A 56426-nucleotide genomic window follows, 5' to 3' on the forward strand; every position below is an offset into this window, starting at 1 on the left:
CTTTGTCCGCGGCGCCTTTGTCCGCGGCGCCTTTGTCCGCGGCGCCTTTGTCCGCGGCGCCTTTGTCCGCGGCGCCTTTGTCCGCGGCGCCTTTGTCCGCGGCGCCTTTGTTGTTCGCGCCGCCGACCTTGGAAACGGTCGTCGTGGCGCGGGACCCGCGCGACCGGCCGCGGCTGCACGCGGCGCTGGCGCAGCTCGCCGAGCAGGACCCGCTGATCGACCTGCGGGTGCTGCCATCGGCGCTGTCGGTGTCCCTCTACGGCGAGGTGCAGAAGGAGGTCATCGAGGCGACGCTCGCGGAGGAGTACGGCATCCCGGTTTCGTTCCAGGAGTCGACGACCGTCTACGTCGAGCGCGTGACCGGCACCGGCGAGGCCGTCGAACTGCTCGGCGAGCCGGGCAACCCGTTCCTCGCCACCGTCGGCCTGCGGGTCGAGCCGGCCACCACGTTCTCGTTCGCACTGGACGTCCCGGTCGAGTCGATGCCCATGTACGTCTACAACAGGACCACCGACTTCTCGGCCGCGATGGAAGGGTACGTCCGCGACACGCTCAGCCAGGGTCTGCGCGGCTGGGCCGTCACCGGCGCGAAGGTCACGATGACGGCGTCCGGCTACCAGCCTCCCGGCAGTACCGCCGCCGACTTCCGCAAACTGACCCCGCTGGTCCTGATGCGCGCGCTGCGCGACGCCGGCACGCGCGTGTGCGAGCCCGTCCACCGCTTCCACCTGGAGATCCCCGCCGGCGCCACCAGCGCCGCCCTCGCCCTGCTCGCCAAACTCGGCGCCGTGCCGCTCTCCCAGCAGGCCGGCCGGTTCTTCGAGGTGACCGGCACGATCCCGGCGGTGCGCGTCCGCGACCTGGAACGCCGCCTGCCGGGCATCAGCCACGGTGAGGGCGTGCTCACGTACGCCTTCGACCACCACCGCCCGGTCCACGGCGCCCAGCCGTCGCGGCCCCGCACCGACCACAACCCCCTCGACCGCAAGGAGTACCTGCTGTGGGTCTCACGCCGCGTCGCCGTCTCAGGCCCCGCCCTCTAGCTCCCGCTTCAGCCTGGCAAGGGTGGTCCGCATACCGTCCCGGTTGGCCGCCGGCCGCGCGCCGGCCACCTTGCCGGTGAAGATCCTGCCGAGCACCATGGCACCCCGGGCACGCCGGTCGATCCAGTACTGCGTGACCTCGGTGCCACCCCCGGCGCCCTCCGCGAACCGGAACCCCCACCTGGCGACCGGCATCCCGAACGTCGTCACATCGAACGCGAACTCCGCCCCCGGCTCCGCGGCCACGACCCTGCAGGTGGTGAACCAGACGTACGCCCCGCGCCGGTTGAACCCGACGAACCGTCCAGGCAGCCCTTCGGACCGTGTCAACACCCACGCGGCGAAGCACTCGGGGCTCCACCTCGCCATCCGCCGCACATCGGCCACCGCCCGGAACACCACCTCAGGCCCAACGGCGACGGTGACCCGCTCGACGACCTCGTCAGCCATCCCGGCTCACCCATCCACGCTCCGACAACCGGCCCGGCAAGGACAGTACGCCGCCCACCCGCTACCGGCTCCCACCCGCCAACGACCACGGCCGACAACCGGTGAACGGGCGTGGCGCCACCCGCCGGTGCCGCACCGGACGTTGCGGTGCCGCAACCGCACGGACGTTGCGGTGCCGCGCGGCCGGGTGCCGTGCCATGGCGTGGTGTGGCGCCACCCGCCGGCGCCGCACGAGACGTCGCAGTGCCGTAGCCGCACGGACGTTGCGGTGCCGCGCGGCCGGGTGCCGTGCCATGGCGTGGTGTGGCGCCACCCGCCGGCGCCGCACGAGACGTCGCGGTGCCGTAGCCGCACGGACGTTGCGGTGCCGCGCAGCCGGGTGCCGTGCCATGGCGTGGTGTGGCGCCACACCGCTCTGCCGATGTCGCGTGGTCCTGCTGCGCGGCGCCCTTCGGCTCGGCGGCCTCCTGTGGCTGCTGGCCGGCCGTGTGCGACTGCAGGCTGCTCCAGTGCCGATCCTTCATGGCCCGGGTCTGTCAGGTCACCACCCTCAGGTCGTGGATCAGTTCGGAGAAGACGACCGGCGGCAGGGTGCCGAAGGTGCGGTCGCCGGCGCGGCCGAGCACAAGGTCGGCGACCGTCTGCGGCGGGGCGCTGTCGACGGTGTCCGACGCGTGCCAGCCGGGGTCGGTGTTGAGGACCGCGTGGACGCCGCCCCCGATCGGCTTGGCCATCTGCACGGAGGCGTCATACCAGCGGGTCCAGCCGTGGCGCTCGAGTCCGCGCAGCACCGCATACGTCACCTTCCGCCCCTCGAACCGGTCGATCGCGCGGGCGGACCGCTCCCCGTCGGTGATGTGGTGCGCGGGTCGGCCGAGCTGCTCGAACGGCTGGAGCAGCTCATAGTCCGCGAAGACCTCCGCCCACCCGGTGAGCGTGCCCTCGGGGAACTCGAGCGGATGCAGGACACCGACCGTCGCACCGGGCGGCAAGGTCACCGGCTCGTCCGCGACGTCGGCCAGGGTCCCGTCCTCAGCGACCCGCACCGTAGCGACCAACACCTGCTCGGCGGTGCGCGTGGCAGTGACCGGCGACGGACCGGCGACGGAGCCCTCCCCCGCGACGCGGGCGGCAGAAGCGTCGGCGGGACCGGCGAAGACGCCCCAGACCAGGCGGTGGGCGAGGTGGCTCATCCACGGGTGGGTGGCGAAGCGGTCGACGAAGATCGCGGCCGGGATACGACGGCCGGCGCACATGGCGCGCTCCAGCCTGGACACGTGCAGCGACGCCGAGGCGCGGGCCTCCCTGCGCAGCGCGGTGATGCGGTCCTTGGCCTTCTTGTGGCGCTGCTTGTCCTCGCCGCGGGCCGGCTTGGGCAGGTCGGCGTGGATGCGGCCGGCGGCGTCGCGGACGACGGGCAGGAGCTGGTGGTCGAAGACGATCCGGAACGTGCCGGCGTCGGTGTCGACCGTGCCGCTGTCGTCGTCGAGGCCGAGGGTCGGCACGAGCCGGTCGGCGAGCTCGTCGGAGGTGAGGCCGCGCAGGTCGGCGATCGCCTCGATGTGCTGGCCGGCGACGCTCTTGAACACGGGGAACCTGGACTTCTCGGCGAGCAGGTTGAGCTCGATGAGCGCGGCGTCGGTGCCGCGGTGCCGCAGGGCGTCGAGGGCGGCCTGCGCGCGGGCGCTCGCGCCCTGGCCGGGCCACTGCTTGGCGAGGGAGGCGAGCCGGCGGGCGCCGGCGTCGTCGCCGATGAGTCCGACGGCCTGCATGCACCAGCCGTCGGCGGCGGGCGCGCCGGCGGTGAGCCACCGCTCGAACAGCTCCAGCGCGAACGCGGCCCGTGACCGCGCCGTCCACGTGTCGCGGGCGGCGAGGACCGCGGGGTGCACCTCGTCGGCGTCGCAGACGGCGAGCCTGGCCAGCAGGTGCTCGACCGCGCCGGCGTCAGCCACCGCGCCGCCCGCTGAGCCGGCCACCGCACCACCCGCTCCCGGGGCATGCGCCGACCCGCCTTCGATGGCGGCGATCAGCGGGGGCAGGGGTGTGTCCGTCACATACCTCGGCAGCTTCGACGTCGTGACCGGGTCCTGCTCCAGGAGGGTGACGAGGTCGGCGGCCCGCTCCCCCGCCTGTGCGAGCAGCAGCGGGCGGTGGCCCTGCGCGTCGAGATAGCGCAGGACCCGGCCTACGGCGGCGTCCTTCGGCGTCGCCGACCACAGCGCGACGGCGCCCGCGGCGGCGTGCCGGGGGTGGCGCAGCAGCCAGGATCGGGCGGGACGGCGCAGCTTCTTGCCGGCGAACGCCCGCACGACCGGCGCGGTGAGCGCGACGTGACCGACCGGCTGGGCGGCCTGCAGCGCGGCCTCCACACTGGGCGGGTCGGCGAACGCGGCGAGCAGCGGGGCGACGTGACCGACGCCGTGCCGGACGAGCAGCAAGGGCATGGCGGACCGCACCCAGTAGTAGTGCTGCTCGAAGCCGAGTGCGAAGAGCCGCTCGTGCGTCCACAGTGGAGCGAGCGCGAGCATGGGCAGCGTGGTCGGCAGCGCCCAGTGCTCGCGGTGCTCCAGCCACGCGGTCACCTGCGCGGTGCCGCACCGGCCGATCGGCACGCCGTCCCACGTCACCGTGTCCTCGGAGACGCCGAGCCGCTCCGCCGCTTCCCGCTCGGCCTCGCGCCAGCGCAGCGCGGGCTCGACCGGCACCGGCGGATCCAGCGGAACGGGGTGGGCGGCGGCGGGCGGCGTGTAGTCGCAGGGCACCCCTTCGGGGACGGTCGCCCCGGTCGACGGGTCACGGGCCGGCTCGAACGAGCCGGGGTCGGTCAGCGGGCCGAGGGTCGCCCACGGGTGCCCGGCCTGCCGCTCGCGCTGCAGCACCTCGCGGGCCGCGTCGTCGTCGATGTGGGCGAGCAGGCTGCACCACACGCCGTTGTGGTGGGCGTGGTCCTCGAACGGATACGACGGCTTCATCGCCGCCAGCACGGGACCCGCGGCGGCACCGGCGATGTCCAGCACGCTCGCGAGGTGGATGCGGCCGCCGGACGTGCCGAAGAACTCCCACCGGACCCTGTCGTTGGCGCCGAGGAACTTCTCCAGCGTGCCGAGGTCACCGGCGGCGAGACCGGACGCATGGACATCGACGTTTCCGAATCTGCCGGTGTACCGCAGTGCCGCCCGATGCGCTGCGCGCTCCTCTTCACCGGATTCGGGGCCGACCGGCAGCAGGAACGTCGTGGCCCAGAACAGGTCCGCACGGAGGCCGCCCGTGTGCTCGGCCGCCTTGCGGTCGCGGACCTCCAGCAGCGCGTCCCGTGCCTGTGCATAGGTCGGCTCGTCGGCGAGGACCAGCAGCTCGCGGAGCCGGCCGGACACGCCGACGCCGACGTAAGGCAGCTCGACGTGCAACCCGCCGAGGATCCTGCGGCATCCCTCGACCAGGCCGTGCGTGGCGACGAGGAAGTCGGCGAGCCAGTCGTGCGCGGGGCCGGACAGATATTCGAACCGCGCCCGGCAGGCCTCGACCAGTGTGCGGTCTTCGGACGCGGCACCGACGCGATGGGCGGAATCCAGCAACCGCAGCCCCGTGGCACGCTCCGCCGCCAGGGCCGAAGTGACGAGCTCCCAGACCCTGGAAGGGGTGCCACGACCGCGGAGCGCCGCGTCCTCGGACCACACACCGCGGCGCAGACCCGCCCACGCCTCCTCCACGCTCGCGAGCGGCCTGACGCCGGTGGCGATCCCGCCGCGGCGCGGGTGCAGGACGGAACGCAGCCAGGTGCTGACCGCGACCCCGTCGCGCCACTCCAGCGGCTGCTGCGGCGGGGTCCAGTCGAGCGGGGCGGGAGACGCCTGGGGCGCGGTCCATGTCGTCACCGCGCCACCATAACTACGACCACCGACAAAACTCGGCGGCGTTGATCGGCACTGTCCGCACCCCCGGAAAAGCGTCGTACCCGCGTGGTAGGAACAAGGCATCGAGAAAAACGGGAGGGCACCATGCTCACGGATTCCAAGGCGTTCAGCGGGTTCTCGGCCGGCGACATCCCGGCCGTCAAGCAGTTCTACGGTGAGACGCTCGGCCTGAAGGTCGACGAGGAGCACGGCATGCTGCACCTGCGTCTCGCCGGGGACAAGGACGTGCTGATCTACCCCAAGCCCGGCCACGAGCCGGCGACGTTCACCGTGCTCAACTTCCCGGTCGAGGACATCGAGGCCACCGTCGACGAGCTGGCCTCGCGGGGTGTGCGGTTCGAGCGATATGAGACGACCGACGACAAAGGCATCCACCGCGCCGGCGGACCGCTGATCGCCTGGTTCCGCGACCCGGCGGGCAACATCCTGTCAGTCCTGCAACAGTGATCGCATGGCCGCGGCTGACGTGTTCGACGAGCATCGCGGGCGGCTGAACGCCGTCGCCTATCGGGTGCTCGGCCGGGTCGGCGACGTCGAGGACGTCGTGCAGGACGCGTGGCTGCGGTGGAGCACCGTCGATCCGGCGACGGTCGGCGACCCTGAGGCGTATCTGGTCAGGGTGACGACCCGGCTGGCGATCGACCGGCTGCGCAGCGCGCAGGCTCGCCGGGAGCACTACGTCGGGCCGTGGCTGCCTGAGCCACTGCTGACCAGCCCCGACGTCGCGGAGCGGGTAGCCCTCGCCGACTCCGTTTCCACGGCGATGCTGCTGGTGCTGGAGTCGCTGACGCCGCTGGAGCGAGCGGTGTTCGTGTTGCGCGAGGCGTTCGGGTATTCGCACGCGGAGATCGCCTCGTTCGTCGGACGCAGCGAGGTCTCGGTCCGCCAGACCGCGGCACGGGCCCGGGCGCACGTGGAGGAGCACCGCGTCCGGTATGACACGGACCTGGCGACCAGGGCCGAGGTCACCGAGCGGTTCCTGGCCGCGTGCGCCGGTGGCGACCTGCGCAAACTGGTCGAGGTCCTCGCACCCGGCGTCGAGCTCGTCAGCGACGGCGGCGGGCTGGCCCCCGCGCCACGCAAGGTCATCACGGGGCTGGAGCTCGTGGCGAAGGCGCTGCTCACGTTCGCCGGGCGGCTGCCGGAGGCGCCGAGCATCAGCCTCGCGCAGCTCAACGGCGGCCCGGCGATCGTGGTGTATTCCGCCGGCACACCGGCGGTGGCGGTGTTCCTGCACCTCGTCGACGGTCTGGTCCGGTCGATCCACCTGATCAGCAATCCGGAAAAGCTGTCCGGCGTCCCGCCGATGCCGCCGGCCAGCTAGGGACGACACCGAGGGCGGCCGACCCGCACGCCGCAGTCCGGAGCGACAGTCGCCGTGTGCCGGGGCTGAACCCCCGCACAGGGAGGCACCGCACGCCGCAGTCCGGGGGCGACGATCGCCGTACGCCGGGACTGGACCGGCCGCACGGGGAGACACCGCCGGCGGTCGGCCCGCACGCGGCAGTCCGAGGGGCGACGATCGCCATGCGCCGGGACTGAACCGGCCGCACAGGGAGGCACCGCACCCCGCAGTCCGGGGGCGACGATCGCCGTACGCCGGGACTGGACCGGCCACACAGGGAAGACACCGCACGCCGCCGGCCCGCACGCCGCAGTCCGAGGGTGACGGTCGCCGTGCGCCGGGGCTGGACCGCCGAACGTCCGTGCCCTGCCGGAGGGGTGAGCGGGGTCACTGCCGGGGCGGCTCACGGAATGCGGGGGTGGCTCGTCCTGGGGGTGACGCGGCCTGACAGAGGGCCCGCGCGGCGGGAAGGGAGCCGGCCATGCACCGGATTGTTGTTCTAGGGGCCGGGTACACCGGGATGATCGCGGCCGTTCGGGTTGCCCGGCGGAGCCGGCGGGGCGGGCTCGGGGCGGCGGTGACGTTGGTCAATCCTGGGGAGCGGTTTGTCGAGCGGTTGAGGATGCATCAGACGGCCACCGGGCAGGGGCTCGCCGTGGTGCGGATTCCGGAGTTGTTGCGGGGCACAGGGATCGAGTTCGTGCAGGGGTGGGCTGAGCGGATCGACCCGGTGCGGCGGGAGGTGGGCGTCGGGGGGCGCGTCATCGGGTACGACACGCTGATCTTCGCGATCGGGAGTGTCGCCGACACGGAGGCGGTGCCGGGGGCGGGAGTGCACGCGTACACGTTGAACTCCGTCGGGTCGGCGGGGAGGCTGGCGGAGGTCCTCGCGGCGAAGGGCGGCGCCACGGTCGCCGTTGTCGGCGGTGGGCTCACCGGGGTCGAGGCCGCCGCTGAGATCGCCGAGCGGCATCCGGCTGCGCGGGTCGTGCTGCTCAGCCGGGACGTGCCGGGGCCGTCGATGGTGCCGGGGGCGAGGGCGCATCTGGAGAAGGCGTTGTGGCGGCTCGGGGTTGAGGTACGGACCGGGGTCGAGGTCACGAAGGTGCTGCCGGACGGGGTCGAGCTGGCCGGGGGTGAGGTGGTGAGCGCCGACGCGACGCTCTGGACCACCGGCACCACCGGGTCGGCGATCGCCGCCGAGGCCGGGCTGGAGGTGGACGGGCGCGGGAGGATCGTCGTCGATCAGGCGCTGCGGTCGGTGTCGCATCCGGATGTGGTTGCGATCGGGGACGCGGCGGCGATCCGGCAGCCGTGGGGCATGGTTCACGGCACGTGTCAGAGCGGCATCCCGAGCGGCGCGTACGCGGCGGACAGCATCGCGCGGGTCCTCGCGGGCAAGGCGGCGAAACCGTTCCGGTTCGGCTACATCCACCAGCCGGTGTCGCTCGGGCGCAAGGACGCCGTCATCCAGTTCACGCGCGCCGACGACAGCCCGCGCCGGTGGTTCCTCAAGGGGCGGGCGGCGGTCGTCTACAAGGAGCTGGTGACGAGGAGCCCGCTGCCGGCGTACCGGCTGTCGAAGCGCCTCACCGTCCCCGCCGCGGCGCTCTCGTCCCGCGGATGACCAACAGAAAGAGGACCTGCGGACAAGGGACCGAGGAAAAGGCCCCGCGGGGAAAAGGCCCGCGGAAGGAGTCCGCAGGGCAGGCAACGCGGGAGGAGAGCGCCGTGGAGAGGGGGTGGGGCCTCGGACGAGGTGCGCCTCGGGGAGGGCTGCGAAGAAGATGCGAAAGGGCGAGACAAACCCTCGGGACAAGCCCCCGGACGAGCCCCCGGACGAGGGCTCCGAGTACGGCGGCTGGGGCGTCGACCTCGGCAGCGGAGACGCGGCAAGCCGGGCAAGCGCTCGGACACGCCGCAGGCAACAGGCTCGAAGCAGGGCTACTCCGTGTGCAGCACCTCGGCGATGGTGAGGCGGGCGGCGGCGCGGGCCGGGATGAGGGCGCCGAGGACGGCGATGAGGATGCCGGCGCAGGTGAGGAGGAGCAGGGTCGTCGGGTGCCAGACGTGCAGCATGGCCGTGGGGAGGTCGACCTTCGCGGCGGCGCTGGTCATCGGCAGGACGACGCGGTGGGCGACGACGCCCGCGGGGACGCCGATGAGGCCGCCGGCGAGGCCGAGGGCGGCCATCGACGTGACGGTCATGACGACGACCTGGCGGGGGGTCATGCCGATGGACTTGAGCATGCCGAGGTCGCGGCGGCGTTCGCGGACGTTGAGGACGACGGTGTTGAAGACGCTGAGGGCGGCGACGGTGCCGAGCATCAGCGACAGCGCGGTCGACAGGCTGATCATGGCGACCGTGAAGGGGTTGACGCCCGAGTTGTCCCAGGCGTTGAGGCCGGGGTCGGCGGCGCGGACCGAGGCGAGGTAGGACTGGATGGTCGTGCCGGGGGTGAGGGAGACCTCGTAGAGGACCTCGTGGTTGGCGATCGCGCGGTCCGGTGCGATCCGCTGGAGGGTCTCCCAGGAGGTGAGGAGCGCCGGGGTGCCCGGGCCGCCGTTGATGCTCTCGCCGACGACAGTGAGCTCGGCGCGGTGGCCGTCGAGCTCGAGGGTGAGCCGGTCGCCGACCTTGATGCCGCGCTCGTGCTGGAGCCTGGACGGCACGACCGCCTCGCCGGGTGCCCGCAGCCAGCGGCCCTCGACGAGGCCGGCCTGGAAGCCCATCTCGTCGCGGTCGCCGCGCAGGAAGTCGACGGGGATCGGCTGGGTCTGGCCGGCGACGGCGAAGTCGGCGCCGAGCTCGGCGGTCACGTGGCGGGTGCCGGGCAGTGACCGCAGCAGCCGCTCGATCTCCTCGTCGGTGCGGGTCGTCACGCCCTGCTGGAACGCCGGGTTGAGGGGGCGGACCGCGACGGGGGCGTCGTCGTTGCGGTCGGCGATGTCGGAGAACAGCGAGACGGACGTGGTGAGCCCGCTCGCGAACGTCACGGTCGTCACGCCGAGCACGACCGCGGCGACGGTGAGGGCGGTGCGGGCCGGGCGGGCGAACGGCAGGCCGAGCCCGAGGCTCACCGCGCGGGGCAGCCGGACCCCGCTGAGCCACCGCTGCGCCCGCAGCCCCCGGCCGCTGCGGGGGGCGCTGCCGGCGCTGATCGCCTCGGCGGCCGCCAGGCTGCGGGCGCGCAGCGCCGGGAGCAGCGCGGCGAGCAGGACGACGACCAGGATCCCGGTGAGGGCAGCGAGCCCGGTGCCGAGCCCGTCGCCGACGTCGCCGCTGAAGCCGAGGCCCATGAACGCGCTGGTCAGCAGCGGGCGGGAGGCGAACTCGCCCGCGGCCGCGCCGAGGACGCCGCCGACGAGGGCCGGGACCGACACCATCGTCAGGTAGACGCCGACGACCTGGGCGGGGGTGAAGCCGATGGCCTTGAGGACGCCGATGTGGCGATACCCGGAGACGACCGCCCCGGTGACGACGTTGGCCACGACGAGGACGGCGACGAGCAGCCCGAGCAGCCCGAAGACGACCAGGAACGGCACGTAGGCGCCGGGACCGGCCGCGACCGCCTCCTTGATCACCAGATAGTCGGTGGCCGCGAGCAGGCCGGCGCGCGGCAGGCCGGCGGTGAAGGTCGTGACGGCCTGCTCGCCGGGGTCGCCGGGCAGCCGGTACAGCATCTGCACGGCGGTCGGGTGCAGCGCCGCCATCTGGGCCGGGGCGACCCACAGGTCGGCGGTCTGGCCGACGCTGTAGGCGAAGCCGACGACCGTGAGCGGCGGCGCGTCGCGCAGGTGGATGACGGTGCCGAGCTCCGTGCGGCCGCGGAAGCCGGGTGGCGGTGGCTGGTCGGCGACGACGACCTCGCCGGGCGCGGTCGCCCAGCGGCCCTGCCAGAGGTCGACGCGGTCGACCGGACCGGCTGGGTCGGCGCGGCCGACGACGGTGACCGGGCCGGCGAGATAGACCGGGTCGACGTCCGGCGGCGCGGTCAGCCGCGCCTGCTCGAACGGTCCGGCGGAGACGGCGGCGCCGGCGGCACCGGCGGCACCGGCCGGAGCGGAGCCGGGCTCATAGACGGCCACGACGTGGGGGCCGGCCTGCTCGGCGAAGACCCGCTCGAACGGCGCCGACGACGCGTCCAGCAGCCGCAGCGCGACCACGATCGTCGCGGTGGAGAACAGGACGACCAGCCCGATGACGGACGTCTGCAGCCTGCGCCGGCGCACCGCGGCCCGCGACGCCCGCCAGACCGCGCTCACCACGCACGCCCGAGGCTGCCGTCGGCAAGCGACCGGGAGCCGGCGACCCGGCCGTCCGCGAGGGACACGACGCGATTCGCGCAGCGCTGCGCCATCCGCTCGTCGTGGGTCACGAGCAGCAGCGTCTGGCCGATCTGGTTGAGGTCGAGCAGCAGGTCCATGACCTGCTCACCGGCGTGGCTGTCCAGGGCGCCGGTCGGCTCGTCGGCGAGCAGCAGCGCGGGACGGTTCATCAACGCGCGGGCCACCGCGACCCGCTGCCGCTCCCCGCCGCTGAGCACCGAGGGGTAGGCGTTGCGCCGGTCGGCGATCCCGAGCTCGTCGAGCAGCTCCAGGGCACGCCGCCTGGCCTGCCCGGCGGAGACCCCGGTGAGCTGGGCGGCGAGCGCGACATTCTCCAGGGCGGGCAGGTCGTCGAGCAGGTTGAAGAACTGGAAGATCATGCCGATGCGCTTGCGGCGGAACAGGGCGCGCCCCTTCTCGTTGAGCCGCGCGAGGTCCTCGTCGTGCACGACGACGGTGCCGGCGGTCGGCCGGTCCAGCCCGGCGATCATGTTGAGCAGCGTCGACTTGCCGCAGCCGGACGGGCCCATGACGGCGACCGCCTCGCCCGCCCGGATCTCCAGCGACACCCCGTCGAGCGCGGTGGTGTCGCCGTATTCCTTGCGAACGCCGTCGAGCCGCACCACGACCCGTGCATCTGACCCACTCATGGAACGAAACCTAGGACCTCCCCGCGCACAGCGCGTCCCTCCACAGGTCCACCCCGCCGCATCGGGGTCATCCTGTGGGAGTACATCAGCGGCCGGATGCGACAGGAACAGCTCGTCTGCGAAGGTGGACCGGTGTGGACGACGTGGCTGAGCATCGCGCTGGCATGCGCGTGCGTGGTGGCCGTCGTCCTGGGCAGAGCGCTGACGACGACCGGAAAGCGGCTCGAAACCGTGCTCGGCGAGCGGGGCTGGCTGCTGGAGCGCGAGCGGGAGGCGGCCGCGAGGACGGCCGTGGACGAGGAGCGGGCCAGGATCGCCCGGGAGCTGCACGACATCGTCAGCCACACGGTCAGCGTCATGGTCGTGCAGGCCTCCGCGGCCAGGGAGGTCCTCGACACGATGCCCGACGAGGCGGCGACCGCGCTGCGGGCCGTGGAGGACGCCGGCCGGGGCGCCCTCACCGAGCTGCGGCACCTGCTGGGCCTGCTGGCTCCCGGGGAGGACGACACCCTGACGCCGCAGCCGAGCCTGCGCGCACTGTCGCCGCTGGTGGACCGGATCGCGTTCGCCGGGCTGCCGGTCGAGGTGCACGTCTCGGGCGAGCCGCGCCCGCTGCCGGCCGGTGTGGACCTGACCGCGTACCGGATCATCCAGGAGGCCCTGACGAACGCGTTGAAGCACGGCGACGGTGGCAGGGCCGAGGTGCTGGTCCGCTACGCCGACCGGTCGCTGCGGGTCGAGGTCCTCAGCAGCGGGCCGAGCGTGAGGTCGGTCAGCGAGGACGGGCGCGGCCTCACCGGGCTGCGGGCCAGGGTCGCGGTGTACGGCGGCGACCTCGACGCCCGAAGGCGCCTCGGCGGGGGTTACCGCGTCCGCGCCCGGATCCCCCTGGACCCGCCGTGAGCCCGCCGAGGGTCCTCGTCGTCGACGACCAGGAGCTCATCCGCACCGGGTTCCGGCTGATCCTGACCGCCCGCGGCATCGACGTCGCCGGGGAGGCCGGCGACGGCGCGGAGGCCGTCCGGGCCGCCGATGAGCTGCGCCCGGATGTGGTCCTGATGGACATCCGCATGCCCGTGATGGACGGCCTGGAGGCTACCCGGCAGATCCTGGCACACCGGCCGGAGTGCCGGGTCCTGATGCTGACCACGTTCGACCTGGACCGCTACGTGTACGCGGCGCTGCGGATCGGTGCGAGCGGCTTCCTGCTCAAGGACGTGACCGCCGACCATCTCGCCAACGCGGTCCGCCTCGTCGGCACCGGCGACGCGCTCCTGGCCCCATCGATCACCCGGCGGTTGGTCGAAAGGTTCGCGAGCCAGAGTGAAACGAGCCAGGGTGAAGAAAGGACCGAAACGACGATCGCCGGCCTGACCCCGCGGGAGCGGGAGGTCCTCACCCTCGTGGGGAGGGGCATGTCCAACGCCGAACTCGCCGCGGAACTGTTCCTCGCCGAGGCCACCGTGAAGACGCACGTCGCAAGGATCTTCACCAAGCTCACGCTGAGAGACCGGGCACAGGCCGTCGTCGTGGCATACGAAACCGGTCTGATCAAACCTGGGGACCCGGACCGGTAGTCCCGGTGGCGATCTGCATCGTCGACAGCAACGCGAGCGTCGACTCCGCGCCCTGGTTGAGGTTCGGACCGTCCGGGGTGAGGCCGTCGAACCCGCCACCGGTCAGCGGATCCCACATGACGACGCCGCCGTCGTTGTCGCCGAGGAACCAGCCGGCCGCCTGCCGCACGACGAGATCCCAGTGGCGCTGGCCGGTGGCGGCGATCGCGGTCGCGGCCGCGTCGGCGAGTGCGGCCACCTCGATCGGCTGCTGGTCGAAGCGCTCGCGTGGGCCGTCGCGCCGCCAGCCGGTGGCGGCGACGACCGACAGCCGGTCGCCGGACTCCTGGACGCCGTGCAGCCAGCGCAGCATCCGCAGGCCGCCGGCGAGCAGCGCGTCGTCGCGCAGGAGGTGCCCGGCGGCGACGACGACCTCGGCGAGGGACGCGTTGCCGTACGTGAGCCGCTCCCGCGGCCAGGGCCACAACGGGTCTGCGGCGGGGACGCCGACCGCCGTCGCCGCGTCGCGCAGCAGCGCCGACGCCACGGTGTTGCCCGGGTCGGCGCGCAGCACCTCGGCGGCGCCCAGCCCCGCGTAGGACATCGCGTGCACCGCGGGTGACCGGCGCATGGCGCCGAGCATGAACATGCCGAGCGCCTCCCGCCGGATCCACGGCGCGGCGCTGCGGGCGGCGGCGGTGCCGAGTCCCCATACTGCGCGGCCCCACCAGTCGCCGACGCCGGGCTCGTCGCTCCAGCGCCGGTCATGGCCGAGGCGGTTGCGGAAGGCGCCCGTGCCGTCCTGGGCGTGCGCGAGGAACGTCAGGTAGCACTCCGCGAGGCGCAGCACCTCCGGCGACGGGTCCGGCTCGCGGCTGGTGACCAGCAGGCCCCGGGCGACGTCGTCGGTGCAGTAGCCGTGCTCCCGCCGCACCGTGGCGTGCCGGGCGTGCTCGAACAGCCCGGTGTCGTCGGTGAGCCGGGCGAGGTGCGTGAAGTCGAGCGCCGGTGTGGTCGTCACGCCGCGTACGCGGTGGGTCGCGCGTGGACCAGGCCTCGGGCGAGCTCCGCGTAGCGCCGCGCGATGACCGGCCACCGTGCCGCCTCGGTCAGGGTGCGGCCGCGACCGGTGAGCTCGCCGGCCAGGCCGGGCTCGGTGAGGATCCGGCGGACCGCCGCGGCCATGGCGGCGGCGTCCTGGTGCGGCACGACCAGGCCGGGCCCGTCGGTGAGAAGCTCGACGGCGTGCGGGAAGGCGGTCGCCACGACCGGGATCCCGGCGGCGACCGCCTCGACGAGGACGCCGGAGGTCACCTGCTCGCGGGAGTCGTACGGCAGGACCACCACGTCGGCGGAGCGGACCAGAGCGGACAGCGCCGCCCGGTCCAGGTATTCACCACGGAACCGGACGAGCTGCGCCATGTCCAGCAGGTGCGTGAGGCGCCGCAGGCCGGACCGGTAGGTCTCGCCCTCGTGCTCGAGCACCTTCGGGTGGGTCTGCCCCGCGACCGTGTAGGTCGGCTGCGGGTCCAGGTCACGCAGCCGGGCCAGGGCCCGCACCGCCCACTCGATGCCCTTGCCGGGGCCGAGCAGGCCCCAGGTCAGCAGGTGCGGCCGGGCGCCGTCGCCGGCCGGGGCGGCGGCTGGGGCGTCGACGCCGTGCGGGATGACGTGGACCTTCGTGGCGTCGACCGCGTAGCCGGCGACTAGCCGGTCGCGGGCGGTGCCGGTCAGCGTCACGACGGCACCGGCGGCCGACATGATCTTCTCCAGCAGCGTCCGCTGCGCGTGGCTCGGCCGGGTCAGGACCGTGTGGAGCACGACGATGCTCGGCACCGTCAGGCGGCGCAGCAGCGGCAGCAGGTCCTCGCCGTCCCGGCCGGGATAGATGCCGTATTCGTGCTGCACGACGGCGACGTCGTAGCCACCCAGGACGTCGGCGGCGGCACGCCACCCGCCTCCCGGGCCGGACCGCCACGTGTGCGTGACGTCAGGCCTGGCGCGCTGGTCGTCGCCGAGGGCGGTCACCCGCACGATGCCGTGCGGCTCCCGCTCGACGGGAAGGTGCCCGGCGAGCGCCGAACTGAAGCTGGCGAGTCCGCACAGTGTCGGCGGATGCGTGCTGAGGAAGCCGTAACTGATGGCCATATGCCGAACCTCTCGCCCGGCACGCCGAGGCAGGCACCGGAAGGTCGGCACGGTGGCGCTGAAGACGACCGAGAACGCCGGGTTGCGGATCACCATGGAGGGCCGCTGGTTTCCGGGATACCCCGAACCGTACACCCGGTGACGCCCGGGAGCCCTTGGCGGAGGGCTCCCGGGACGCACGTCACCCTTGCGTGACCAGGCGGAACGACTGCGCCGCCCCGCCGGTGCAGCCCCACTGCTGCAGCAACGCTCCGTCAGCGGTTGAAACATCACGGACGTCGAGACATTTGCCACTGTTGCGGGCGGTGAAGCGGAAGTTCCCGCCGCCGAGCGACGCCGGCAGCCACTGCTGGTTGGTGCCGCCGCCGTACGCCCACAGGTGCACCTGCGCACCGTCGCCGGTCGCGCCGGCGCCGCCGTTCACGTCCCAGGCGAGGTTCGGCGCGAACCGGTTCACGACCTGGTAGTAGCCGTTGCTGGTGGGCCGGAACTGCCACTGCTGGTTGGTGCCGGTGCCGCACGTCCACTGCTGCAGGGCGGTGCCGTTGGCGGTGCCCCAGCCGGCGTCGTCGAGGCACTTGCCGCTGTTGGTGCTGATCACCTGGTACCACTTGGCGGGGTCGATCGTGGTCGCCGGCGGCTGCGAGGTGGGGGGCTGGCTGGTCGGGGTGACCGGCCCGCCGGGCCAGGTGAACGTGGCCATGGAGCCGCCCGGCAGGTTGTAGCCGAACGACGAGCCGCCGTAGGACACCTGGAAGTTCTGGGCGCCGCCGGAGTTCACCGCGACGAGCACGATCGAGCCGTCCGGGTTGCGGAAGGCGACGTTCTCGATGCCGCCCTGGCCGTAGTTCGTCGAGTCGATGCGGACCGCGCCGGGCTTGACGAACTTCGCCAGGTGCCCGAGGACGTAGTACTCCGCGTTGTACGTGACGCTGCCGCCGTCGACGGTGGCGACGCCCATGCAGTTGGTGCAGCTGCCGATGACCGGGCCGTGGTTGCTGTTGAGCGCCATGTTCCACAGCGTCACGGTCTTCGCCCAGTTGCGGGTCGCGCCGATCGCGAGGTTGCGGCCCTGCCACAGCAGCGAGTCGGCGAACGTGTTGCCCGACTCGACGCCGGAGCACTCGGTGAAGAAGACGTCCTTGTTCGGGTACGCGTTGCGCACCGTGCTCTGCCCGCTCGGCGTGCCGCCGTAGCAGTGCCACGCGGTGCCCGCCGTGTTGTTGCCGGTCGAGGCGAGGACCTGCTGGGGGAACGACGTGTTGTCCCAGTTGTGGTCCCACGCCAGGATCTTCGTGCTGAGCCCGGCCGCGGACAGCTTCGGCGCCAGGTTGTTGATGATCGCTGCCTGCTGCGAGGCGGACATCAGCATGCCGGGGTAGCCGGGCGGGGAGAACTGCGGTTCGTTCTGGATGCTGAGGTACTGCACGGGCACGCCCGCCGCCTGGTAGGCCTGCACCGACCTGACGAGGTAGTCGGCGAAGGTCGCCTCGTAGTTGGTGCTCAGCGAGCCGCCGACCAGGTTGCCGTTGGTCTTCATCCAGGCCGGCGCGCTCCACGGCACGACCATCGTGGACAGCTGCGGGTTCAACGACCGGGCCTGCGTCAGCAGCGGGATGATGTACGACTGGTCGTGCGCGATCGAGAACCGGGTGAGGCCGGGGTCGGCCGCGCCGTCGTCGTAGGTGTAGAAGTTCAGCGAGAAGTCCGAGGCGCCCAGCGGCTGGCGCAGGAAGCTCAGGCCGATCCCGCTGGAGGGGTTGAACAGCGCGTTCATGATGCTGTTGCGGGCGGACGAGTTGTAGACGAGCGAAGCGGACGAGTCGGTGAACGACGCGCCGAAGCCGACCATCGACTGGTAGCTGGTGTTCGGGTTGACGGTGATCGTCGACCCGCTGCCGGCGGTGCCGAACGCGACGTCGGCCTTCTTCGTGAGCTGGTTGGCGCGGTCCGGCGTGGTGAGCCAGACACCGGCGTTGGTGGCGGCGAGGGCGGGCGACGCCTGGGTGACCACGAGCGCGGTGCCGGTGGCGAGCAGCGCCCCGGCGGCGCAGGTGGCCAGGAGCCGTTTCCTTGCGGACATGGCGGGTCCCTTCTGGGGGTGGGGAGAGGCAGGCGGGGCGGGCGGGCCCCGCCTGCCCGGTTACGCGTACAGGCGGATGTCGGCGAGGCTCCACCAGCTGCCGCTGCTGCCCGTGTTCGTCACCCGCACGTAGCGGGCGCGGGCCTGTGCGTCGACGTTGGTGAGCTGGCCGGTGCCCGTACCGGATGCGATGACGCGCCAGGAGCTGCCGTCGTCGCTGACGGAGAGCTGCCAGGAGCGGGCGTAGTCACCGACGCTGCCGCCGCTGTCGATCGCGACCCGGCGGAAGCGCACCGGGGCGGCGAGGTCGACCTGCAGGTACTGGCCGGGCTCCTGCGCCTGGCCGGCGGACCAGCGGGTCGAGGCGTCCTCGTCCACGGCCAGCTTCGCGTCGGCGGACGCGGGCAGGGACGTGGCGGTGGCGCCCTTCAGCGACAGCAGCTTGAGGCCGTCGTCGAACACCCGGTTGCGGGGCCAGGTGAACGTGGCGAGGGAGCCGCCGGGCAGCGTGTAGTCGAACGTGCGGCCGCCGGCGGCGACGGTGAAGGTGCGCGGGTCGTCGTTCTCGTTGTGCACGACCAGCGCGGTGGAGCCGTCCGGGTTGCGGAACGCGACGTCCATGATCTGGCCGTTCCACCCGGTCGTGCCGAAGGAGGTGCTGGCGATGCGGACCGCGCCGGGCTTCACGAAGCGCGACAGGTGCCCGATCGTGTAGTACTCGGCGTTGGTGGTGAACGTGCCGTCCGGCTGCACCGTGATCAGGCCGGTGCAGGTGTCGCAGCCGCCGAGGTGCGGGCCGCCGGTCGCGTCGAGGGCGATGTTCCAGTTGACCGCGGACTTCGCCCAGTTGCGGGTGGTCCCGATCGCGATGGTACGAGCGTGCCACTTCAGCGTGTCGCGGAAGAACTGCGCCGGGGTGTCACTGGCGCCGTGCGAGCCGGAGCACTCGGTGAACCAGATGCCCTTGGCCGGGAACGCGTCGTGCAGGGCGGTCTGCGCGGCCGGGTCACCGTAGTAGCAGTGGTACGCGGTGCCGGCCAGCCACTTCCCGGCGGGGCTTCGCAGGAGCTGGTACGGGTAGTCCGTCTCCGGGTCCTGCCCCGGCGGGACGTTGACCACGTCGTTGGGGTGCGTGGCCCAGTTGTGGTCGTAGCCGATGATCTTCGTGCGGGGGCTGAAGATCCGCAGCAGCGGGCCGAGGATCTCGATGACCTTGGCCTCCTGCGCGACCCGCATGGCCGTGGTCGGGTAGCCGTTCTGGCCGCCGTTCTGCGGCTCGTTCTGCACGGTGATGTAGTCGACCGGCACCCCGGCGGCGGTGTACGCGAGGACGAAGCGGGTCAGGTACGCCGCGTACACGGCGTAGATCTTCGGGTCGTCGATGAGCGAGCCGCCGACGAGCGAGTCGTTGGTCTTCATCCACGCCGGCGGGCTCCACGGCGTCGCCATGATCTTCAGCTGCGGGTTGAGCTGCTTCGCCCGGCGCAGCAGCGGCAGGATCCGCTGCTGGTCGTGGGCGATGCTGAACTTCGACAGCGTCCAGTCCTTCTGCCCCGCCGGCACGTCGTCGAGCGAGTAGTGGCTGCTCTCGGCCGTGAAGTCCGACGAGCCGACCGGCTGGCGCAGGAAGCTCACACCGTCACCCTGCTCGGGGTCGAACAGGGCGCGCATGGCCTTGTCGCGTTCGCCCGCGCTCAGCCGGTGCAGCACGGCGGCCGAGGAATCGGTGATCGACGCCCCGAACCCGTCCATGGTCTGGTACTCGCGGCTCGGGTCCACGGTGACGACGGGGTTGGGGTTCCCGGCGACCGGCCTGCCGAACGGGACCTGGGCCCGCTCGTGCATGAGCTCGGTGCCGTCGACGGTCGTCACCCACACCCTGGCCGTCGCGGCGGGCTCCCCGGCCTGCGCCGCGGTCACCCCCGCCAGCCCTGCCATCCCCATGGCGACGGCGGCACCGGCCGCCACCAGCCGTAACACCTGTCGTGTCATCGCGCGTCTCCCAGAGTTCCGCATGTAACAAATGAAACACGAATGTAACTAAGCGGAGGACAGCACAGCATCGGCCCTCACCGATTGTCAAGAGCACTTCAGGTGCCTGACGCGATCAGTTCGGGCCGCGGTGCCGCAATGCGACGGCCGGATGAAACGGGGAGATGAAACAGAAAAGGCCGGCGAGCGCCGGCCTTGTCCCTTCGCTGAGGTCAGCCCCTGCGGAGCAGGCGACCGACGGCGGCCATCATCTCGGTGGCCATCTCCTCGCCCTTGCCCTCCTCGGCGCCGTGCTGCATGCAGTGCCGGGCGTGGTCGTCGAGCAGGCCGAGGGCGACCTTGTCCAGGGCCGCCTGGATCGCGCTGATCTGGGTCAGGACGTCGATGCAGTAGCGGTCCTCGTCGACCATCTTCTCCACACCGCGGACCTGGCCCTCGATGCGGCGCAGCCGGCTCTGGAGCTGGTCCTTCGTCGCGGTGTAACCGCGGGGCGTGGCGGTCGTCATGGCACCCATCCTAGCGCACACCCCCCGGGGGTATGCTACGTTCGTCGGGTACCCATGGGGGGTATCCGTATCGAGTGTGGAGGAGCCGGCAATGAACACCACGACCTACGCCGTCAAGGGCATGACCTGCGGGCACTGCGTGCAGGCGGTCACCACCGAGGTCGGGAAGGTCGCCGGGGTCACCGCCGTGCGGATCGACCTGGAAGCCGGCGCCGTGACGGTCACCAGCGACGGGCCCGCCGACGAGCAGGCCGTCCGCGCCGCCGTCGACGAGGCCGGCTACGAAGTCGTCGGGCTCCGAGCATGAAGCCGCTGAGCACCCCGGTCCGGCTGGGAGCGTTCGCCGCGGTCCTCGTGGTCGTGTTCGGGGTGGCCTTCGGGGCGGGCCGCCTCGTCGGGCCCGACGCGATCGCCGACGAGCGACCCGCCGACGCGGCGCACGACCCCGCCGGCCAGCACGGTGGCGACCACGCGGTCCCGGGCAGCGCCCCCGCCGCCGACGGATATGCGATGGCGATCGACCCGTACACCGGCGGCCTGAGCTTCAGGATCACCGGCGCCGGCGGGCGGGCCGTCACGCGCTTCGACACGGTGCACGAGAAGCCACTGCACCTCATCGTGGTGCGGCGGGACCTGTCAGGGTTTCAGCACGTCCACCCGATGATGGACGCGGACGGGACGTGGCGGGCGCCGCTGACGCTCCCCGACGGCGGCCCCTGGCGCGCCTATGCGGACTTCACCGCCACCGGTGGGGCGGCCACCGTCCTCGCCGCCGACCTCGACGTGCCGGGGCCGCGGACGACCGGGCCGCTGCCCGCGCCGGCCACGAGCACCGTCGTCGACGGGTACACCGTGCGACTCGACACGCACGACGGCGTGACGCTGCGCGTGGAGCGCGACGGGCGGCCCGTCACCGACCTGCAGCCCTACCTGGGCGCGGCCGGGCACCTCGTGGCGATCGCCCAGCAGGACCTCGCCTACCTGCACGTCCACCCGAAGGAGCCGGCGACCGGCGGGCCCGACGTCCGGTTCGCCGTCGAGGGCGCCGCCGAGGGGACGCACCGGCTGTACTTCCAGTTCCAGCACGGCGGCGCGGTGCACACCGCCGAGTTCACGGTGACCGGTGTCGGGGGCGGGCATGCCCACAACTGAGCTCGCGATCGGCGGCATGACCTGCGCGGCGTGCGCGGCCCGGATCGAGAAGAAGCTGAACCGGCTCGACGGTGTCGAGGCGAGCGTCAACTACGCCACCGAGAAGGCGCGCGTGGTGTTCCCGCCGACGCTGGTCGTCGCCGACCTCATCACCACCGTGGAGCAGACCGGCTACACGGCCTTCATCGAAACGCCCGCGCAAGCGGCCGGGACAGTCGATCCCGCCGCCGAGGCCCGGCGGCGGCTGCTGGTCAGCGCCGCGCTGGCCGTGCCGGTGGTGCTGCTGGCGATGGTGCCGGCGTGGCAGTTCGAGTCGTGGCAGTGGGCGTCGCTGACCCTCGCCGCGCCGGTCGTGGTGTGGGGCGCGTGGCCCTTCCACCGCGCGGCGCTGCGCAACCTGCGGCACGGCGCGGCGAGCATGGACACGCTCGTCTCGGTCGGCACCGCGGCCGCGTTCCTGTGGTCGCTCTACGCGCTGTTCGTCGGCGACGCGGGCATGCCCGGCATGCGGCACCCGTTCGAGCTCACGATCTCCCGCGGGGGCGGCGCCGACGCCATCTACCTGGAGGTCGCCGCCGGGGTGACGGTGTTCATCCTGGCCGGCCGGTATTTCGAGGCCCGCGCGAAACGGCGGGCCGGGGCCGCCCTGCGGGCGCTGCTGGAGCTGGGTGCCAAGGACGCCGCGGTGCTGGCCGCCGACGGCACCGAGCGCCGCGTCCCCGCCGAGCAGCTGAAGGTCGGCGACCGGGTCGTCGTGCGGCCCGGCGAGAAGGTCGCCGCCGACGGGACGGTGCTCGACGGCACCTCCGCGGTCGACGTCAGCATGCTGACCGGCGAGCCGCTGCCCGTCGACGTCGGCCCCGGCGACCCGGTCGTGGGCGGCTGCGTCAACGCGTCCGGGCGGCTCGTCGTGCGGGTGAGCCGCATCGGCGCCGACACGCAACTGGCGCAGATGGCGCGGCTCGTCGAGGAGGCGCAGAGCGGGAAGGCCGACGTGCAGCGCCTCGCCGACCGGATCGCCGCCGTCTTCGTGCCGATCGTCATCGCGCTCGCCGCCGGCACGCTCGGCTTCTGGCTCGGCACGGGCGGCTCGACGACGGCCGCGTTCACGGCGGCGGTGGCGGTGCTGATCATCGCGTGCCCGTGCGCGCTGGGCCTGGCGACGCCGACGGCGCTGCTCGTCGGCACCGGGCGCGGCGCCCAGCTGGGCATCCTGATCCGCGGCCCGGAGGTCCTCGAGTCGACCCGGCGCGTCGACACAGTGCTGCTGGACAAGACCGGCACCGTGACCACCGGCCGGATGTCCGTCCAGGAGGTGCACGGCCATCCGGACACGTTGCGCCTCGCCGCCGCCGTCGAGCACGCCTCCGAGCACCCGATCGCGGTCGCGGTCGCCGCCGCGGTGCCGGACCGGCCTGCCGTCGCGTCGTTCACCAGCCACGCCGGGCGCGGGGTCAGCGGCATCGTCGAGGACCGCACGGTCTGGGTCGGCCGCCCCGCGTTCCTCGCCTCGAAGGGGCTGACCGGGTCCGTCGACGCCCCGGACCTGGCCGGGACGGTCGTGGCGGTCGGCTGGGACGGCGCCGTGCGGGGGCTGATCGCCGTCGGCGACACCGTCAAGGCCTCATCCGCCGCCGCGGTACGGCGCATGCGCGACCTCGGGCTGCGCCCCGTCCTGCTCACCGGGGACGCCGAAGCGGTCGCGCGGGCCGTCGCCGCCGAGGTCGGCATCGACGAGGTCATCGCGGAGGTGCTGCCGGAGGGAAAGCTCGACGTGGTGCGGCGCCTGCAGGGCGAGGGCCGGGTCGTGGCGATGGTCGGCGACGGGGTCAACGACGCCGCCGCACTCGCCCAGGCGGACCTCGGCCTGTCGATGGGCACCGGCACCGACGCCGCGATCGAGGCGAGCGACCTCACGCTGGTCCGCGGCGACCTGACCGCCGTGCCCGACGCGATCCGGCTGTCCCGGCGCACCCTCGCCACGATCAAGGGCAACCTCTTCTGGGCGTTCGCCTACAACCTCGCCGCGCTTCCCATCGCCGCGGCCGGCCTGCTCAACCCGATGATCGCCGGCGGCGCGATGGCGCTGAGCTCGGTGTTCGTCGTCGCGAACAGCCTGCGCCTGCGGCGCTTCAACTGACCGCGTCCAGGAAGCGTTCCGCGGCGAGGGCGTTCTCGTAGCGCCAGGTCAGCAGGATCCGGCCGAAGCCCGTCTCCGCGTCACGCCGGCGTTCGATCGCCGCCCGGACCTTCGCCACCGTCTCACGCTGGGCGGCGACGAGAGGACCGGGCGGCAGGTCGCGGCGCAGCCGGAGGGCGAGCTTCACCAGCAGCTCCGAGCGCATGTCCCGGACATGCCCGACGGGCCGGTCCAGCCACTCCCCCACCTCCCGCACGCCGTCGGGGGTGGTGGTCAGGATCGAGCGCCGCGGGCCGCGTGCGCCGGCCTCGGTGCTCTCGACGCGGGCCAGGTCCAGAGCGCCGAGGCGGTCCAGCGACCGGTACACGATCGGGCGCGGCACGTGCCAGGCCCGGCCGACCGCGCCGTCCTCGGCGGTCAGCGCGGCGATCGCGAAGCCGTGCGTCGGGCCCTCGTCGACCAGGGTGAGGACGATCCATTCGGCCAGCGACAGCACGCCCTTGAGCGTAGTCGCCGCGCCCGGTAGTCTCACTGTGACTACTGGGCGGGGGGCGAATGCACATCCATGCGCCGATCGGCCAGATGCTCACCGACGGCGAGCGGGTCCGCTGCCACCTGTGCGGGCGATGGTTCCTCTCGGTCGCCAGCCACATCCGGGTCCACGGCTGGAGCAAGGCCGACTACGTCGCCACGTTCGGCCTGGAGCTGGGCAACCCGCTCAGCGGCCAGGCGACCCGCAGGCGGCGCTCCGCCGCCCTCCTGGCCCGCAAGATCGAGCCGGCGATCCGCAACGCGCAGCAGCGGGCCCTGTCCCGGTCCCGCAGCGGCGCCCTCGCCGAAGCGGCGGCGGAGGCGGCCCGCGGGCGGCGGCACCCGGTGGAGCGGCGGGTGAAGACCCTCGCCGCGCTCGCCGTCGTCGACCCCCGGGCGCGCGCGGAGGGCAACCGCCGGCGGGCCCGGCAGCACCGCGAGCGGCTCACCCGCGAGGTCGCCGCGCGCTTCGGGTATGCCACCTTCGACGACTACCTGTCCGACCGCTTCGCCTCGGGCATGAGCATGGCCGCCGTGAGCCGGGAGGCCGGGCTGCACAAGGACTGGGTCTCCCGGCACCTGTCCGCGTCCGCCGCGCCCGCCGCACATCCACCCGAGCGGCTCGGCCCCGCGGCGCGGCGGCTCGGGTTCGCGGACACGCGGGCGTATCTGCACAGCGCCCACGTCGAGCAGCACCGCAGCGTCGCGTCGATCGCCGCCGAGGCCGGCGTGACCAGGTCGGCGGTCCTGACGGCGCTGCGCCGGCACGGCATCGACGCCGTCCCGCACGCGGCGAAGCGGCACCACGCCGCCGCGAGGGGCGACACCGTGGCCCGCGCGCTGGGGTACGACACCCTGCGCGCCTACATCGCCGACCGCCGCGCCGCCGGGGCACCGTGGACGGCCATGGCCGTGGAGGCCGGTCTCCCTGCCACAACATTGCGTCGACACTTCGCCGCAACAGGATCAACACATTGATGTTAGTCGATTTTACCTCAGTATCTACGCACGTTACTCAACGGGGTTGACGCCCGCCGATCACATCCACCAACATCTCAGTCGATCACTTCCCCGATGCAGTGAAAGGACGAGGTCCTTGACTGAGACCCCGCTCTGGTTGCAAGGCCGCACCGCCGTCGTCGACGCGACCGACCCGGAACAGTGGCGCGAGGGCACGCCCGACTATCACCTGTCGCACACGGTGATGCCCGAGCAGCGGACCCACCAATTCGCCCCCGACTCCCTCGAAGCAATCGTCGAGCGGATCGTGCAGGTCTTCGAGATGGAGGTCTCGCACAAGAAGGACCCCGCGACCTGGGTCTCCATGGTGACCGAGCACTTCCGGACCAACGTCAACGGCGGCCCCTGGGCGACCGCGCAGGACATCACCGACATCGGCAGCTACAACATCCTGATCGGCGACAGCGCGTTCTACAAAACGGGCCAGGAATCGTTCGAGTCGTCCCACCACATTTTCCACCAGGCCTTTCCGACCGGTTTCTACTGGGAGGTGCTGGAGGTCCTGAGCCCCCCGCCGGTCGTCACGTTCAAGTGGCGCCACTGGGGCGCGTTCACCGGTGAATACCACGGTTACCAGCCCAACGGCGAGACCATCGAAATGTTCGGCATCAGCGTCGCGAAGGTCACCGACGACCTCAAGCTGCTGGAGGTCGAGCACTACTACGACCCGAACAACTTCCTCGGCAAACTGACCGGCGGCTGCCCGGTCGCGCACTGACGCGCCCCGGCGCACCGTGAGCCGGGCACACCGCGCGTGTGCCCGGCTACGATTGAGGATGGACCAACTCTTCCAGCGCTACATCCGCGCCGGCGCCGTCGGCCGCGACCCTGACGCCCTGGCCGCGCTCTTCACCCCCGACGGCATCCTCGAGGCGCCTCTCGTCCTGCCCGGCGGCACCTATCCGCGCCGCCTCGAAGGCCGCGACGCGATCCGCGCCGGCATGGCCGCCTGGTACGCGCTGCCGAGCGAGGACACCCGCACCGTCGACTTCGGACGGTCCCGCTACGTCCTGCACCCGACCGCCGACCCCGGCGTCTTCATCGTCGAGATCGACACCGCGTTCACGGACTCGACCGTCATGTCCCTGGTCCAGATCTTCCGCGTCCGCGACGGCCTGATCGCCCACCTGCGGGACTACTTCGCACACTGACCCGAGCCGCGCGGAGCGCGGCGCCCCTCAGCGGAGCAGCGCGGCGAACTCCTCACGGCCGAAGGCGGTGCCGGCGATCCCCCAGCCGCCCTCGGCCGCCTCGGTGAGCAGGACCCAGGTGCGGGCCGGCTGGGTCGGGTCGCCGCTGACGTCGGCGACGATGCGGGTCGCGTCGGCGACCAGCGACCGCTGCCCCTCCCGGGTCAGGGCGCCGGGCGGGGTGAGGACCTGGATCCGGACGGTGCGCGCCGCCTCGGTTCCGGCGGTGTGGACCGCCTCCCCGGGCATGCGGTGCAGGTACGCGCCGGTGTTGTCCAGATGCGCCGGGCCCGGCTCGGCCACTCCCTCGGCGCGCAACAGGGCGGCGGTCAGCCTGGCCGCGAGCGTGCGGTCGCTGCCCGCCGGGAAGAGGTCGGCTGGGGCGTAGACGTCGATCATGGGCATGACGAGGCTCCGTTCCTGGACTATGCTGGTCGTCATAGAACGTAGAATATGCCGACCGTCATAGTCAAGGGAGCGCATGGTGGCGGGTGACGTCCGTGGGCGGATGGTGGAGGGCGCGGCGGTGCTGCTGGCGAAACAGGGCCTGCAGGCGACGTCGTTCTCCGAGGTGCTGAAGGCGACCGGGGCGCCCCGCGGCTCGATCTACCATCACTTCCCCGAGGGCAAGGACCAGCTCGTCGCCTCGGCCCTGGACCTGGTGGCGGGGCGGATGCTCGCCGGGTTCGACGACCTGGAGGGGCACGGCGTCGTCGAGGTGACCGAGCACGTCCTGCGCCTGTGGCGGACCGTGCTGGAGCGGTCGCACTTCAGCGCCGGCTGTGCGGTGCTGGCCGTGACCGTGGCGGCGGAGCCGGGTGAGCTGCTCGGCCGGGCCGCGGAGATCTTCCGCGACTGGCGGGCGCGGCTCGGCGGACTGTTCGAGGCCGGCGGGCTGGACCCGCGGACGGCGGCGCGGTTCGCGGCGACGCTGATCGCGTCCACGGAGGGCGCGGTGGTGATGAGCCGGGCCGAGCAGAGCATGGAGCCGTTCGACCTGGTGGCGGGCGACCTGCTGGACCAGGCCCGCCGACTGTCCGGATAGGACACCGCAGGGGAGCCCCGACGGGACTCCCCTGCGGTGGAAGCGGCGCTACTCGGCGGTGAAGGTCACCCGGCGACGGCGGCGCAGGGTGGCGACCAGGGCGATGCCGCCGACGACGAGGGCGGCGCCCGTGCCGACCATGGGCAGCGTGGTGCTGGAGCCGGTCGTCGGCAGGCTCGGCGTGGTCGACGTGGAGGGCGTGGGGGGTGTCGTCGAGGAGGACGGCGTGGGCGACGAGGACGGCGTGACCGACTTCGACGGCGACGGCGTCGGGGAGGCCGACGGAGACTTCGACGGCGACGGCGACGGGCACGGGCCGGTCAGCGACACCCAGCCGCTCGCGGCCGTGGCGGGGTAGCCGTCGGCCCACTTCGCCGAGTACGTGATCCTCACCTTGGTGGCGGGGCGGGAGACGCGGGAGGTGAACGTGACCTCCGTGAACTTGGTGCCCTTCGGGGTGGCCTCGATCGTCGTGGGCACCGTCGTGGTCGACAGGACGGTCGTCGCCTGCTCGTCGAGCTCCAGCTTGACGTTGCTGAGCGTGACGGCCTTGGGGTAGTCGTTGGTCAGCTTCCAGGTGATCTGGTACGTGCCGTCGACCGAGACGCACTCCGCGGAGCCGGTCGCACCCGATGCGTGCGCACTGGCGGGCGAAGCGAACATGGTCGATAGCCCGACGGCCACGGTCGCGGCGGCCGTGCCGGTCGCAACCCTCCTGAACAGCGTGTTTCCCACGACGACTCCTGCCTCACGAAACTTGACGTCCGACAACATATGGCCAGGCAAGGCACGAGCGACAGCCGTTGCGGAGCAGGAATTTTGGAGCTGGTCCGGGTTTGGTCTGATTCATCCGGGAAAATACTCTGAATCGACGACGATCGCCGTGACAGAAGGCGATCGGGCCGGTGGATATGCGCTACCACGACCCCCTAGGCTGACCGGGCATGAGACGGGGATCGGCACTGCTCACGGTGATCATGCTGGCCGGCTGCTCCACCGGGGAGGCGCCGGCACCGCGGACGACGGCCGGGGCGCCCAGCGCCGGCGACACCACCCAGACCATTACCGTCGGTGACAAGGTGCGCACGTTTCAGCTGCACGTGCCCGCGTCGTACGACCCGGGCCGCCCGATGCCGGCGGTCGTCGCGCTGCACCACAAGCCCGGCAGCGGCGCCACGATGCGGGAGCTGACCGGCCTGGACGCGAAGGCCGACAAGGAGGGGTTCATCGTCGCGTACCCGGAGGGCGTCGGCGGCCAGTTCAACGCGTTCGGCTGCTGCGGGGTGCAGGACGACATCGGCTTCGTGAAGGCCGTCGCCGGGCAGCTCGTCGAGCGCTGGAAGGCCGACCCGGACCGGGTCTTCCTCGCCGGGGTTTCCAACGGCGCCGACCTGAGCTTCCGCGCCGCGGTCGAGGCGCCCGGGGTGTTCGCCGCGATCGGCGCGGTCAGCGGCGGGTTCACCGGCGGGCGCACCGAGGCGGCGGACTACCGGCCCCCGGCCCCGGTCTCGGTGGTGACCCTCATCGGCGCCGCGGACCCCCAGGCCACGACCTTCAGGACCGGCCTGGACACCTGGCGCGCCCGGGCCTCCTGCGCGAAACCCTTCGTGCCGCCACCGCCGTCGGCGAACGCACCCGTCACGGTCCCGCCGCCGGGGTCGGTGTCCGCGCCGCCGCCGTCACCCGCGGCGCCGCTGGATCCGGCAGTCCAGCGGACGACCACGCCGTGCAAGGGCGGCAGCGACGTGGACACCTATGTCATCGACGGCGCGGGACACGTGTGGTTCGGCGCCACCGCCGGCGAGCTCAAGGACCCCGCCCCGAAGATCGACGCGACCGACGTGCTGTGGGCGTTCTTCGCCGTTCACCCGCGGCACGGCTAACGTCCCGGCATGCGGACGATGCTGGACTTCCTTTCCGGGCTGGGTGCGCCGCGGCTGGCGGAGCTCACCGCGGCCCACCTGCCCGGGAGGGAGACGCCGGACCCGGCCGTCCTCGCGGCGGTCCTGATGGAGCCGGGCACGGTCACCGGGACCGTCGCCGTGCTGAGCCTGCCGGAGCTGCAGGTGGCCGAGGCGCTGTCGCTGCGCGCGGCCGGGACCCGGCGGGCCGACCTGGCGCGGCTGCTGGGCGTGGCCGCCGGCGACGCCGACCTGGACATGATGCTGGGCCGGCTGGAGTGGCACGCCCTGGCCTGGCCCGACGGCGACTGGATCCGCACCGCACCGATCCACCGGGTGATCGTCGGCGGCTACGGCTTCGGCCCGTCGGCCCGCATCGAGCTCGCCCAGCTGCCGCTGGACCGGTTGCAGCGCATGGCCTACAACCTGGACGCGCCCGTCGACAAGCACCGCGCGGCGCTGCTCGACGGGATCTGCGCCGCCCTCGCCGACGCGGCAACGGTCCGCGCGAAGTTCGCCGCCGCGCCCGAGACCACCAAGGACCTGCTGCTGTCGCTCGCGGAAGGCGACCCGTACTACTTCGACCCGCGGCAGATGGGCGCGCTGCGGGTCAACCGCCCGACGCCGCTGCGCTGGGCCGTCGACCACGGCCTGCTCATGTGGAACCCGGTGGGTATGACGGCGGCGGCCCTGCCCAGCGAGGTCGGGGTCGTGCTGCGCGACGGCTTCCGGGCCGACTTCGACCCCGCCCCGCCGCTGCAGGTGCCGGTCGAGGTCAGCGCCGAGATGGTCGAGCGCGACGGCGCCGCCGCGGTCCGGGCCGCACTCGCGCACGTCACCGCCCTGCTGGAGGCGTGCGGCCGGGCGCCGGTGCCGATGCTGAAGGACGGCGGGGTCGGCACCCGCGAGCTGCGCCGGCTCGGCAAGGCCATCGGCGGCGACGAGCCCGGCATGCGGCTGTGGCTCACGCTCGCCGGGGTCGCCGGCCTGATCGGCGTCACGGACAACCGGATCGCGCCGTCGGCCAGCTACGACGACTGGCTGGCGCTCGACCCGCCCGCGCAGTACGGCGAGCTGCTCAGGGCCTGGCTGGTCATGGACGCCGTCCCGCTGGACCCGCGGGCGCCCGCGCTGCTGCGGACCGAGCGCGACGAGGCGGTGAGCGTGCTGCGCCGCAGCCTCGTGTCGATGCTCAACGGCCTGCCCGACGGCTACGCGCTGCCGTCGCTGGAAGGGATCAACGCGCTGCAGATGTACATGCGGCCGCTGCTGACCGGGGCGGACACCGAGGAGGCCCGGCCGACCACGGTCATGCTGTGGAGGGAGCTGGAGCTGATGGGGCTCGGCGCCCTGCACGCGCCGACGGGCCTGTGCCGCGCCCTCGCCGCCGAGGCCGGCCTGGACGGCATCCCGCGCCGCGCGGCGCTGCACGCCGAGCTGGAGCGGCTGATCCCGGCCGCGCAGCGCACGGTGCTCCTGCAGAGCGACCTGACCGCGGTCGCGACCGGCGCCCCGGCGCCGCAGCTCGCGGCGTTCCTCGACCTCGCCGCCGACCGGGAGTCCCGCGGCGGCGGCCACACGTGGCGCTTCAGCGAGGCGTCGGTGCGGCGGGCGTTCGACACCGGCTCGACCGCCGACGAGCTCCTCGCGGCGCTGCGCGGGGCGGCGACCGGCGGGCGGGTCCCGCAGCCGCTGCAGTACCTGGTCACCGACCTCGCCCGGCGGCACGGGCGGCTGCGGGTCCGGCCCGTCGCGTGCGTGCTGCGCGGCGAGGACCCGGCGCTGCTCGCCGAGCTGACGCGGGTGAGGAGCCTGGCGAAGCTCGGCCTCACCGAGCTCGCCCCGACGGTCTACGCCAGCGTCCTGTCCGTCGCCGACACCCTCGCCGCGCTGCGGGCCGCGGGCTACGCGCCGGCGGGTGAGCACCCGGACGGCACGATCGCCTTCGACCGGATCACCAGGCACCGGGTTCAGGACAGCTCCTGACCGGAACTGTCGATAGCGTCCGGGCGTGATCCTCACCCGGCGGCAGCTCAACCGCACCTACCTGCAGCGCCAGCTGCTGACCACCACCGATGCCGAGCCGGACCCGCGCCCGGTCGACGAGGTCGTCGCGCACCTCGTCGCGGTGCAGGCGCAGGAGATCGACGCGCCCTACGTCGGCCTGTGGACCAGGACCCGCCGGGCACGGCACGACGACCTCACCGAGGCGCTGACCGACCGGCGGGTCGTGCGCGGCGGGCTGCTGCGGCGCACCCAGCACCTGACCACCGGCGCCGACTACCGCTGGCTGCGCCCCCTGCTGAAGTCCCGGCTGGGGACCGGCGGGCTGTCGCCGTTCGCCGCCGAGTTCGCCGGGCTGGACATCGCCGACGTCGGCGCGGCCGGCCGGGACATCCTGCGGGGCCAGGTCATGACCCGGCCGAAGCTGGCGAAGGCGCTCGGCGAGCGCTTCCCCGGCCGCAAGGGGATCGCCCTCGCGTGGGTCGTGCAGTTCCAGGAGAACCTGGTGCACCCGCCGCCGTCCGGGGTCTGGCGCCGCCGCGGGCACGTGCCCTGCGCGCTCGCCGAGGACTGGCTGGGCGGCCCGCTGGAGGAGCGGCCCCTCGTGTCGACGCTGCTGCGGCGGTACCTCGCCTCGTGCGGCCCGGCGAGCGTCGCGGACCTGCAGAACTGGTCGGGGCTCAAGCGGGTGCGCGACGAGGTCGAGGCGGAGCGCCCCCGGCTGCGGGTCCACCGCGACGAGCACGGGCAGGAGCTCTTCGACCTGCCCGGGCTGCCGGTCGCCGACGGGGACGAGGAGCCGCCGGTGCGCTTCCTGCCCGAGTTCGACAACCTGGTGCTCAGCCACGAGGACCGGACCCGGATCATCAGCGACGAGGACCGCGCGAAGGTGTGCCCCGGCTACTCGATGGTGCACCCGACGTTCCTGGTCGACGGGTTCGTCGCCGGCATCTGGTCGGTGACCGGGGCGGCGCTGGTCGTGTCGCCCTTCCGCCGGCTGCCGGATGCCGATGCCGCGTCGGTGCTGGACGAGGCCGGCCGGCTGCGGGCGTTCCTTCAGATCGACGCCCCGGTGCGGCTCGACCAGGCCTGAAGGGCCAGCCGGGCCGCGCCGAGGGCGGGGTCGGCCGCGGTGCCGGCCGCGGTGCCGCGCGCGTCCAGCGCCGCGAGGACCCCACGACGGACCGGCGTGGCACCGGTGAGGAGGCCTCCGGCCAGGACCACCGCCGCATCCGGAGCGTCGAGGGCGTCGAGCGTGGCGAGCAACCGCTCGACGGCCGCCGCGACGATCGCGACCGCCGCCGGGTCCCCCGCCTCGGCGAACTCGCACACGACCGGCGCGAGGGCGGCGAACGAGCCGAACGGCAGGCGCTGCGCCCAGTGCACGAGGTCGTCGGCGCTCGCGGCGCCCGCGTGCAGCGCCACCCGGACGGCGAGCCCGGACGAGGACCAGTGGTGGGCGGCGTGCCGGACGGCCTGCAGGCCGAGCCAGAGCCCGGAGCCCTCGTCGCCGAGCAGCCAGCCGAGCCCGTCGGCGGTGCGCACCACCTCCGTGCCCTCGATCAGGGCCGCGACCGCGCCGGTGCCGGCGATGAGCACCGCGCCACGCAACACCCCGGCCCCGCCGGTGACCCCGGCCCCGCCGCCACCGCCGGCCGGGAGGGCGGCGGACCCGCCGCTGCCCGCTGAGTAGGCGGCGAACTCGCCGCTGCCCGCCGCGAAGGCTGTGACGGCGTCGGCGACGACCGGGACCGGGCAGGTCAGGCCGATGTCGGCCCACTCGGCGGCGAAGGCGGCGGCGACGCCGGGATCAGCGAGGATGCTGACCCCGGCGACCCCCACCACACCCGCGACGACCCCACCCGGGTCGTGCGGGCCGAGTGCCTGCCGGACCGCCGTCCCGATCGCAACCGCGGCCGCCGACCCGACAGCGGACGGGTTGCCGGGACCCGCGGTCCCGCGCCCCAGGACCGTCCCGTCCGGCGAGGTGAGGACCGCTTTGGAGGCCGTCCCGCCGGCATCGACCCCGAGGATGAGCACCATGGCGATGATCGAAACATAGAAAATGCTTATTGACTAGAAGTTCAAGTGGTCGTAATTTTCATCGCCAAGACGCAACGATGAAAAGGATGACCGGAGTGACGGGTGAGAGCGGCGGGCTGCTTGGGCGGCTGCGCATCGAGGGGCCGACCATGCCGGAGGCCCTCGCAAAGATCGCCGAGATGATCCTCAGCGATCCCGAGACGGCGGCGCACGCCAGCATCGTCGACCTCGCCGAGCGGTCGGGCACGTCCACGGCGACCGTGACCCGGTTCAGCCGCACGCTCGGCTTCAAAGGCTACGCCAACCTGCGGGTCGCCATCGCGACCGAGACCGGGCGCGCCGAGCAGGCCCGCTGGGAGACCGACATCAGCGGCGACATCGCGCCCGACGACCCTCTCGACGGGGTCCTCGACGTGATCACGGCCGCGGACACCCGGGCGATCCAGGCGACCGCCGCGGGCCTGGACGTCGCCGCCGTCGAGCGCGTCGCGGCCGCCATCGCGACCGCCGGACGGGTGGAGATCTTCGGGCTGGGCAGCAGCGGCACCGCCGGGCGGGAGATGGCGTTCCGGCTGGAGCGCATCCGCGTCCCCGTCTGGTACCGGTCGGACACCCACACCGCGCTGACCAACGCGGCACTGCTCGGCCCCGGCGACGTGGCGATCGGCCTGTCGCACTCCGGCCGGACCCGCGAGGCGATCGAGACCCTCGCCGAGGCCGCCGACCACGGCGCGCTGACGGTGGCGGTGACGTCCTTCGGGCGCTCACCCCTGGCGGAGGTCGCCGACGTGGTCTTCACGACGTCGGTCCACGAGACCACCTTCCGCGTCGCGGCCCTCTCCGCACTGCACTCGCAACTGCTGGTCCTGGACCTCATCTACGTGGCGGTCGCGCAGCGCACCTATGAGCGGACCGCCGAGGCCCTGGAGCTCACGGTGCGCGCTGTGGACGCGCACCGGGTGCCCGACACGAACAGCAACCGCAAGCGACCACGGAGGGAAAAGCCGCTGTGACCAGCATCAGAAGTGGGGACTACGTCGAGGTGGTCCGCGCCGCCATCGACCGCGTCAGCAGCACCCAGGGCGACAGGATCGCGCACGCCGCCGACCTGATGACCGCCACGCTGCAGGCCGGCGGGGTGATCCAGGCCTTCGGCTGCGGGCACTCCGAGGCCCTGGCGATGGAGATCGCCGGCCGGGCCGGCGGGCTCGTGCCGACCAACAGGATCGCGCTGCGCGACATCGTCCTCTACGGCGGCGACCGGGCCGGCGTCCTCGCCGACCCGCAGCTGGAGCGCACGCCCAGCGTCGCGCACCGGCTCTACGACCTCGCCCCCGTCAAGCCCGACGACACCTTCGTCATCGCCTCCAACTCCGGCGTCAACGGCGCCGTGGTGGAGATGGCGCAGCTGGTCAAGCAGCGCGGGCACGCCCTCATCGCGATCACGTCGCTTTCGCACTCCTCCCGCGTCGACTCGCGGCATGAGAGCGGCATGAAGCTCAGCGACTTCGCCGACGTGGTCCTCGACAACGGGGCACCCTACGGCGACGCGTCGCTGCCCCTGCCGGGTGGCGGCGCCGTCGGCGCCGTCTCCTCGATCACCGCGGCCCTGCTGGCCCAGCAGGTCGTCACCGAAGTGGTGGCGCGGCTGCTGGCACTCGGCGTCACGCCGCCGGTCTACCTGTCCGACAACGTCCCAGGCGGGCGGGAGCACAACGCAGCACTCGAAGCGCGGTACGCCGGGCGCATCCGGCGTACCGCTTAGGAGAGAAGGCCCAGTCATGAACCCATCACCCTTCGTCCAACCGTACCCGACAAGACGGACCGTCCTGCGCGCGGCAGCCGCGGCAGGCGTCACGCTTCCGTTGCTCAGCGCGTGCGTGACCAGCGGCAAGGACAATGACGCCAAGGCAGAGACCGGCGCGAAGAGCGCCACCAACCCGCTCGGCGTGAAGGAGGACGCGCCCCTGGAGGTCGTCATCTTCAAAGGCGGCTACGGCGACGACTACGCCAAGAAGGCCGAGGGTCTCTATACGCAGAAGTTCCCGAAGGCGACGATCGAGCACAAGGGCATCCAGAAGGTCGGCGAGGCGCTGCAGCCGCGGTTCGTCGCCAACACCCCGCCGGACGTGGTGGACAACACCGGCGCCGGGCGCCTGGACCTCGCCACCCTGGTCGGCGCGAAACAGCTGTCGAACCTGAACGACCTCCTCGAAGCGCCGTCGTTCGACGACCCGGCGGTCAAGGTCAAGGACACGCTGCTGCCCGGCGTCATCGAGGACGGCACCTTCGACGGCGCGCCCCTGGTGCTCAACTTCACCTACACCGCGTGGGGTCTCTGGTACAGCAGGCCGCTGTTCGCGAGCAAGGGCTGGACGTACCCGAAGACCTGGGACGAGATGATCGCCCTCTGCGCCACGATCAAGGCCGCGGGCATCGCCCCCTGGACCTACCAGGGCAAGTACCCCGAGTACATGAACGACCCGCTGCTGAGCATGGCGGCGAAGACCGGCGGCACCGACCTGCTCAAGGCCGTGGACAACCTGCAGCCGGGCGCCTGGAAGTCCGACGCGTTCAAGGGCGCCGCCGAGGCGTTCGCCGAGCTCGCCGCGAAGGGCTACATCATGGCCGGCTCGGAGGCGCTGTCGCACACCGAGTCGCAGGCCGCCTGGTGCCAGGGCAAGGCCGCGTTCATCCCCTGCGGCTCCTGGCTGGAGGCCGAGCAGAAGGACGTCGCGCCCAAGGGCTTCGACATGGTGATGGGCGCCGTGCCGGCCCGCACCGGCTCCGACAGGTTCGGCGCCGGGGCGATCCAGGCCGCGAGCAGCGAGGCGTTCATCGTGCCGTCCAAGGCGAAGAACGTCGCCGGCGGCCTGGAGTACCTGCGGATCCTGTTCTCGAAGCAGTCGGCGCGCGGCTTCGCCGAGACCGCCGGCACGCTGCCCTCGGTCGTCGGCGCCACCGACGGGCTCACCCTGTCCAGCGGCCTCGAGTCCACCAGCGCCGCGGTCAAGGCCGCCGGCAAGGAAGCCTTCACCTTCCGCTTCCGCACCTGGTACGCGCCGCTCGCCAAGGCCGTCGACGACGCGACCGGCGAGCTGATCAACAAGCGGGCGACGCCGGCCGAGTGGGCCGACCGCATCCAGAAGGCCGCCGACGCGATCGCCAAGGACAGCTCCGTCAAGAAGTACACCCGCTGATGAAACACGGTCGGCTCCGGTTCCTCATCGGTGCGCTGGCGCCGGCGCTGCTGCTGCACGTCGTGTTCGTGCTGTCGCCGTACGGGCAGGCGTTCTACCTCTCGCTCACCGACTGGACCGGCGTGGCCGGCGAGGCGCACTTCGTCGGGGCGGGCAACTACGCCCGCCTCGGCGGCGACTCCCTCTTCCTCGACGCCGTGCGCAACAACGCGGTGATGCTCGTCTGCGTGCCGCTCGTGACGATCGCGCTGGGCCTGTTCCTGGCCAGCATGCTGCACCTCGGCGGGCGGAGCGGCCGGACGTCCATTCGCGGGGCGGGCGCCTACCAGATCGTGTACTTCTTCCCGCAGCTGCTGTCGCTGGTCGTCATCGCGGTGCTGTGGCAGTTCGTCTACAACCCGACCAACGGCCTGCTCAACGGGGCGCTGCGGGCGGTGGGCCTGGCCGGCCTCGCCCGCAGCTGGCTGGGCGATCCGCGGCTGGCGCTGCCGGCGGTGATGGCGGTGCTGGTCTGGTCGTCGGTGGGCTTCTACATGGTGCTGTTCAGCGCGGCCATCGACGGCATCCCGAAGGAGCTCTTCGAGGCGGCGCTGCTCGACGGCGCCGGCGGCTGGGCCACCTTCCGCAAGGTGACGCTGCCGCTGGTCCGCGACACGGTGCAGGTCGCGTTCGTCTACCTGGGCATCACGGCACTGGACGGCTTCGCGGTCGTGCAGGTCATGACCGCCGGGCCCGGTGGACCCGACGGCGCGACCGAGGTCATCGGGCTCTCGCTGTACCGCAACGCCTTCACCTACGGCAAGTTCGGCTACGCCTCCGCGATGGGGGTCGCGCTGTTCTTCGCCACCCTGACCCTCGCGGTCCTCGCACTGCGGGCGGGGCGCAAAGACCGGCTGGAGCTGTCATGAGTGGTCCGGAGCGGAGCGGAGGCCCACGAATCATGGGCTCAGGGTGGAACTCACGGCGGCGCCGGAGCGAAGCGGAGGTGACGTCGTGAGGCGATTCCCGGTGCACCTGGCGATGCTGGCCTGGGGGGTCGTCACCGCGCTGCCGCTGCTGTGGGCGATCGTCAGCTCCTTCAAGAAGGACAACGACATCCTCAACGACCCCTGGTCGCTGCCCACGGATCCGCAGTGGGGCAACTGGGCCCGGGCGTGGAGCCAGGCGAACATCGGCCGGTACTTCTTCAACAGCCTGATCGTCGTGGGCGGCGCCCTGCTGCTGACGATGCTGCTCGGCTCGCTGGTCGCCTACGCCCTGGCCCGGTACGAGTTCCGCGGCAACCGGCTCGTCTACTACGTGTTCGTCGCGGCCATGTTCTTCCCGGTGTTCCTGGCCCTGGTGCCGCTGTTCTTCGTGGTGCAGCAGCTCGGCCTGCTCGGCACCTACCAGGGGCTGATCCTGGTCTACGCCGCCTACGCGGTGCCCTTCACGGTGTTCTTCCTGCACGCGTTCTTCAAGACACTCCCCTCGGAGGTGGCGGAGGCGGCGTTCCTGGACGGCTGCTCGCACGGCGCGGTGTTCTTCCGCGTCATGCTGCCCATGGCCCGTCCCGGTCTCGTCGCCGTCGGCATCTTCAACTTTCTCGGGCTCTGGAACCAGTACCTGCTCCCGCTGGTCCTCAACCCCGACCCAGATCGGTATGTCCTGGCGCAGGGTTTGGCCGCCCTGTCGGTCAGTCAGGGATATCGCAGCGACTGGAGCGGTCTGTTCGCCGGTCTCACCATCGCAATGCTGCCGGTGCTCATCGCCTACGTCGCGTTCCAACGGCACATCCGAGCCGGTATGACCGCCGGCGCGGTCAAGTAAGGTCCGTCAAACTCCTTTCCCCTCAAGGAGGACTGTGCCCATGTCCATCGGTAAACGTCGATCTTTGGCGGCTGCGGCAGGCGCCGCGCTGCTCGTCGGGGTCGGCGCCGTCGCCGTGACCGCGGCCACCGTCGGCACCGCCAGCGCCGCGGCGAACAACTGCGGCTACCTGTTCGACGACTTCAACTACAGCTCGTCCTCCGACGCGCTGCTCAGCCAGCACGGGTGGGTGCCGCGCACCTACGCCGGCGGTCCCGGCGTGCCCGGTGCCACCTGGTCGGCCAACAGCATCACCTTCCCCACCAACGGCGGGCAGAAGGTGCTGCAGCTGCAGGCGTCCACCGACGGCACCGGCGGCGGCACCAACCAGGCCGAGCTGTACTCGGCGCAGAAGCGCTACCTGGAAGGCACCTACGCCAGCAGGGTCCGCTTCACCGACACCCCCGTCAGCGGCAACGACGGGGACCACATCAACGAGACGTTCTTCACCATCAGCCCGCTCAACGGTGACCTCGACCCCACCTACAGCGAGCTGGACATCTCGGAGTACCTGCCGAACGGCGGCTGGGGCGAGACCGGGCCGATCAACTACCAGACGACCTGGTACACCTACCGCAACGAACCCTGGTTCGCCGACAACGTCCACTCGGAGCAGCGGCGCAGCTTCGACGGGTGGCACGACCTGGTGGTCACCGTCGCGAACGGGCACGTCATCTACTACATCGACGGCGTGCAGATGGGCGATCACTCCGGCAAGTTCTACCCCCGCCAGACGATGACCATCAACTGGAACCTCTGGTTCATCGACACGGCGGCGCACACCGGCGGTCTGTCGACCTACATCCAGCAGGTCGACTGGGTCCTGTTCGCCAAGAACCAGGTGCTCACCCCCTCACAGGTGACCACCCAGGCGGGCGCGTACCGCTCGGCGGGCAGCACGTTCACCGACACCGTCGACTCGGCCGGTCCGTGCGTGACGCCCTCGGGCTCCACGTCACCCACCCCGTCGAGGTCGCCGTCCGCTTCGCCGTCACCGTCCACCTCCACGCCGCCGGCCACCAGCTGCACGACCGCTCCCGAGTGGTCGATCAGCGCGACGTACACCACGGGCCAGACGGTCAAGCACGAGAAGAGCAAGCTCGGCGACCCCAACGGCCCCGCTTCGGGCCAGGGCAAGCACCTGTGGCGCGCCAAGTGGTGGACACAGGGTTCGGAGCCGGGTTGGACCGCCAACTGGGAAGACCTCGGCCGCTGCTCGTGAGTTAGGTATGCGACAGGGCCGGCACCGAACCACGGTGCCGGCCCCCTCGTGCTGCCGACCCGGTCCCGCGGCAGGTCGCCGAGCCGCCGCGGTTCGGCGGGTGCTGACCGAGCCGTCGTGCGCTCTCGGCGCGGGCGGCTGCGGGACGCGTACGCCCGCCTCGACATCCGCGCCGAGCTGCTCCGCCTGATCGAGGCCGTGGTCCCGGTCGGCCAGCGCCGTCAGAGGGCGGCGGCGCGGTCCAGCAGCAGGGCGCGCTCGCGCTCGTTGCGGGTCATCGTCGCGGCCCGCTCGAACTCGGCACGGGCCTCGTCGCGGCGGCCGAGCTTCGCCAGGAAGTCCCCGCGGACCGTGGGCAGCAGGTGGTACGCCCGCAGCGACGGCTCCTCCAGCAGCGGGTCCAGCACGGCCAGCCCGGCCGCGGGGCCGTCGGCCATGCTCACCGCGACCGCCCGGTTGAGCTCGACGATCGGCGACGGCGGGTGAGACGCGTAGAGGGCGGCGATGCGGTGCCAGTCGGTGTCCCCGGCGGTCGCGGCGCGGGCGTGGCAGGCGGCGATGGCGGCCTGCAGTGTGTACGTGCCGCCGCCGAGCTCCTCGGCCCTGTCCAGGGCGGCGAGGCCTCGGCGGATGAGGAGCCGGTCCCAGCGCGACCGGTCCTGCTCCAGCAGGACGATCGGCTCGCCGGACGGGCCGGTGCGGGCGGCGGAGCGGGACGCCTGGATCTCCATGAGGGCGACGAGGCCGTGCACCTCCGGCTCGGCGGGCATGAGGCCGGCGAGGACCCGACCGGCGCGCATCGCCTCCTCGCAGAGCGCGGGCCGCATCCAGTCGTCGCCGGCGGTGGCCGAGTAGCCCTCGTTGAAGATGAGGTAGATGACTTCGAGCACCGAGTCGAGGCGCTCGCTGCGGGCCGCGCCGGTGGGCAGCTCGAACGGCACCTTCGCGTCGGCCAGGGTCTTCTTCGCCCGGCTGATCCGCTGGCCGACGGTCGCGCCGGGCACGAGGAACGCGCGGGCGATCTCGTCGGTGGACAGCCCGCCCAGCATCCGCAGGGTCAGCGCCACCCGGGCCTCCGGGGCGAGCACCGGATGGCAGGCGGTGAAGACGAGCCGCAGCAGGTCGTCCTCGATGGTGTCCTCGAGCACCGCGTCGAACCCGCCGTCGACGGTGTCGGGCCGCAGCAGGTCCGGCATGCGCGCCTCGAAGCGCTCCCGGCGCCTGATCTGGTCGATCGCGCGGCGCTTCGCGGTCGTCATCAGCCAGGCGCCGGGGTTGCGCGGCACGCCCTCGGCCGGCCACTGCTCCAGCGCGGCCAGGAGGGCGTCCTGGGCCAGCTCCTCGGCGAGGCCGACGTCACCGACCATGCGCGCGACCCCGGCGATGACCCTGGCCGCCTCGATCCGCCAGACGGCCTCGATCGCCTGATGCGTGTCAGCTCGCGTCACGAAGCCAAGGTAGCGCCCGGCGGATGCCGGGCGCGCACCGAAGACTCAGTTGTGGTCCGGGACCCGCCGGACCTCGATCTCGACCTCGATGTCCTCGAACAGGGCGCCGAAGCGCTGCGCCCACTCGACGGCCTCGGCGTGGTCGCGGACCTGGAGGATCGCGAAGCCGGCGATGACCTCCTTCGCCTCGGCGAAGGGGCCGTCGACGACGGTCTGCGTGCCGTTCTTGACCCGGATGACCGCCGCGCCGGCCGAGCTCGGCGCCAGTCCCTCGGCGGCGAGCAGGACGCCGGCCTTGTCGACCTCGGCCATGAACCCGCCCATGCGGCCCAGGAACTCAGGGGTCGGCGACCAGGCCGCGGGATCGGCGTCGTCGACCTTGTGCATCAGCATGTAGCGCATCGCGGAAGTCTCCTCATCGTCGGATGGCTGTTTCTACCAACGCGTCGAACGGTGCCCGCCGTCTTCGACAAGGTCGCGGAAGATTTTCAGCTCGTCCGCGGCGTCGCCGATCCCGCGGCGCAGGACCGGGTCGAGATCCTCCCGCGAGAGCAGATCCTCGGCGAGTCGCAGGGAGCCGGGGGCGTACCGCGGGAAGGCCTGCCGGACGAGCGTCATCGCGAACAGCTGGTAGCGCCCGGCGACCATGGCGGGCGCGTCGGTGAAGAAGCGGCCGACGTACGGGTCGGTCAGCGGCTCCTGCCCGGGCTGCCAGAAGCCGGTGGCGGCGGCCATGGCGAGCCGGGGCCGCTCGTCGCGCACGATCCGCTCCCACGCGTCGGCCTTCGCGGCCGCGTCGGGGACCGCGGCCCGGCACCTGGCGGCGTGTTCGGCGCCCCGGCTGCTGGGGTCGCGCCGCTCCTCGGCCGCGATGTCGCGCTCGCCGGCGGCACCGAGCGCGACCAGCCGGCCGAGCACCTCCCATCGCAGGTCCTGGGTGACGACGAGCCCGGCGAGCCCGTCCGCCTGCGGCAGCAACGGGTGCGAGGTGGGCGCCGCCAGGCCGGTCAGCACGGACACGGGGTCGTCGGCGAGCCAGTCCTCGAGCACGGCGACCTGCCCCGGCCCGGCGACGGTGGTCATGGCGGTGGCGAGCGCGAACTGCCGCCCGCTGCCGGGTTTCGTCGCCGACAGCGCGGCGGCGCAGAGCGCCGCCAGGGGGCCGAACGGGATGAGCCCGCGCCGGGCCAGGCTGTCCCGGGCGAAGCCGAGGACCTCGACCAGCACGGCGGTCTCCGGCTCGCCGGCGAGGGCGGTCTCCAGCAGCGCCAGGAACGCCGCGGGTGACAGCTCGCCGTCGTGGGTCGCGTCCATCGCCGCCGTCCACAGCAGCGCCCGGGCGAGGGGGTCCGCGATGGCGGGCAGCACCGCCGGCAGCGCGGCGAGGCTCGCGGGGTCGAGGCGCAGCTTCGCGTAGGTGTCGTCGCCGTCGTTCGGCAGCAGCACCGACCCTTCGGGCAGCCCGGCGGACCCGCCGGCCGCGGCGAGACCGCCGGCCGCCACGGACCCGCCGGCCTCCGCCAGACCGCCCAGAGCGGCCGGACCGCCCGGATCGCCGATCGTGGCGGAATCGCCGTCCAGGGTGACGGGGGCCCGGTGGATGAGGGCGCCGCGCCGGTCGTACACGCCGATGTGGAAGCGATGCGGTCGCGGCGGCGCACCCGTCTGGTGCACGACAGGCCCGGGCCCGGCGCGCAGGGTGTTGACGCCGGTGCTGCGCAGCCAGAGCGAGGCCCAGCCGGTCAGGTCCACGCCGGCCGACGAACCGAGGACGGCGAGGAAGTCGGCGAGGGTGGCGTTGCCGAAGCGGAACCGCTCGAAGTACGCGCGCAGCCCGGCGAGGAACACGTCGTCGCCGAGCAGCACCGACAGCTGGCGCAGCACGGCGGCGCCCTTGGCGTAGGAGATGCCGTCGAAGTTGAGGAACGCGGCGGTGGTGTCGGCGACCCCGGACGGGGCGACCGGGTGGGTGGAGGGCCGCTGGTCGGCGAGCATGCCCCAGCGCTTGCGCCACAGCACGAAGTCCGCCGCGGCGGCCGGGTAGCGGCCCGTCCCGGCGGCGACGCGCCAGCCCATCAGCTCCGCGAACGCCTCGTTGAGCCAGATGTCGTCCCACCACCGCAGGGTCACGAGGTCGCCGAACCACATGTGCGCCATCTCGTGCGCCATGACCACGAACCGGCGCAGCCGCTCGTAGTCGGTGGCCCCAGTTCGGAACAGGAACTCCTCGCGGTAGGTCACCAGGCCGGGGTTCTCGACCGCGCCGCCCGCGAGGTCCGGGACGAAGGCCTGGTCGTACTTGCCGAAGGGGTACCGCACGCCGAAGAGCTCGTGGTAGCGGTCGAAGCTCGCGGCCGTCGCGGCGAACAGCTCGGCCGCGTCGGCGTCCAGATGGGGCGCGAGCGACCGCCGGCAGAGCAGGCCCAGCGGGATTCCGTCATGTTCGCCCCGGCGTTCGTGCCACGGCCCGGCGAGCACGGTGAAGAGGTACGGCGCGAGCGGCGGCGTCGGCGCGAACTCCCACCGCCCGTCGCGGGCCTGGGCCAGCGGCGCATTGCCCCTGACGGTCCACTGTGCGGGGGCGGTGACGGTGAGGGTGATCGGCGCCTTCAGGTCGGGCTGGTCGAAGCAGGCGAAGATCCGCTGCGCCTCGTCGAGGGGCGCCTGGCCGGAGAGGTACACCTCGCCGTCCTCCGGGTCGACGTGCCGGTGCAGCCCTTCCCCGGTGTGCGAGTAGTCCGCGGTGAACGTCACCTCGAGCCGGTTGGCGGCGAGCAGCCCGGGCAGCGGCAGCCGGTTGCCCTGCAGGGTCGCCGGGTCGAGCGGCCGTCCGTTGAGGACGATCCGGTCCGGCCGGGCGTCCTTCAGCTCGACGAAGGTGCCGGCGCCGGGCGTCGCACAGGCGAAGTCCACGACGGTGCTGGAGACGAACGTGGCGGGGCCGGTGACGTCGAGGGTGACCACATATCCCCCGACCCGGATGAGTGCGGCTCGGGCCTGCGCCTCGACGTGGGTCAGGGCGCGGATCGGGCGGGTCATGCGCTCGACGCTACCTGCTCCCGCGGCACCGCAACGGCGCTACCCGGCGTGACCCGGCCGGCGAGCAGCGCCCCCGCGACGGCCGGTAGCAGGGCGATCAGGAACGCTGCCAGGTAGGCGACCGGCCCGGCGGTGACCAGCGCCGCGAACACCGACCCGCCGACGGCGAGCACCACCGTGGTCAGCAGCGAGTCGGCGACCGACAGCGCCGAGCTGTTGACGCCCTGCTCGTCGGGCGCGGAGAGCTGCAGGACCAGCGCCGACACCGTCGGGGAGGCCAGGCCCATGCCGAAGCCGGCGACGCACCAGCCGGCGACGACCACCGCCACGGGGACGGCCGGGGCGACGAGCGCGACCGCCGACAGCACGCCGAGGGCGATGGCGGTCAGGCCGGTCCGCAGCCGGGCCGCCGGTGTGAAGCGCTGCCCCTGCCGGGCCTGGATCCAGGAGCCGGCGGACCACAGCAGCGCCCCGGCGGTGAGGGTGAGCCCGGCGAGCGACGGGGTGAGGCCGCGCTCGCGGGTGAGCAGCAGCGGGATGAAGACGTCCGCCTGCATGAACGCGGCGCCGGCGAACCCCCGGACGAGGATGACGCTCGGCAGGCCGCGCCGGGCGGCGAACGTGCCCGCCGGCAGCAGCCGCGGGCCGCAGACGGCGACCACCGCCAGGCCCGCGACGACCAGGAGCACGCCGCCGAGCAGCCCGCCGCGCTGACCGCCCCAGTGCAGCAGCACCACACCCGCGGCGACGCCTAGCGCCCACGGCATGCGGACGTTGGGCGGGGCACCGGCCGAGCCGCCGATCGGGCGCACGTACGGGCCGATGACGGCGGCGACGGGGAGGGTCGCGATCGCGACGATCAGGAAGACCCAGCGCCAGCCGAGGTGCTCGACGATGAGCCCGGCGACGGCCGGGCCGACGACGGCGGGCAGCACCCACGCCGCGGACAGCGCCGAGAACACCCGCGGATGCGCTGACGGCGGGTACGCGCGGCCGATGACGACGTAGAGCGCGACGGTGATGAGCCCGCCGCCGAAACCCTGGACGAGGCGGCCGGCGATGAGGGTCCAGATGTCCTGGGCGAGGCCGGCGCCGAGCAGGCCGAGGCAGAACAGCAGGACGCCGGCGAGGATCGGGCGGGCCGGGCCGCGTCGGTCGCACCAGGTGCCGGCGGCGACGGTCGCCACGATCCCGGTGGCGAAGGGCCCGCCGAACGCGAACCCGTAGAACGCGAGGCCGTCGAGCGCCTGCGCGACGGTCGGCATGGCCGCCGTCACGGCCACCGCCTCGAAGGCGACGAACGTGACGAGCGTGACCATGCCGACCGTGAGCGCGTTGCGTTTCTGCACCTCGCTACGGTGCTACTTCAACAGCGCTTCAAGTCAACCCAGCGGGGCCTGCACCACCCCGGTGGTGTCGGCCGCGGAGTTCGCCGGGTCGTCCGACGGCCGGGCGCCGCCGTTCGAGGCGATCCACAGCTCGCTGTCGTAGTGCCGCAGGTACATGTCCGGGAAGTTGTAGGACTGGAACCGCGTCCCCGCCTTGGCGCAGAAGGTCGCGGCGGCGGCGAAGACCGCCGAGCCGTCGGACGCCGCGAGCTTGATCCGGTAGTCAAGACCCTGGATGTTACCGCTCACGTCCCGGGACACATTTCATCGCCTGTTGACATGGCCTCGGCGACGGGGTCAACATGTGTTGGCCAACAGTTGTTGGCCTATCCGGAGGAGGATGCCATGAAGACCGTCGTCGTCGGTGCCGGGCCGACCGGACTGCTGCTCGCCGGGGACCTCGCCGCCGCGGGTGTCGAGGTGACCGTCCTGGAGCGGCGCACCGGCGAATCGAACCTGACCAGGGCGTTCGGCGTGCACGCCCGGACGCTGGAGGTGCTGGACGCCCGCGGCCTCGCCGACGAGCTCGTCGCCACCGGGACCGTCGTGTCGAGGCTGCGGCTGTTCAACCGCGTCCGGGTGGACCTCGGGGTGCTGCCGAGCCGCTTCCCCTACGTGCTCATCACCCCGCAGTACAACGTGGAGAAGCTCCTGGAGCGGCGCGCGCTCGACCGGGGCGCCCGCATCCTGCGCGGCGTGACGGTCACCGGCCTGCGCGACGGCGCCGTCCTGGCGGGTGAGGAGACCTACGAGGCCGACTTCGTCGTGGGCGCCGACGGCGTGCACAGCGCGGTGCGCGAGGCGCTCGGCATGCCGTTCCCCGGCAAGGCGGTGCTGCGCTCGATCATGCTCGCCGACGTGCGGCTCACCGACGCGCCCGTGGACGTCCTCGCGGTCAACTCCGTGGGCGACGCGTTCGCCTTCGTCGCGCCGTTCGGCGACGGCTGGTTCCGGATCTTCGCCTGGGACCGGCTCGCCCAGCAGCCCGACACCGCGCCGCTCACGCTCGACGAGGTCCGCGCCGTGACCCTGCGGGCGCTCGGCACCGACTTCGGCATGCGCGAGGCGCGGTTCCTGTCGCGCTTCCACAGCGACGAGCGGCAGGTGCCGGCCTACCGCAAGGGCAGTGTCTTCCTCGCCGGCGACGCCGCGCACGTGCACTCCCCCGCCGGCGGGCAGGGCATGAACACCGGCCTGCAGGACGCCGCCAACCTGAGCTGGAAGCTCGCCGCCGTCGCCCAGGGCTGGGCCCCGGCCGGCCTGCTCGACTCGTACGACAGCGAGCGCCACCCGGTCGGCGAGCTGGTGCTGCGCAGCAGCGGCGGCCTGATCCGCCTCGCGATGCTGCACTCGCGGGCCTCGCGGGCCGGGCGCGACCTGCTCGGCGGGGCGCTGCTGCGCGTGCCGGCCGTCATGCGCAGGGCCGCCGGCACGGTGTCCGGGATCGGCATCGGCTACCCGGACGCGCCCCGGCAGCCCGACGTGCTCCTTTCGCAGGGTTCGCGGATGTACGAACTGCTGCGGGCGGGCCGGCACGTGCTGACCGGACCGTCGGTCCCGGCGGGGTACGAGGACCGGCTCGTGCACGCGGCGGCTGACCGTTTCGTCCTCGTCCGGCCCGACGGTTACATCGCCTGGACGGGCACAGAGGGGGAGCTTCCGGTCGCGCTGCGGCGCCACCTGGGCCCGCCACGGTGATCCACGACACCAGAGATCCGCATAGCTCTTGACATGGGAGCGGTGATCCATGTGTCATGCCCGTCACAGAGCGGCTCTCGTTGGGTTGCCGCCGACGTCCGCCCGTCATCACGGTGCGGGCGGCGGCGCACACGGGGACGACGGACGCGCCTGCGAGACGTGCCGGGCCCCGCGCCGCCACGGGGGGCCCGGCACCTCGCCTGTCCTAGTCGTGGCCCAGCCTCGGCCGGTCGCCTTCGCGCTCGACCACCACGAACTGGCCCATCATCCCCTCGTCCTCGTGCCGCAGGACGTGGCAGTGGAACATGTACGCGGTCGTCGGGTCGGCGTGGTCGGCGAACCTGGCGATGAGCGAGTACCTCCTGCGTGGCTCCAGGAACAGGGTGTCCTTCCAGCCACCGAGCTCCGGCGGGGGCGCGCCGCCGTCGACCGACACCACCTGGAACTGCACGTCGTGGATGTGGAAGCTGTGCGGGGTGTCGTGGCCGTTGGCGACGTTCCAGACCTCGACGGTGTTCTTGACGACGACGGCGTCGACGCGGTCCATGTCCATCCTGTCGTCGTTGATCTGCCGACCCTGGAAGGTGAACGTCCGTGTCTTCGCCGCCTGTGCCGGGTCCAGCCGCTCGATCCCGGCCAGCGTGCCGGGCGGGGTCACGGGCCTGAGCTCCGCGGCGGCCCGCAGCTGCAGCACGTCGAAGGTGTCGCGGCCGCCGTGGAACCGGCCGACGCCGGGCGCCAGGCTGCGCAGCTCGACCCGCTCCCCGGGCCGCATCTCGACGAGGACCTCGGCCCGCTCCCCCACCGACAGGCGCACATGGCCGGTCCGGTACGGCGCGGCGAGGAGCCCCCCGTCCGAGCCGATCATCGTGAGGGGACGTCCGTCGGACATCGCGAAGTCGTACACCCGCGCCGTCGAGGCGTTGAGCAACCGGAGGCGGACCAGGGTGCTGCGCACGTCCAGGAACGGGCCCGGGGTGCCGTTGACGAGGATCTCGTCGCCGAGGATGCCGACGTCGCTGAGGAACTTGTCGCTCATGCTCAGCTGCCCGCCGTCGAACCGCTTGTCCTGCACGACGACCGGGACGTCGTCGACGCCGTAGTCGTGCGGCAGCCCTCCGGGTTCCTTCCCGTCGTCCAGGATGAACAGCCCGGCGAGGCCGCGGTAGACCTGCCGCTCGGTGAGGTCGCTCGGGTGCGGGTGATACCACAGCGTCGCCGCCGGCTGGTCGACCGTCCACGCGGCCTGGTGGTCGCCGCCGGGCTGGATCGGGTGGTGCGGGCCGCCGTCGACCTTCGCCGGCAGGTGCATGCCGTGCCAGTGCACGGTCGTGCGCTCGTTGAGCCGGTTGTGGATGTTGACGGCGACCCGCTCGCCGCGCTTCGCCCGCAGGGTCGGGCCGAGGTAGGCGCCGTTGTAGCCCCAGGTGCGGGTGGTGCCGTGGCCGAGGTCGCTGTCGCCGGGCTGCGCGGTGAGGTCGAAGACCCGGGTCCCGCCGGCGTCGACGGTCGATGCGGCCAGCGGTGGGACCTTGAGCGGCCGGTCGAAGGCGACCTTGCCGACCGTGTCCACGGCCGGGCGGGTCAGGACCCAGGTCACCACCGCCACGCCGCACCCGCAGAGCACCAGCAGCAGGCCGAGCCCGCCGAGCAGCCACTTGCGCACCGTCGTCCCCTTCACCGTCATAGGTAGCTTTACTACATGTAGCTTGGCTGCTGACGGTGGTTCCCACATCGGGGAAAACCTCAGGGACAACCCCCAATCGCACCACGCACCCCTCGGCGATACTGAGCGGGTGGTTATCGACGCCTACGTGACCTCGCTCGGCGCCGCGCTGCGCGGTCCCCGGGCCGCGAAACGCGAGCTGCTGACCGAGGTGCGCGACAGCCTGCACGACGCCGCCGCGCACCACGAGGCGACCGGCCACGACGCCTCCGCCGCGGCACGGATGGCGGTCGACGAGTTCGGCACGGTGCGCGACCTCGCCGACGACTACCAGCGGGAGCTGGCGCTGCTGCAGGGCCGCCGGACCGCGCTCCTCGTCGCCGGCGCCGTCGCCGCGCAGCAGGTGATCTCGGAGGTGGCCTGGCGGTCCGCGGCGACCGGTTGGACCTGGCAGCCCAGCCGGGGTTACGCACTGCTGGCCCACACCGTCGACTACGCCGGCTACGCCGTCGTGATCCTCGGCGTGCTCGCCGCCGTCGCCTGCGGGGTCGGCAGCCGCTACGTCAGCGTGGGCAGCGGGTTCGTCCGCGCGACGGGGATCGCGGCGATCGGCGTGTGCGCGTTCTTCGTGCTCGGCGGGGCGGCCCTGTCGCTGCTCAGCCCCGCCTGGCACACCACGACGACCGGCGGCTTCTCCCCGCTGGACCTCGCCTCGGCCGCCGTCACCACCACCACGCCGGTGTGGATGGTCTACTCCGGCCTGCGCTGCCTGCGCGCCTCCGCGACCGCCTGACGGGTCCGCTCAGGCCTGGGCGGGCACCCGGTCCAGGAAGCCCAGGACCTGATCGACGCGGCCGTCGGCGGCCAGCGTGACCACGTCGAAGCCGGCGACCGGCGCCTCCTGACCCGGCAGGCCCATCTCCCAGCCGAAGCGCGCCTGGTCGTGGTGGCCGTCGACCGCGCCGAGCGGGCTGATCACGAAGCCGGGGAACCGCGCCTGCACACCGCCGATCATCCCGTCGACCTCCGCCCGGCCGCGCACGGCGGCCATCGGGTCGACGAACCGCACGTCCTCGGTGAACAGCGCGTCGATCGCCGCCCGCCGGGCGACCGGGTCCGTCTCGTTCCACACCTCGATGAACCGCCGCACGACGCTCTCGTAGTCACTCATGCCGCTCAGCCTGCTGTGGCCGGCGCCGCGGGTCGATTCCCTGCGAGGTAATGGCCGCGCTTCCCGCCCCGCTTCTACGATTCGCGCATGACACAACCGGTCGGAGTGCTGTTGCGCGAGTGGCGGGAGCGGCGCCGGCTCAGCCAGCTGGAGCTGTCGATCCAGGCGGAGATCTCGACCCGGCACCTGAGCTTCGTGGAGACGGGCCGCTCCAAGCCGACCAGCGCGATGATCCTGCGCATCACCGAGCACCTCGACGTGCCGCTGCGGGAGCGCAACGCGCTGCTGCTCGCCGGCGGTTTCGCGCCCGCGTATCCGGAAGGCCGGCTGGACGGCTCGCAGCTGCGACAGGTGCGGGCGTCACTGCGGCAGGTCCTCGCCGGCCACGAGCCCTTTCCCGCCGTGGTGGTGGACCGGGGGTGGGACATGCTCGACGCCAACGCCCCGGTCGGGCGGCTGACCGCGGGCGTGGCACCGGCGCTGCTGGAGCCGCCGGTCAACGTGCTGCGGCTGTCCCTGCACCCGGAAGGGCTCGCGCCGCGCATCGTCAACCTCGGGCAGTGGCGGGCGCACCTGCTGGGGCGCCTCGACCGGCAGGCCCGCACCACCGGCGACCCCGCGCTGTCCGACCTGCTCGCGGAGCTTTCGGCGTACCCGGGCGGGACCGCTGCGGCGCCCGCCGCGCACGAGGTCGTGGTGCCGCTGCGGATCCGTCAGGACGGCGTCGAGCTGCGCTTCTTCAGCATCACGGCGGTGTTCGGCTCGCCGATGGACGTGACCGTCGCGGAGCTCGCCATCGAGTCGTTCTTCCCGGCCGACGCCGCGACCGCCACCGCCCTGCGGGACGCGTGACGGTGGCACGTTTCCGGGATTCGGGGAAGTGCGGCCGACCGTAACGTCATATGCATCGCAAGGCCACACCACAGCACTTCCCACACCAGAAGGAGCACCAAATGAGCGACTACGACGGCGGCACCGACTACGGTCACGTCGAGACCGGCGAGAACCACGAGGCGCTGGACCAGCTGCACCAGGTCAACGCCAGCGAGGCCGACCACAACTCGCAGTTCGGCGTCTACGAGGCCGACCACGCCTCCGCCGAGAACACCAGCTTCGACCAGGGCCACCACGTCGAGTACAGCAACCCGGACGGCACCCACTACGAGGAGTCGGACTACACGTCCTACGACCACAGCGCGGCCGAGTCCGACCACGTCTTCGCGGCCGAGGGCAGCGAGTCCTCGCACACCTCGGAGTACTCGGAGCTCGAGGCGCTCCAGGCCCGCCTGGACAGCACGTTCGCCTCGGCGACCGAGCTGCACACCGACGGCGGCCCGGCCATCGCGGCCGGCTGACCTCAGCGGGAAAGCTCCTGACGGTGTGGTTCACTGCGCCGGCCCGCGGTATCAGCCCCGCAGGCCGGCGACCCACCAGAGCTCGCCAAGCATCGACGCACTCGGTTGTTCGACTTCGTTCGGGTGTCCGGGACTGTCCGGACATTCCCGGCCGCCCGAACGAAGTCGGCCATCCGGGTGCGTTTCCATGTGTACGAAACGCGACCGGTCCTTGATCGCATGGTCGATCGGCCACACAATGCGGCGTATGGCGCGAATCGGGATCGGCGACGCCGTGGCGATCTGGCGGCACCGCCGCGACCGCCGCCGCAGGCAGCAGCAGCACCACAACCAGCAGCACCAGCAACAGCAGCAGCGGCGCCGGCGCCGGGACAGCGGCGACGGGTGTGACTGCGACTTCTGCGACTGCAACCCGTTCATGCTCGGCTCGCTGCTCGGCCTGATGGCGATCGCCGCACCGCGGCGGGCACCGCGCCGCGCCACGACCCGCCCCGGCCGGGCCGGCGTCGCCGCCATCCGCGGTTACCAGCGCTGGCTGTCGCCCCACCTGCCGACCCACTGCCGGCAGATCCCCACGTGCAGCAACTACGGCCTGCAGGCCGTGCAGCGCTACGGCCTGGTTGAAGGCTCCCGGCTGGCCGCGGCCCGCATCCGCCGCTGCAACCCGTCCACGCCGCGCGGCACCAAGGACCCCGTGCCGTAAAGCACGTTGCCCGCGGCGCCGCCGGCGGCGACGATGACCGGGGCGGTGCACGGGCTGGCGGTCCGCGGCGACGAGCGCGCGATGCCGCAGCTGCTGCGACACCTGTCCGACCCGGACGAGGGGGCGGACCAGCACATCATCTTCGAGGCGCTGTGCGCGCTCGCCGCCGCGACGGCGGACCCGAGGTTGTTGCCGTTCCTGGAGGCGGAGCGCGGGCGGTACACCGGCGAACCCCCGGACGAAGCGCTGCTCGGGGCGCTCGCTAGATACGGTCGCTGACCCGCTGGTGGAAGGTGCGGACGAGGTCCTCGACCCGTGCCCGCAGGGCCAGGAACTCACGCGTGCGCTTCACCGCCAGGTCGCGGTCCGCGGGCAGGTCCACGACGACGTCCGCGGCGACCCGGCCCGGGTCGCTGGCCAGGACCACGACCTGGCCGCCGAGGAAGACCGCCTCCTCCACGTCGTGGGTGACCATGAGCACCGTGGTGCCGGTGTCGCGCCACACGCCGCGGAGGAACACCTGCATGTCCTCCTTCGTCTGCACGTCCAGGGCCCCGAACGGCTCGTCGAGCAGCAGCACCTCGGGCTCGCACGCGAGGGCCCGGGCGATCGCGACCCGTTGCCGCTGGCCGCCGGACAACTGCTTCGGCAGCGACCGGCGCCACGGCTCCAGGCCGGTCTCCTCGAGATACCAGTCGATCCGCGCCTTGCGCTCGGCGCGGGACAGCCCGAGCAGTTCCAGGCCGAAGGCGATGTTGCGCTCCACGGTGCGCCACGGGTAGACGGCGCCGGACTGGCAGACCAGGCCGCGCTCCGGCCCGGGCCCGACGACCGGCGCGCCGTCCAGCGTGACCGCACCCGACGTGGGCGCGACCAGGCCGGCGACGATCGACAGCAGCGTCGACTTGCCGGAGCCGCTGGCCCCGACCACGCACACGAACTCGCCGCGGTCCACCCGCACCGAGACGTCGTCCAGGGCCACCTTGGCGCCGAAGGTCCGGCCCACGTTCGTCAGCGCGAGCATCACAGCCACCTGCCGATCCGGTTGCGGGCCAGGCGGAGCAGGACGTCGGTGAGGACGCCCGCGACCGCGATGACGACGAGGATCGCGAAGATCTTGTCGGTCTGGGTGAAGCGCTGTGCCAGCAGGATCCGCTTGCCCAGGCCGGTGTCGCTGTTCACCAGTTCGGCGACCACGACCAGGTTCCACGCGGCGGCGAAGTTGACCCGCACCGCGTCGAGCATCCCCGGCAGCGAGTGCGGCAGGATCACCTTCCACAGCACCTCCCGCCGGCGCGCCCCCAGCGTGTAGGCGACGTCGACGAAGTCGCGCGGCACCAGTCGTACGACATCCGCCGTCATCAACATGTTGAAGAACACCGTGCCGAGGAAGATGAGCGCGATCTTCGGCGACTCGTCGATGCCGAGCCAGATGAGCAGCAGCGGGGTGAACGCCGCCGCCGGGAGGTAGCGCAGCAGCCCGCTCAGCGGCTCCAGCAGGGCGTTCGCCGCGGCGAAGCTCCCCATCGCGACGCCGAGCGGCACCGACACGAGCACCGCGAGGCCGAAGCCGTAGACGATGCGGCCCGCGGTGGCCCACAGGTCGGTCCACAGCTGCCCGCTCGCGGCCATGCCGGCGCCCGCCTGCCAGACCTTGGCCAGGCTCGGCAGGTAGCGGGCCGGCACCGCCTCCGTGGCGCCGAGGACCAGCCAGACCGCGACCGGCAGCAGCACCGACAGCGCCACCAGGACCAGCCGGGTGCGGCCGGGCAGCGCCGCCCGGATCGCGAACACCGGCCGCGGCGGACGGACCGGGCGCCGCCGCGGCAGCGGCCCCCAGTCCCTTCTCCGCGAGCCGGCCCTGGCGGCGGTCACCGTCACCGCACGGCCTTCACGAACTTGGGCTCGAAGAGCCCGTCGAGCGGTGGCTTCGTCTCCACGAGCTTGGTGCTCACCAGGAACTCGGCGATCCTGCCGGCCTGGAAGTCGAGGTGCGTGGCGTCCGTGCCGGGCGTGAACGCCTCGATGTTCTGCTCCTTGGTGAAGATGGTGGTGCCGGCGTCGTAGGACTTGTAGTCCTCGTCGGAGACGCCGCCCTTCTTCGCCATGATGCTCACCGCCGCCGCCGGGTTGGCCTTGATCCAGGCGGTGGTGTCGAACCAGGTCTGCACGACCTTCTGCACCTCGTCGGGGTGGTCCTTGACGAACTGCGACTGGAACGGCAGCGCGTCGGGGATCGCGCCCGGGAAGTCCTTCGACGTGCTGATCGCCGTGCTCCCGGCGCGGGCGAGGGCGGTGGTGGTGAACGGCGCGAAGACGCCGACCGCGTCGACCTGCCCGGCCACGAACGCGGCCGCGGCGGCGTCGGTGAGCAGCGGCGTGAACGTCACGTCCTTCTCGGTCAGACCGGCCTTCTCCAGCGCGAGGAGCAGCAGGTAGTGATCGACGGTGCCCTGTTCGGCGGCGACCTTTTTGCCTTTGAGGTCCGCCACGGTACGGATACCCGGCGCGGCGATGATCTGGTCGTTGCCGGTCGAGTTGTCGTTGAGCAGCACGATGGTCTGCTTGGAGCCGCCGGACACCGACGACAGCGTGTCGTTGAGGGTCTGGCTGTTGCAGGTCAGGTTGCCGGTGGCGAGGGCGTTGAGGCTGTCGGTGTAGCTGTCGAAGTACTTCAGCTCCACCGTCACGCCGTTCTTGGCGAAGAGCCCCTGCTCCTGCGCGACCTGCCACGGGAACCAGCCGGGCCAGGCGGAGAAGCCGAGAGTGATCGCTGTTGCCGAGGTGCCCGATGTGTCCTCTCCGCAGGCGGCCAGCACGGCCGCTCCCGCGACAGCGGTCAGAAACGAACGGCGCTTCATGAGGTCCTCCTGGGAAGGTGGCCGGCGCGTACCAGGCAGCCGAGGGTGTCGCAGATGACGCGGGTCGCGATGAGCGCGGTGATCTCGGCGTTGTCGTAGGGCGGCGAGCACTCCACCACCTCGATGCCGGCGAGGGGCCGCTCGGCGATCAGCTGGATGAACTTGAGCACCTCACGCGGCAGGAACCCACCGGGCTCGGGCCAGCCGGTGCCGGGGACGAACGCGGCGTCGAGACAGTCGACGTCGAAGGACAGCCAGACGGCGTCGGCGCCGTCCCACGCCACCTCGAGGGCCTTGGCCGCGGCGGCCTCGATGCCCATCTCCACGCAGTCGGTGACGGTCATGATCGTGGTGCCGCGCTCCCGGCCGACCTTGACGCCCGGGCGGGGCGCCTGCCAGCCGCCGATGCCGATCTGCACGAGGTTCTTCGCGGGCACGCCTGCGATGTCCGTGGCGTGGAACCACGGGGTGGTGTGCATCCGCTCGTCGAGGTCGGTCTCCTGGGTGTCGACGTGCCGGTCGAAGTGGATGATGCCGAGGTTGCCCGTCATGTGCTCGGCGACGCCACGGACCGTGGGGTAGCCGATCGAGTGGTCGCCGCCGAGGACGACCGGGAACGCGCCCGACTGGTACACGTGCGAGACGGCCTTGGAGATCTGGTCGAACGTCTTCTCGATGTTCGCCGGGATGGTGAAGATGTCGCCGAGGTCCGCGATGGTGATCGACTCGCGGAGGTCGACGCCGAGCTCGAAACTGTACGGCCCGTACAGCGCCGAGATCTTCCGGATGCCCTGCGGGCCGAAGCGGGTCCCGGACCGGTAGGTGGTGCCGCCGTCGAACGGGGCGCCGAGCACCGCGACGTCGTATTCGCCGCAGCGCCGCACGTCCTCCAGGTAGGGCGCCTTCAGGAACGTGTTGATCCCGGCGAAGTGCGGCAGCTCGCCGCGCGAGAACGTCGGGATGCGCTTGTCGACGATGGAGTCCGCGCCCGGCAGGCCGTATTCGAGGCCGCGGGCGATCTCCTCCTCCCACTTGGTGGTGGGGAGCTCGGCCTCGCGTTCGACCGCGTAGCGCGCCTCTGGGCCGTAGTTGTCGTGGAGTTCGTGGCGATGCGGGTGACCGTGGTTGAAGCCCATGGACAAACCCCTCCGGGGTACGTCCGGCCACAGCCGGACTGCGACGGCTGTCTCCCGGGCTTTTGTCCCGCCGTGGAACGCCCCCCGGTTTTCGCCGCGGGGCGCCTGCACCTCTCGGACCAGCCGCCGGTTTCGCCCGGCGCGGAACCCTAGGCGCGCCTCACCAGTGGTGAGTCGATGGCAGTAGACGCCTGCGCGGTTACTGCCGCTTTGCTCCTGCATTGCGGCGGTGTAACCAGCGGATCGGTGACCCTGCGGGTCTCGCCGAGGTCGCCGCCCAGCACGGTGGCGACGGTCCCGCCCCCGGCGAGGGCCATCACCGCGGCCGTCGGCGTCGCCGCGGGCGGATGGTCGCAGGTGCTCACCACGGACGCGAGCACCCTGCGCGGGACCGCATGTCCGGCGACGTCGCTGCGGTACAGCGAGCGGCCGTCCCGGCGGACCACTGTGGACAGGGTGACGTCGCCGGGCGCTTCGCCGTGCCGGCCGAGGACGAGCTCCTCGCGCCAGATCAGCTCGGCGGTCCCGTCCAGGTCCACTGTGGACACGGTCGTGTGCCGGCAGCGGGCGGCGGCGATGAGCGGCTCCGGCAGCCACAGCAGGCGGCCGTGCTCGCCGACGCTGACGATGACGGACAGCCGGCTCG

53 protein-coding genes and 1 riboswitch (1 of these 54 cut by a window edge) are annotated in these 56426 nt (G+C 72.7%); of the genes, 28 read left to right on the plus strand and 25 right to left on the minus strand.

Going from position 1 to position 56426, the window contains the following annotated elements; translation table 11 throughout:
- Positions 1–128: 128 nt before the first annotated feature.
- A complete protein-coding gene (locus ABZS58_RS33435; RefSeq protein WP_354787242.1) occupies positions 129–1043 on the plus strand; it encodes a hypothetical protein in 915 nt (304 codons plus the stop codon).
- Here ABZS58_RS33435 and ABZS58_RS33440 read toward each other — a convergent pair.
- Together ABZS58_RS33440 and ABZS58_RS33445 are read right to left on the minus strand one after the other, a co-directional pair.
- The gene (locus tag ABZS58_RS33440) at positions 1026–1493 is read right to left on the minus strand and encodes an SRPBCC family protein (RefSeq protein ID WP_354787243.1); all 468 of its coding nucleotides are present in this window, start codon (positions 1491–1493) and stop codon (positions 1026–1028) included. The genes ABZS58_RS33435 and ABZS58_RS33440 overlap by 18 nt on opposite strands.
- 536 nt (positions 1494–2029) lie before the next feature.
- Entirely contained in the window at positions 2030–5371 is a 3342-nt protein-coding gene (locus ABZS58_RS33445) for a DUF4132 domain-containing protein (protein ID WP_354787244.1), read from the minus strand.
- A 123-nt stretch (positions 5372–5494) separates the two neighbouring features.
- Here ABZS58_RS33445 and ABZS58_RS33450 point away from each other — a divergent pair, with 123 nt between their 5' ends.
- From ABZS58_RS33450 to ABZS58_RS33460, 3 genes are all read left to right on the plus strand, one after another.
- On the plus strand, positions 5495–5857 hold the full coding sequence (locus ABZS58_RS33450) for a VOC family protein (RefSeq protein ID WP_354787245.1): 363 nt from the start codon (positions 5495–5497) through the stop codon (positions 5855–5857).
- A gap of 4 nt (positions 5858–5861) precedes the next feature.
- Entirely contained in the window at positions 5862–6734 is an 873-nt protein-coding gene (sigJ, locus tag ABZS58_RS33455) for an RNA polymerase sigma factor SigJ (RefSeq protein ID WP_354787246.1), read from the plus strand.
- A gap of 502 nt (positions 6735–7236) precedes the next feature.
- Positions 7237–8382: an FAD-dependent oxidoreductase gene (locus ABZS58_RS33460; protein WP_354787247.1), complete on the plus strand. Its 1146-nt coding sequence runs from the start codon at positions 7237–7239 to the stop codon at positions 8380–8382.
- 317 nt (positions 8383–8699) lie between these two features.
- Here the strand turns inward: ABZS58_RS33460 and ABZS58_RS33465 are convergent, their stop codons facing one another.
- Together ABZS58_RS33465 and ABZS58_RS33470 are read right to left on the minus strand one after the other, a co-directional pair.
- Positions 8700–11024: an ABC transporter permease gene (locus ABZS58_RS33465; RefSeq protein ID WP_354787248.1), complete on the minus strand. Its 2325-nt coding sequence runs from the start codon at positions 11022–11024 to the stop codon at positions 8700–8702.
- On the minus strand, positions 11018–11734 hold the full coding sequence (locus ABZS58_RS33470) for an ABC transporter ATP-binding protein (protein WP_354787249.1): 717 nt from the start codon (positions 11732–11734) through the stop codon (positions 11018–11020). Before ABZS58_RS33470 ends, ABZS58_RS33465 begins: the two co-directional genes overlap by 7 nt.
- 189 nt (positions 11735–11923) lie before the next feature.
- On the opposite strand from ABZS58_RS33470, the gene ABZS58_RS33475 reads away from it, so the two are divergent.
- Together ABZS58_RS33475 and ABZS58_RS33480 are read left to right on the plus strand one after the other, a co-directional pair.
- Positions 11924–12637: a histidine kinase gene (locus ABZS58_RS33475; RefSeq protein WP_354787318.1), complete on the plus strand. Its 714-nt coding sequence runs from the start codon at positions 11924–11926 to the stop codon at positions 12635–12637.
- The gene (locus ABZS58_RS33480) at positions 12634–13311 is read left to right on the plus strand and encodes a response regulator transcription factor (RefSeq protein ID WP_354787250.1); all 678 of its coding nucleotides are present in this window, start codon (positions 12634–12636) and stop codon (positions 13309–13311) included. Before ABZS58_RS33475 ends, ABZS58_RS33480 begins: the two co-directional genes overlap by 4 nt.
- Here ABZS58_RS33480 and ABZS58_RS33485 read toward each other — a convergent pair.
- The 5 genes from ABZS58_RS33485 to ABZS58_RS33505 form a co-directional block, all read right to left on the minus strand.
- A complete protein-coding gene (locus ABZS58_RS33485; protein ID WP_354787251.1) occupies positions 13286–14311 on the minus strand; it encodes a glycosyltransferase in 1026 nt (341 codons plus the stop codon). The genes ABZS58_RS33480 and ABZS58_RS33485 overlap by 26 nt on opposite strands.
- The gene (locus tag ABZS58_RS33490) at positions 14308–15438 is read right to left on the minus strand and encodes a glycosyltransferase (RefSeq protein WP_354787252.1); all 1131 of its coding nucleotides are present in this window, start codon (positions 15436–15438) and stop codon (positions 14308–14310) included. Before ABZS58_RS33490 ends, ABZS58_RS33485 begins: the two co-directional genes overlap by 4 nt.
- 181 nt (positions 15439–15619) lie before the next feature.
- The gene (locus ABZS58_RS33495) at positions 15620–17521 is read right to left on the minus strand and encodes an RICIN domain-containing protein (protein WP_354787253.1); all 1902 of its coding nucleotides are present in this window, start codon (positions 17519–17521) and stop codon (positions 15620–15622) included.
- 60 nt (positions 17522–17581) lie between these two features.
- On the minus strand, positions 17582–19513 hold the full coding sequence (locus ABZS58_RS33500) for a discoidin domain-containing protein (RefSeq protein ID WP_354787254.1): 1932 nt from the start codon (positions 19511–19513) through the stop codon (positions 17582–17584).
- Between the two features lie 212 nt (positions 19514–19725).
- Positions 19726–20028 (minus strand): metal-sensitive transcriptional regulator, encoded by a 303-nt coding sequence (locus ABZS58_RS33505; protein WP_354787255.1) that lies wholly within the window; start codon positions 20026–20028, stop codon positions 19726–19728.
- Between the two features lie 82 nt (positions 20029–20110).
- Here ABZS58_RS33505 and ABZS58_RS33510 point away from each other — a divergent pair, with 82 nt between their 5' ends.
- Genes ABZS58_RS33510 through ABZS58_RS33520 form a run of 3 tightly spaced genes read left to right on the plus strand, consistent with a single transcriptional unit; the run spans position 20111 to position 23311 of the window.
- On the plus strand, positions 20111–20326 hold the full coding sequence (locus tag ABZS58_RS33510) for a copper ion binding protein (RefSeq protein WP_354787256.1): 216 nt from the start codon (positions 20111–20113) through the stop codon (positions 20324–20326).
- Entirely contained in the window at positions 20323–21171 is an 849-nt protein-coding gene (locus ABZS58_RS33515) for a hypothetical protein (protein ID WP_354787257.1), read from the plus strand. The genes ABZS58_RS33510 and ABZS58_RS33515 overlap by 4 nt, the downstream gene beginning before the upstream one ends.
- A complete protein-coding gene (locus ABZS58_RS33520) occupies positions 21158–23311 on the plus strand; it encodes a heavy metal translocating P-type ATPase (protein ID WP_354787258.1) in 2154 nt (717 codons plus the stop codon). Before ABZS58_RS33515 ends, ABZS58_RS33520 begins: the two co-directional genes overlap by 14 nt.
- Here the strand turns inward: ABZS58_RS33520 and ABZS58_RS33525 are convergent.
- Positions 23304–23807 (minus strand): PadR family transcriptional regulator, encoded by a 504-nt coding sequence (locus ABZS58_RS33525; protein WP_354787259.1) that lies wholly within the window; start codon positions 23805–23807, stop codon positions 23304–23306. The genes ABZS58_RS33520 and ABZS58_RS33525 overlap by 8 nt on opposite strands.
- Positions 23808–23866: 59 nt before the next feature.
- Between ABZS58_RS33525 and ABZS58_RS33530 the strand changes: the two genes are divergently transcribed.
- The 3 genes from ABZS58_RS33530 to ABZS58_RS33540 all read left to right on the plus strand — a co-directional run bounded on the left by ABZS58_RS33530 (position 23867) and on the right by ABZS58_RS33540 (position 26013).
- On the plus strand, positions 23867–24820 hold the full coding sequence (locus tag ABZS58_RS33530) for a hypothetical protein (RefSeq protein ID WP_354787260.1): 954 nt from the start codon (positions 23867–23869) through the stop codon (positions 24818–24820).
- 118 nt (positions 24821–24938) lie between these two features.
- Positions 24939–25580: a SnoaL-like polyketide cyclase gene (locus ABZS58_RS33535; RefSeq protein WP_354787261.1), complete on the plus strand. Its 642-nt coding sequence runs from the start codon at positions 24939–24941 to the stop codon at positions 25578–25580.
- 58 nt (positions 25581–25638) lie between these two features.
- On the plus strand, positions 25639–26013 hold the full coding sequence (locus tag ABZS58_RS33540) for a nuclear transport factor 2 family protein (protein WP_354787262.1): 375 nt from the start codon (positions 25639–25641) through the stop codon (positions 26011–26013).
- Positions 26014–26040: 27 nt separating this feature from the next.
- Here the strand turns inward: ABZS58_RS33540 and ABZS58_RS33545 are convergent, their stop codons facing one another.
- Positions 26041–26493 carry a tautomerase family protein gene (locus tag ABZS58_RS33545; RefSeq protein WP_354787263.1) on the minus strand — a complete coding sequence of 151 codons (453 nt, stop codon included), beginning with the start codon at positions 26491–26493 and terminating at the stop codon, positions 26041–26043.
- Between the two features lie 40 nt (positions 26494–26533).
- Between ABZS58_RS33545 and ABZS58_RS33550 the strand changes: the two genes are divergently transcribed.
- Positions 26534–27097 carry a TetR/AcrR family transcriptional regulator gene (locus ABZS58_RS33550; RefSeq protein WP_354787264.1) on the plus strand — a complete coding sequence of 188 codons (564 nt, stop codon included), beginning with the start codon at positions 26534–26536 and terminating at the stop codon, positions 27095–27097.
- A 48-nt stretch (positions 27098–27145) separates the two neighbouring features.
- Here the strand turns inward: ABZS58_RS33550 and ABZS58_RS33555 are convergent, their stop codons facing one another.
- On the minus strand, positions 27146–27832 hold the full coding sequence (locus tag ABZS58_RS33555; RefSeq protein WP_354787265.1) for an LPXTG cell wall anchor domain-containing protein: 687 nt from the start codon (positions 27830–27832) through the stop codon (positions 27146–27148).
- 209 nt (positions 27833–28041) lie between these two features.
- Between ABZS58_RS33555 and ABZS58_RS33560 the strand changes: the two genes are divergently transcribed.
- The 3 genes from ABZS58_RS33560 to ABZS58_RS33570 are packed head-to-tail and all read left to right on the plus strand — an operon-like array spanning position 28042 to position 32095.
- Positions 28042–28980 carry a PHB depolymerase family esterase gene (locus tag ABZS58_RS33560; RefSeq protein ID WP_354787266.1) on the plus strand — a complete coding sequence of 313 codons (939 nt, stop codon included), beginning with the start codon at positions 28042–28044 and terminating at the stop codon, positions 28978–28980.
- Between the two features lie 9 nt (positions 28981–28989).
- Positions 28990–30984, plus strand: coding sequence for a helicase-associated domain-containing protein (locus ABZS58_RS33565; protein ID WP_354787267.1), 1995 nt, complete (start codon positions 28990–28992; stop codon positions 30982–30984).
- Positions 30985–31009: 25 nt separating this feature from the next.
- Complete coding sequence (locus tag ABZS58_RS33570) at positions 31010–32095, plus strand: winged helix DNA-binding domain-containing protein (RefSeq protein ID WP_354787268.1); 1086 nt, start codon at positions 31010–31012, stop codon at positions 32093–32095.
- Here the strand turns inward: ABZS58_RS33570 and ABZS58_RS33575 are convergent.
- Positions 32059–33045: a BadF/BadG/BcrA/BcrD ATPase family protein gene (locus ABZS58_RS33575; protein ID WP_354787269.1), complete on the minus strand. Its 987-nt coding sequence runs from the start codon at positions 33043–33045 to the stop codon at positions 32059–32061. The genes ABZS58_RS33570 and ABZS58_RS33575 overlap by 37 nt on opposite strands.
- 149 nt (positions 33046–33194) lie before the next feature.
- On the opposite strand from ABZS58_RS33575, the gene ABZS58_RS33580 reads away from it, so the two are divergent.
- The 6 genes from ABZS58_RS33580 to ABZS58_RS33605 all read left to right on the plus strand — a co-directional run bounded on the left by ABZS58_RS33580 (position 33195) and on the right by ABZS58_RS33605 (position 39315).
- On the plus strand, positions 33195–34058 hold the full coding sequence (locus ABZS58_RS33580; RefSeq protein WP_354787319.1) for a MurR/RpiR family transcriptional regulator: 864 nt from the start codon (positions 33195–33197) through the stop codon (positions 34056–34058).
- Complete coding sequence (locus ABZS58_RS33585) at positions 34055–34810, plus strand: SIS domain-containing protein (protein WP_354787270.1); 756 nt, start codon at positions 34055–34057, stop codon at positions 34808–34810. Before ABZS58_RS33580 ends, ABZS58_RS33585 begins: the two co-directional genes overlap by 4 nt.
- Before the next feature lie 16 nt (positions 34811–34826).
- Positions 34827–36245: an N-acetylglucosamine/diacetylchitobiose ABC transporter substrate-binding protein gene (ngcE, locus tag ABZS58_RS33590; RefSeq protein WP_354787271.1), complete on the plus strand. Its 1419-nt coding sequence runs from the start codon at positions 34827–34829 to the stop codon at positions 36243–36245.
- Positions 36245–37153: a sugar ABC transporter permease gene (locus tag ABZS58_RS33595; protein ID WP_354787272.1), complete on the plus strand. Its 909-nt coding sequence runs from the start codon at positions 36245–36247 to the stop codon at positions 37151–37153. The genes ngcE and ABZS58_RS33595 overlap by 1 nt, the downstream gene beginning before the upstream one ends.
- 112 nt (positions 37154–37265) lie before the next feature.
- Positions 37266–38054 (plus strand): carbohydrate ABC transporter permease, encoded by a 789-nt coding sequence (locus ABZS58_RS33600; protein WP_354787320.1) that lies wholly within the window; start codon positions 37266–37268, stop codon positions 38052–38054.
- 40 nt (positions 38055–38094) lie between these two features.
- Positions 38095–39315, plus strand: coding sequence for a glycosyl hydrolase (locus ABZS58_RS33605; RefSeq protein ID WP_354787273.1), 1221 nt, complete (start codon positions 38095–38097; stop codon positions 39313–39315).
- A gap of 221 nt (positions 39316–39536) precedes the next feature.
- Here the strand turns inward: ABZS58_RS33605 and ABZS58_RS33610 are convergent, their stop codons facing one another.
- Genes ABZS58_RS33610 through ABZS58_RS33630 form a run of 5 tightly spaced genes read right to left on the minus strand, consistent with a single transcriptional unit; the run spans position 39537 to position 45439 of the window.
- Positions 39537–40763 carry an RNA polymerase sigma factor gene (locus ABZS58_RS33610; RefSeq protein WP_354787274.1) on the minus strand — a complete coding sequence of 409 codons (1227 nt, stop codon included), beginning with the start codon at positions 40761–40763 and terminating at the stop codon, positions 39537–39539.
- A 45-nt stretch (positions 40764–40808) separates the two neighbouring features.
- Positions 40809–41165 (minus strand): YciI family protein, encoded by a 357-nt coding sequence (locus ABZS58_RS33615; RefSeq protein ID WP_354787275.1) that lies wholly within the window; start codon positions 41163–41165, stop codon positions 40809–40811.
- 33 nt (positions 41166–41198) lie between these two features.
- The gene (locus ABZS58_RS33620) at positions 41199–43790 is read right to left on the minus strand and encodes a M1 family aminopeptidase (protein WP_354787321.1); all 2592 of its coding nucleotides are present in this window, start codon (positions 43788–43790) and stop codon (positions 41199–41201) included.
- Between the two features lie 8 nt (positions 43791–43798).
- The gene (locus ABZS58_RS33625; protein WP_354787276.1) at positions 43799–45151 is read right to left on the minus strand and encodes an MFS transporter; all 1353 of its coding nucleotides are present in this window, start codon (positions 45149–45151) and stop codon (positions 43799–43801) included.
- 33 nt (positions 45152–45184) lie between these two features.
- Positions 45185–45439: an AbfB domain-containing protein gene (locus ABZS58_RS33630; RefSeq protein ID WP_354787277.1), complete on the minus strand. Its 255-nt coding sequence runs from the start codon at positions 45437–45439 to the stop codon at positions 45185–45187.
- A 96-nt stretch (positions 45440–45535) separates the two neighbouring features.
- Between ABZS58_RS33630 and ABZS58_RS33635 the strand changes: the two genes are divergently transcribed.
- Complete coding sequence (locus ABZS58_RS33635; RefSeq protein WP_354787278.1) at positions 45536–46888, plus strand: FAD-dependent monooxygenase; 1353 nt, start codon at positions 45536–45538, stop codon at positions 46886–46888.
- 205 nt (positions 46889–47093) lie between these two features.
- On the opposite strand, the gene ABZS58_RS33640 is transcribed toward ABZS58_RS33635, so the two are convergent.
- The gene (locus ABZS58_RS33640) at positions 47094–48575 is read right to left on the minus strand and encodes a multicopper oxidase domain-containing protein (protein WP_354787279.1); all 1482 of its coding nucleotides are present in this window, start codon (positions 48573–48575) and stop codon (positions 47094–47096) included.
- Between the two features lie 109 nt (positions 48576–48684).
- Between ABZS58_RS33640 and ABZS58_RS33645 the strand changes: the two genes are divergently transcribed.
- Complete coding sequence (locus ABZS58_RS33645) at positions 48685–49347, plus strand: permease prefix domain 1-containing protein (RefSeq protein WP_354787280.1); 663 nt, start codon at positions 48685–48687, stop codon at positions 49345–49347.
- Positions 49348–49356: 9 nt separating this feature from the next.
- Here the strand turns inward: ABZS58_RS33645 and ABZS58_RS33650 are convergent, their stop codons facing one another.
- Positions 49357–49725 (minus strand): nuclear transport factor 2 family protein, encoded by a 369-nt coding sequence (locus ABZS58_RS33650; RefSeq protein WP_354787281.1) that lies wholly within the window; start codon positions 49723–49725, stop codon positions 49357–49359.
- 87 nt (positions 49726–49812) lie between these two features.
- Between ABZS58_RS33650 and ABZS58_RS33655 the strand changes: the two genes are divergently transcribed.
- The 4 genes from ABZS58_RS33655 to ABZS58_RS33670 all read left to right on the plus strand — a co-directional run bounded on the left by ABZS58_RS33655 (position 49813) and on the right by ABZS58_RS33670 (position 52062).
- Positions 49813–50577, plus strand: a complete 765-nt coding sequence (locus ABZS58_RS33655) for a helix-turn-helix transcriptional regulator (RefSeq protein ID WP_354787282.1) — start codon at positions 49813–49815, stop codon at positions 50575–50577.
- A 101-nt stretch (positions 50578–50678) separates the two neighbouring features.
- Positions 50679–51080, plus strand: a complete 402-nt coding sequence (locus ABZS58_RS33660) for a hypothetical protein (protein ID WP_354787283.1) — start codon at positions 50679–50681, stop codon at positions 51078–51080.
- 247 nt (positions 51081–51327) lie between these two features.
- Positions 51328–51783 carry a membrane protein insertion efficiency factor YidD gene (gene yidD / locus ABZS58_RS33665; RefSeq protein ID WP_354787284.1) on the plus strand — a complete coding sequence of 152 codons (456 nt, stop codon included), beginning with the start codon at positions 51328–51330 and terminating at the stop codon, positions 51781–51783.
- 6 nt (positions 51784–51789) lie between these two features.
- Entirely contained in the window at positions 51790–52062 is a 273-nt protein-coding gene (locus ABZS58_RS33670) for a hypothetical protein (protein ID WP_354787285.1), read from the plus strand.
- Here the strand turns inward: ABZS58_RS33670 and ABZS58_RS33675 are convergent.
- The 5 genes from ABZS58_RS33675 to ABZS58_RS33695 all read right to left on the minus strand — a co-directional run.
- Positions 52046–52807: an ABC transporter ATP-binding protein gene (locus ABZS58_RS33675; protein WP_354787286.1), complete on the minus strand. Its 762-nt coding sequence runs from the start codon at positions 52805–52807 to the stop codon at positions 52046–52048. The two genes, ABZS58_RS33670 and ABZS58_RS33675, sit on opposite strands and share 17 nt — an antisense overlap.
- Positions 52807–53664, minus strand: a complete 858-nt coding sequence (locus ABZS58_RS33680) for an ABC transporter permease (RefSeq protein ID WP_354787287.1) — start codon at positions 53662–53664, stop codon at positions 52807–52809. The genes ABZS58_RS33675 and ABZS58_RS33680 overlap by 1 nt, the downstream gene beginning before the upstream one ends.
- The gene (locus tag ABZS58_RS33685) at positions 53661–54644 is read right to left on the minus strand and encodes an ABC transporter substrate-binding protein (RefSeq protein ID WP_354787288.1); all 984 of its coding nucleotides are present in this window, start codon (positions 54642–54644) and stop codon (positions 53661–53663) included. Before ABZS58_RS33685 ends, ABZS58_RS33680 begins: the two co-directional genes overlap by 4 nt.
- The gene (locus tag ABZS58_RS33690) at positions 54641–55780 is read right to left on the minus strand and encodes an agmatinase family protein (RefSeq protein ID WP_354787289.1); all 1140 of its coding nucleotides are present in this window, start codon (positions 55778–55780) and stop codon (positions 54641–54643) included. The genes ABZS58_RS33685 and ABZS58_RS33690 overlap by 4 nt, the downstream gene beginning before the upstream one ends.
- 49 nt (positions 55781–55829) lie before the next feature.
- A riboswitch (guanidine-I (ykkC/yxkD leader) is annotated at positions 55830–55944 on the minus strand.
- On the minus strand, positions 55930–56426 hold the 3' portion of the coding sequence (locus ABZS58_RS33695) for an urease accessory protein UreD (protein WP_354787290.1). It continues 247 nt past the right edge of the window; the window shows 497 of its 744 coding nt (coding positions 248–744); its start codon lies off the right edge, out of view — the gene reads right to left on this strand; the stop codon is at positions 55930–55932. (Overlaps the previous riboswitch by 15 nt.)

Source organism: Dactylosporangium sp. NPDC005555, from assembly GCF_040605635.1.
Lineage (GTDB): Bacteria > Actinomycetota > Actinomycetes > Mycobacteriales > Micromonosporaceae > Dactylosporangium.

Excerpts from the sequence above, each read along its gene's own strand:
- ABZS58_RS33440 (WP_354787243.1), bottom strand. The coding sequence starts at position 1,493 with ATGGCTGACGAGGTCGTCGAGCGGGTCACCGTCGCCGTTGGGCCTGAG.
- ABZS58_RS33450 (WP_354787245.1), top strand. The coding sequence starts at position 5,495 with ATGCTCACGGATTCCAAGGCGTTCAGCGGGTTCTCGGCCGGCGACATC.
- sigJ (WP_354787246.1), top strand. The coding sequence starts at position 5,862 with ATGGCCGCGGCTGACGTGTTCGACGAGCATCGCGGGCGGCTGAACGCC.
- ABZS58_RS33460 (WP_354787247.1), top strand. The coding sequence starts at position 7,237 with ATGCACCGGATTGTTGTTCTAGGGGCCGGGTACACCGGGATGATCGCG.
- ABZS58_RS33470 (WP_354787249.1), bottom strand. The coding sequence starts at position 11,734 with ATGAGTGGGTCAGATGCACGGGTCGTGGTGCGGCTCGACGGCGTTCGC.
- ABZS58_RS33490 (WP_354787252.1), bottom strand. The coding sequence starts at position 15,438 with ATGGCCATCAGTTACGGCTTCCTCAGCACGCATCCGCCGACACTGTGC.
- ABZS58_RS33495 (WP_354787253.1), bottom strand. The coding sequence starts at position 17,521 with ATGTCCGCAAGGAAACGGCTCCTGGCCACCTGCGCCGCCGGGGCGCTG.
- ABZS58_RS33500 (WP_354787254.1), bottom strand. The coding sequence starts at position 19,513 with ATGACACGACAGGTGTTACGGCTGGTGGCGGCCGGTGCCGCCGTCGCC.
- ABZS58_RS33505 (WP_354787255.1), bottom strand. The coding sequence starts at position 20,028 with ATGGGTGCCATGACGACCGCCACGCCCCGCGGTTACACCGCGACGAAG.
- ABZS58_RS33510 (WP_354787256.1), top strand. The coding sequence starts at position 20,111 with ATGAACACCACGACCTACGCCGTCAAGGGCATGACCTGCGGGCACTGC.
- ABZS58_RS33515 (WP_354787257.1), top strand. The coding sequence starts at position 20,323 with ATGAAGCCGCTGAGCACCCCGGTCCGGCTGGGAGCGTTCGCCGCGGTC.
- ABZS58_RS33520 (WP_354787258.1), top strand. The coding sequence starts at position 21,158 with ATGCCCACAACTGAGCTCGCGATCGGCGGCATGACCTGCGCGGCGTGC.
- ABZS58_RS33530 (WP_354787260.1), top strand. The coding sequence starts at position 23,867 with ATGCACATCCATGCGCCGATCGGCCAGATGCTCACCGACGGCGAGCGG.
- ABZS58_RS33540 (WP_354787262.1), top strand. The coding sequence starts at position 25,639 with ATGGACCAACTCTTCCAGCGCTACATCCGCGCCGGCGCCGTCGGCCGC.
- ABZS58_RS33545 (WP_354787263.1), bottom strand. The coding sequence starts at position 26,493 with ATGACGACCAGCATAGTCCAGGAACGGAGCCTCGTCATGCCCATGATC.
- ABZS58_RS33550 (WP_354787264.1), top strand. The coding sequence starts at position 26,534 with ATGGTGGCGGGTGACGTCCGTGGGCGGATGGTGGAGGGCGCGGCGGTG.
- ABZS58_RS33560 (WP_354787266.1), top strand. The coding sequence starts at position 28,042 with ATGAGACGGGGATCGGCACTGCTCACGGTGATCATGCTGGCCGGCTGC.
- ABZS58_RS33565 (WP_354787267.1), top strand. The coding sequence starts at position 28,990 with ATGCGGACGATGCTGGACTTCCTTTCCGGGCTGGGTGCGCCGCGGCTG.
- ABZS58_RS33575 (WP_354787269.1), bottom strand. The coding sequence starts at position 33,045 with ATGGTGCTCATCCTCGGGGTCGATGCCGGCGGGACGGCCTCCAAAGCG.
- ABZS58_RS33580 (WP_354787319.1), top strand. The coding sequence starts at position 33,195 with ATGCCGGAGGCCCTCGCAAAGATCGCCGAGATGATCCTCAGCGATCCC.
- ngcE (WP_354787271.1), top strand. The coding sequence starts at position 34,827 with ATGAACCCATCACCCTTCGTCCAACCGTACCCGACAAGACGGACCGTC.
- ABZS58_RS33595 (WP_354787272.1), top strand. The coding sequence starts at position 36,245 with ATGAAACACGGTCGGCTCCGGTTCCTCATCGGTGCGCTGGCGCCGGCG.
- ABZS58_RS33600 (WP_354787320.1), top strand. The coding sequence starts at position 37,266 with ATGCTGGCCTGGGGGGTCGTCACCGCGCTGCCGCTGCTGTGGGCGATC.
- ABZS58_RS33605 (WP_354787273.1), top strand. The coding sequence starts at position 38,095 with ATGTCCATCGGTAAACGTCGATCTTTGGCGGCTGCGGCAGGCGCCGCG.
- ABZS58_RS33615 (WP_354787275.1), bottom strand. The coding sequence starts at position 41,165 with ATGCGCTACATGCTGATGCACAAGGTCGACGACGCCGATCCCGCGGCC.
- ABZS58_RS33635 (WP_354787278.1), top strand. The coding sequence starts at position 45,536 with ATGAAGACCGTCGTCGTCGGTGCCGGGCCGACCGGACTGCTGCTCGCC.
- ABZS58_RS33640 (WP_354787279.1), bottom strand. The coding sequence starts at position 48,575 with ATGACGGTGAAGGGGACGACGGTGCGCAAGTGGCTGCTCGGCGGGCTC.
- ABZS58_RS33650 (WP_354787281.1), bottom strand. The coding sequence starts at position 49,725 with ATGAGTGACTACGAGAGCGTCGTGCGGCGGTTCATCGAGGTGTGGAAC.
- ABZS58_RS33655 (WP_354787282.1), top strand. The coding sequence starts at position 49,813 with ATGACACAACCGGTCGGAGTGCTGTTGCGCGAGTGGCGGGAGCGGCGC.
- ABZS58_RS33660 (WP_354787283.1), top strand. The coding sequence starts at position 50,679 with ATGAGCGACTACGACGGCGGCACCGACTACGGTCACGTCGAGACCGGC.
- yidD (WP_354787284.1), top strand. The coding sequence starts at position 51,328 with ATGGCGCGAATCGGGATCGGCGACGCCGTGGCGATCTGGCGGCACCGC.
- ABZS58_RS33675 (WP_354787286.1), bottom strand. The coding sequence starts at position 52,807 with ATGCTCGCGCTGACGAACGTGGGCCGGACCTTCGGCGCCAAGGTGGCC.
- ABZS58_RS33685 (WP_354787288.1), bottom strand. The coding sequence starts at position 54,644 with ATGAAGCGCCGTTCGTTTCTGACCGCTGTCGCGGGAGCGGCCGTGCTG.
- ABZS58_RS33690 (WP_354787289.1), bottom strand. The coding sequence starts at position 55,780 with ATGGGCTTCAACCACGGTCACCCGCATCGCCACGAACTCCACGACAAC.